The organism is Natrialba chahannaoensis JCM 10990 (genome assembly GCF_000337135.1).
Classification (GTDB): Archaea; Halobacteriota; Halobacteria; order Halobacteriales; family Natrialbaceae; genus Natrialba; species Natrialba chahannaoensis.
Genome location: NZ_AOIN01000034.1, coordinates 1 through 55,844, shown reverse-complemented (window position 1 = coordinate 55,844; position 55,844 = coordinate 1). Strand labels below are relative to the sequence as shown.

Below are 55,844 nucleotides of genomic sequence, written 5' to 3'. Positions count from 1 at the left end.
CGCGCTCTGCGAACCGGACCGGCTCCGCCAGCAACTGCCGACAGGCCTCGCCCGTCCCATCGAGTTGTGTCACGTGCACCGTGTTCTCGCGCGCATCGAAGCTAATGAAGCCGAGCAGGTCCTCCGGATCCGAGCCGCCGTACTGCGAGCCCGAACTCGAGACGTCGGCGTTCGGGTCGTGGCTGCCGTCCTCGGCGACGCGGACGGTGCGATCGTGGACGAGGTTTCGCATCACGTCGGTTGGCGAGTCGGCGATTGCCGCCAGCGCGTCCGCGTCGGCCTCGAGTGCGTCCCGTACGTTCATCGGTGTGTGGTAAAGGCACGCACAAATATAAAACCGTCCGCGATTTGCTCGGTTTTCCCCTCCCCTCTGGTTGGTTCGGCCGCGACGATCGACTTGAGAATGGATGATGGAGCCGATGATCGTTGATGGTTGAAGATGTGAATTCACCGACGACAGGGGACAGAACACCGGAAAAATACGTGGAAGGGAACACAGTTATCTGCTCGCTCTGGTAACGGACCGAGTATGAGCCACGCCACCAGTATTCGCTCGATTGTACGAAATGAGGTGCCCCCATGCGCGTTGTAGCCAAGTTCGGGGGGACGAGCCTCGGCAGCGGCGACCGTATCAACCGTGCCGCAAACTCGATCGCGGCCGCCGTCGAGGACGGCCACGAAATTGCCGTCGTCGCAAGCGCAATGGGATCGACCACTGACGAACTGCTCGACGAGATCTCCTTTGAGACGGACGAAGCCGACCGCGCCCAGATCGTGAGCATGGGCGAACGGACCTCCGTTCGGATGCTCAAGGCTGCGCTCTCGGCCCGCGACATCGACGCCCGGTTCTTAGAACCTGGCAGCGAGGGCTGGCCGGTCGTCACGGACGAGTACGGCGAAGTCGACGTTGAGGAGACGAACGAGCGCGCCCGGGCGGTCGCTGCGGAGATGGACGAGACCGTCCCGGTCATCACCGGCTTCCTCGCCGAAGGGCCGGACGGTTCGATCACGACGCTCGGCCGCGGTGGCAGCGACACGACCGCCGTGATGATGGGCAAGTACATGGACGCCGACGAGGTCGTCATCGTCACCGACGTCGAAGGCGTCATGACCGGCGACCCGCGGGTCGTCGAAGGCGCGCGAAACGTCGGCGAGATCTCCGTCGACGAACTGCGAAACCTCTCGTTCCGTGGTGCCGAAGTCGTCGCTCCCTCCGCGCTTTCCTACAAGGACGAGATGCTCACTGTCCGCGTCGTCCACTACCAGCACGGCGACCTCCTCTCGGGCGGCACAAGCATCGAAGGCGAGTTCGAAAACCTCGTCGACCTCCGCGAGCGTCCGCTGGCCTGCCTCACCGTTGCCGGCCGCGCGATCCGCAACGAACCCGGCATCTTCCATCACCTCTCGGCCGCGCTGAGCGAGAGCGACGTCAACATCGACGCCGTCGCCAGCGGCATGGACTCGGTCACGTTCTACATCGACGAGGACGAAGCCGAACGCGCTGAGAACATCCTCCACCGCGAGGTCATCGCCCGCGACGAGCTCTCGAGTGTCACCGTCGACTCGCCGGTGGCAGTCATCCGCGTGACGGGCGGCGAACTCCCCAATCAGCCCGGTGTCATCAGCGAGATTGTCAACCCACTCGCCGAGGAGCGCATCCACCTGCAGGACGTCATCACGAGCGCGACCAGCGTCGCGCTGTTCGTCGACTGGGACGACCGTGAGAAGACACTCGAGTTGACGCAGGATCTGTTCTGAGGGTGTCCGGCGCTACTGTCTCGAGGAGTAGTGCGTTCTTCCCTTTGCCATTCGTAGAGCTATCACTGTCTACCGGGTTTCGGTACCGATACTGAGGTCGGCACCGACACTGACACCGATACCGATACCAAGAGACACCACCGTCGATACCCCGTCGATTTGAAAGAACCGTTTTTACCAGTCTGCTGTTACTATCGTCTGATCGAACGTCTCTGCTCGGCCGCCACCGCCGTTCGCGTCAACTGCCCACACTGCCATTCGACACGAACGATCGGTATCCCTGCTACTCCTGGACTCTGCCGGTGTTTCAAGTGCAATGGGACGCTCAACAAACACGACGTGTAGGTGCGGCGGTCGTCGAGTGGAGACGTACTCGAGTTCGCGTTCGCATGGTGTTGGCATTCGCATTCGGGCTCTGGCTCGAGTTCGACTCCGACTTGAACGTCCACTCTCGAGGGTGGGCCGAAGGCGCGACTGCAGTCCAAAGCCACGATTGCGCCTGCGTTCCGAAGCCGTTCACCACTGTTCGAACCTGTGCGCTGGCACCCGTCTCACACCGTCGGCATCCAGGTCCCGTCAATCGATTTGAACACACTTGGCACCGTGAACGACGTATGGTCGCATACAAGTCGAAGATGGTCGAGCGAATTCGGTTGCCGTCTCGAGAACAACGCGAGCGAAATCTCGAGGCCGCCGGCTACAATCTCTTCAATCTCCCCTCCGAGGAGGTCTTCGTCGATCTGCTCACGGACAGTGGCACCGGCGCGATGAGCGATGCTCAGTGGGCCGCCCTGATCCGCGGTGACGAGTCCTATGCCGGCTCTCGCAGTTTCGAGGAACTCGAGGAGGCGGTTGCAGACGTGATGGGTGTTTCCAACGTTGTCCCAACCCATCAAGGCCGTGGCGCAGAGAACGTTCTCTACGGTGCGCTCCTCTCGGCTGGCGATGTTGTGCCGAACAACACGCACTTCGACACGACGCGCGCACATATCTCGAATCAGGAGGCCGATCCGGTCGACTGTCCAATCGATGTCGCGCATGATCCGGACGCCGACGAGCCGTTCAAGGGTAACTTCTCGCTCGACCGCGCCCGCGCGGTGGTCGAAGAGCATGGACCCGAGCGCATCCCGGTCGTCGTCCAGACGATCACGAACAACTCGGCAGCGGGCCAGGCAGTCAGCGTGGAGAACACCCGACAGGTCCGCGAGTTCGCCGACGAAATCGACGCCACGTTCGTCATCGACGCCTGTCGGTTCGCCGAGAACGCCTATTTCGTCAGCCAGCGCGAGGAGGAGTTCGCCGACGCCTCGATCGCCGATATCGCCCGCGAACAGCTCGGCTACGCCGATGCGCTCGTGATGAGTGGCAAGAAGGACGGACTGGTCAACGCCGGTGGCTTCGTCGCCACCGACGACGACACGCTGTTCGAACAGTGCAAGCAGCGAGCGATCCTCTATGAGGGGTTCCCGACCTACGGTGGGATGGCCGGCCGCGACGTCGCCGCGATGGCTGTTGGCCTCCGCGAGGCCGTCGAGGACGCCTATCTCGAGGACCGCATCGAGCAGGTCCGCGAGTTCGGTGCACAGCTTGCCGCCGTGGGGGTACCGGTCTACACACCGACCAGCGGCCACGCGGTGTACGTCGACGCGGGCGAACTCTTCCCGCACCTCGCTCCCGAGGAGTTCCCCGGCCAGGTGCTCGCCTGCGAACTCTACCGTGAGGGTGGCGTTCGCGGCGTCGAACTCGGCAGCTTCGCGTTCCCAGACACCGACCGGCCGGAGCTTGTTCGGCTCGCCGTCCCGCGGCGGATGTATCACCGCGAGCACTTCGATCACGTCGTCGAGACTGCCGAGGCCGTCCTTGAGAAGCGCGAGACGGTCTCCGGACTCCAACTCGCGAGCGACCCTGTGATGCCCGAAATTCGACACTTTACGGCAGAACTCGAGCCGGTCCCGTCCTCACAGTAGCCGACTCGGTCTCGGTGCGTTTCCAGTAGTTGGTAGTTCGGTTTCTTTATTCAGTATGAGGTGTGAAAATCGCGGTAAGTATAGGGCAAGCAGTTACCGAAGCGGCTATCAATCTATCCGAACTATGCCAAAAGTCGCTTGCTGAATATAGAGAATTAATCCATCGTGCGACCGTAAGCACCTAATAGTTGTATGAGTGACAAGATCTATGGACGGGCTTCAAACAGTTGGGGTTTTAGGTGGCATGAGCAGCGAATCTACTATTGAGTACTACCGCCGTATTGATAAGGGTGTCAATGAAGTGTACGGTGGCCACGCTGCAGGTGATCTTCTAATTCGAAGTGTGAACTTCGCCGAGATCGAACGGTGTATCCGAAACGAGCAGTGGAACACTGCTGCAGGAATGCTGACTGAAGCTGCCCGTGATCTTGAACGCGGTGGTGCCGATTTCCTTATCATGGCGACGAATACGATGCATAAGGTCGCGCCCCAACTAACCGAGGCACTCTCGATACCGTTCCTTCACATCGTGGATGTCGCAGCCGATGCGATACTGACCGAAGACATCCAGACAGTCGGTGTCCTTGGAACGAAGACCACGATGGAAGCACCGTTTTACCGAGACCGATTCGCGAGCCACGGCATTGAGGTCGTCACCCCGGACGCCGAGGAGCGCGAGGCAGTCGATACCATCATATTCGACGAATTGACGAACGGTCTTGTTCGGGAAGACTCCAGAGAACTGTATCTTTCAGTGATCGATACGTTGACCGCGAAGGGGGCAGAGGGTCTCGTATTAGGCTGTACGGAGATTGAAATGCTCGTTGAGCAAAGCGACCGCCCGAGTGTACCGATGTTCGATACAACAGCACTGCACACCGAGCGCGCAATCGAGCGGTGTCTCTCCGAATGATTCGAACGAATGACGATCGTCCAAACTACCATGCCGCATTCGCGCTCTGTATTCAGCACGGTATTCTGAATATCTCTCAGTCCTGATAGACCGTCCAGCGTTCAATAAGCACACGTAGTTACCGAACTGCCCGATTCAGTTTCAGGATCGGTTCTTAATAAAGAAACCGTGCTACCATCTACTGTTCCGTTTTCCCGTTTCGCAGCAACCGATCAAGTTAGTATAAGTAACTCAATACCTCCCGCAAAATTACTTATAACTATCTGTGATTATCTCTGGTGATGTCTGGAGATGACATACCACGCGACGGGGAGCCGAGCGAAAACGTGCTCACACGCCGTGAGGCACTCGGAACGTACGCCGCTGCCGGGATTGGTGCGGCGGTGGTTCCGGGAGCAGTCACCGCAACTGCGGCGGCGGACGCCGACGGTCCCATCTTCGAGGACGGTCGCGCGCAACCCGTCTTCGCCGAGGACGACGTCCTCCGTGAGGAGTTCTGGGTCGAAACCGAGACCGACACGACCGACACCGGCGATCTGGACCGGATTCACGTCGAGATTGCCAGGCCCGAGTCGACTGTGGACAGCGACATCGCGTTGCCGGTGATTATGGAGCCAAGCCCATACTACGGCGGTCTAGATATGAGCACGGCCGACCTCTACGATGTCGATGTCTCGCTGTACGAACCCGACAAGCCGGGTCGTGACAATCGACCGCGAAGCGACACGTCGGCCGAGCAGACGGTCGACAGCGACGACCTGACGGCGTTCAGCGGCAGTGGAACCGACTGGATCGGGCCGAGCACCTACGAGGAGTACTTCGTCCCCAGAGGTTTCGTCTTCGCGTACGCCTCCTCGCCCGGCACCCACAAGTCCACCGGTGCGAACACCTGTGGCGACGAGCGGGAGGTAAACGGAATCAAAGCCGTCGTCGACTGGTTGAACGGCCGTGCGACGGCTTACGATTCCCGCTCCGGCGACGACCCCGTTGGGGCCGAGTGGACGACCGGAAAAACCGGCATGATCGGCGCGTCGTACAACGGCACGCTCCCGAACGGCGTCGCGGCGACCGGCGTCGACGGCCTCGAAGCTATCGTCCCGGAGGTCGCGGTCTCGAGTTGGTACGACTACTTCAGAGCGAACGGCCACGTCGTCGCCCCCGGCGGCTGGCAGGGCGAGGACGCCTACCAGCTCGCCGCCTGGGTCACGACCAGAAAGGACCGGGAGGTCGCCGAACCGATCCTCGAGCAGATCGAAGTCGACCAGGGTCGCGAGACTGGCAACTACAACGAGTTCTGGGACGCCCGCAACTACGTCCACGACGCCGACAACGTCGAGGCCGCCGTCCTCGTTACCCACGGACTCAACGACGACAACGTCAAAACCAAGCAGTTCGCCCAGTGGTACGACGCGCTGCGCGAGGCCGGCGTCTCGCGCAAAATTTGGCTCCACCAGGGCGGGCACTCGAGTCCACTCAGCCATCGGCCGGACGAGTGGCTCGATGAGTTGAACCTGTGGTGGACGCGCTGGCTGTTTGGCGTCGAGAACGACGTGATGGACGGGCCGACAGCGACGGTCCAGCGGGAGGACGACTCCTGGACCACGTACGACGAGTGGCCGGTTCCAGAGACGAGCGAGGCCGAACTCAACTTCACGCCGGGTGGCCGGACGATGGGTGGACTCACACTCGAACACACGCGTGGCCGATCGGTCACCGAGACGGTCGTCGATCCGGAAGAACCGGAAACGCCGGCGGACGACCTGATCGCAGCTGAGGAGTCGCCACACCGACTGCTGTATACGACCGCACAGCTCGCGGAGGAGGTTCACCTGAGCGGCACGGTCGAACTCGACGTGCGACTCTCGTTCGACTCGGAATCGGCGAACGTGACGGGTGTGCTGGTCGACGTTGGGCCGGACGGGGAGACCGAAATCATCAACCGGGGGTGGATGAACCCGCAGAACCGAAAGTCGAACTCGGAGACGTTCGCCATCCAGCCCGGCACGCCGTACCGGCTTTCGTTCGACCTCCAGCCTGACGACCACGTCTTCGCATCGGATCATCGGATCGGTATCGCCGTCCTCTCGACGGACTACAACTTCACGCAGCGGCCGCCAGAGGTGAAAGAACTCACGCTTGACGTGAAACAGAGCGCTGCTCGGCTTCCGATCGTCGGCGGGACGGATGCGCTGAGTGACGCGCTTTCCGACGATTGACGAAGCCGATAGTCACCAGTCGGACGGCTCGGTTCCTCGGTCCTCGGTCCTCGGTCCTCGGTCCTCGATCCTTTGTTTCTTTGATTCTTTGAGTCCTCAAGTTCTCGAGTCTTCGATTGTCCTCGTCTGCTTACCGACTCGAGAGCAGTCCGCGCGCTCGGTCACGGATACCTGGCTCCGGTTCCGGTTGGGAGCGGCCCCGCAGTCCGCGGTCTGCCGCGCTTCGGACTGCCTGCTTCGCCGCTGCAGACTCGGCAACGTCGAGCGCCCAGTCGGGTACCTGCGACTCGATCTCCGAGCGCTTCTCCGCTTTGAGCTGACTATATTTTCTGAGTGCGAGACCGACGCCGATGAAGAGTCCGGCGTCCGTCAACTCCTGTCTGAACCGATTCTTGTCGTCTCGCACTGCAATCGCTTTGATCAGCGAGAGCACGCCGATCGCGAGGTAGAGCTTCGACGTCTTCGAGGGGTCACCGCTGAGTATCCGTTGTAGGGCCATGCGCAGCGACGTACCACGCTCGCCGTCTTAAAACTGCACCGAGTTCTCACTGCCTTCTGTGGGTCAATCTGCGATTTCGTCGTCCCAAGTCTCGAGCCAGGTCGCGAACTCTCCCTCCAGATCGTCGTAGGTGAGCCTTACTGTCTCGGCTGGCTCCACCGCGTTCTCAAGGAAGGTCGCATCGAGGTTGACGTACTCATCTCTGACAGCGGGGAACTGCGCGTTTCGCGTTGCGAGCTCTCCCTGCGCCGTCCGCGATAGTACAAGGTCGACGAACTCGTAGGCGAGGTCTGGCTGCGCCGTGTCCGCGAAGATTGCAGCGCCCTCCGTACTCTGATATCCTGCGTCGTCGAGTGACGCGATTTGGTGGCGTTGCATCTCCCGGTCCGTCGCGGCTGCAATCACCTGATCTGTCGAGTAGGAGACCACCATCGGCCGCTCGCCCTCGAGATAGGCGTCTCGGTAGGCGTCCGTCCAGCGCTCCTCGATGCGAACGCCGTTCGTCTGCAGTTCCTCCCAGAAAGAGAGCATGTCAGAGCCCGACCCGAACTCTGCGACCGTCCACAGGAAAAACGCCTGCCCCGGATTCGACACGCGCGGATCCTGTGCGAGCAACGTGTTCGAATACGTCGGCTCGAGAAGGTCCTCGAACGTCTCGGGTGGGGACTCGAGTACCGTCTCGTCGTAGACGAGCGAGAGGTAGCTGGTGCCCACGGGGAGTACGCGGTCGCGCGGGTCGTCGAAGGCGAGGTCGGATTGGATTCGGTCGGCGTGCTCTAAGCGGTCGCGCTCGAGCGATTCGAACAGTCGCGTGTCGCCGTGGGCGTCGAGGGCGGAGTCGACGAGTGCGAGTTCGCTCGCGGTGAGGCCGAGGATGACGTCGGTGTCGATGTCGGCGTCGAGACGGGCGCGCTGGATGTAGTGTTCGATGCCGGATTCGGGGACGGTCCACTCGATTTCCTCCTCGAACTCTTCTTCGACGGTTTCTCGGAACCAGTCGCCGGCGGGGCTGGGGGCCTGATCGGGATTGGGATCGGAGTCGGTATTAGGGTCGGAGTCTGAGCCGGTCGCGAAGGAGGTGTAGGTAGCGACTCGCAGCGGCCCCGTTTCGGCGGCGTGTTCTTCGTTCTCGCCGTTGCGGGTCAGACAGCCGGCGAGTGCGGCGACCGAGCCGCCGCCGACGCCGCGGACGAACGTCCGTCGGTCCATTAGTCGCATATTATGCCGCGCGGGCTTAAGGTCCCTGCCCAGTCACAGGACTCGGTTGGCAGTAGTAGTTGCTTTCTGCGTGTGTGCACGCAGCAGTAGGTGCGTTCAGTCGGAAATGGCTCCGTATGGACAGTGACAATCTAAGTTCCTTCACACAGATATGAGGGCTATGCATGTGCGATCGTGGAGCTTCACCAATCTTTCAGGATTGACAACCCCTCCTAGTATTCTTTCAGGCGAGACATCTACCGACGTACGTTGGCTGGAGCCCTCTAACGAAATCGTCGTTGAGGGCGTCTTCCCAACGGGGGACGAAACGCATCAAGTAGTCTTGGAAAATATGATCATAGAAGATGGCGAAATAACGATCATAATCTGTATCAACAAAGTAGATTCTGAAATTGTCTCGGATGTTGGCCGTAATGTTCCCTATCAAGTCACGCTCGAATTGATGTCTGGGTTCCCTGAGCGCCTGACTATCATCCATAAAAACGAGCGATCTGAAGAGGTTCACTCAAAAACAGTCGCTAACCCTGGGTGAGTTGCTACTGGCATTCCCACCACCGTACCGACTGAAACGGTTCCCACGGTGGTCCACAGCCCTCGTACAATCTGGTGTCTCGTGATTTTCAGCGGGTACTATAGACCGTGCCTAGGAAAGGAGTGAACTGGACAGCGCTCCGAAACGAGTCGTTTCGACCACGGACACTTTTCTCGCTGCTCGTCGTTGGTCGCGTATGAGTCGTGGCCGAACTGCTATCAACGCGCTCATCGGTGCCGTCGTCGCCGTTGTCCTCTCGTTTATCCCCTTCTCGACGATCATCGGGGGCGCAGTCGCCGGCTTTCTCGAGGGACCGGAAACGAGAGACGGTGTCCTCGCCGGGGCGCTCGCCGGTGCGATCATGTTCGTGCCGGTCGTCGGCATTGCCCTCTTCTTCCTCGGATTTATGGGATTTGGCTTCGGCGTCGCCGCCGTCCCGTTCGAGGGCTTTGTCGTCGTGCTTGCCTTCTTCGGACTGCTTTCGACGGTCGTCTTGCTCTACACCGTTGGCCTCTCGCTACTCGGCGGTGTCCTCGGATCGTACCTCGCCCGCGAGTTCCCGTCGGTGCGACACCGAACCAACCAGACGCTCGGGACGGAGCCGCCCCGGCGTGAGGGGCCACGCGGTCGCCGCGTGCGCTCGCCACGGGCTTCGCGCGCCACCGGGCCCACGGACTCGTCCGCGACACACCCCGACCGCGCTGACCGCTCGCGGTCGCCTCCCAACGGGCCACCTTCGTCTGATCGATCGGACCGTTCTACTCGTCCCGACCGCTACGGATCTACAGCCACCGACCACCGCGCTCGCTCAGATACGAATCGCGACCAGGACGAAACTCGCGAACGCGGTCGAGCCACCGACACTGAGCCACCCGCTGATACTGACACAGGGGACCGCCCCGACCGAGAGGCGGCACGCTGGCATGGGGATGACGACGATGCCACGGACGCCGACAACGCTGCAGGCGACGATCAGGTAACTGACGACAATCGAAACCGGGGCTGATTCGGTTCTGATTCTAATTCTAATTCTGGCTCTTCCCGTCTATCGTCCTCACTCGTACCGGAGCGCGTCGATCGGATCCGTTCGGGCCGCCCGCCAGGCGGGATAGAGCCCTGAGAGAACGCCGACGAGGATTCCCACGGCGACAGCGAGCGCGACGTACTCGTAGGGATAGACGAGCGGAATATCGATGTACCACGCCCCGGCGTACCCAACGGCGAGTCCGAGTACCGTGCCGAGGATGGCACCGATGACTCCCAGCACCACCGCTTCCGTCAGGAACAGGCCCAACACGTCCCGGTTCTGCGCACCAACGGCCTTCATAATCCCGATCTCACGGGTCCGCTCGGTGACGCTAACCAGCATGATGTTCGCGATGCCGATCGAACCGACGACGAGCGAGATAGCCGCGATGCCAACGATGAAGTTCTGCAGCAGGTCGAGTATGTCCTGTAGCTGCTGGAGCAACTCGGTGCTCGTCTGCATGGTGATCTCGAGGTCGTCGCCGAGCAACTCACTCGCATCGGAGTCGTCGCTCTCGAGTACGGCCAGTGCGCTGTCGCGAGCCTGGTCGATATCCCCCTCGTCGGCAGATGGTGCCTCGACGACGATTGCGAGGAATCTGGCGTCCTCAGCGGTTGCTGCATCGCCGTCATCGCCGTCGGCTGGATCCGCCTCGTCCGCTTCGTCTTCAGCTGCTTCGTCACCACCAAACCCGGCACCGATCCCGTCTACCTCCTCCGTGTAGTAGGGGTCCGTCGGCACGTACACCCGTGGCGACGGCTCGAACCCTTCGAACGGACTCAGTCCTTCAGAACTGTCCGTGATCCCGACGACAGTCACCGACGTCTGCTCGCCGCCCTGCCTGACGATGGTCAACTCGTCGCCGACGGAGACGTTCTCCTCGAACTGGCCGGCCACCGCCGGGTTGATCACTGCCTCACGTTCGCCCATCTCGAACTGCCGACCCTCGTCGATCGTCTCCGGTCTGATGTACGGTGGTCCCGCGGCGATCAGCGCATCGCTCTGTGGCGTTAGCTCACCGTCGTAGGCCAACGCCTGCGTCGAAATTGGCATGTAACCGTAGGCCGCGTCGACGTCCTCGAGTTCGTCCACCCGCTCGAGATCGTCCTGCGTGAACACTGGTTGTGCGCCGGCGAGTGGGCCACCTTCCGTCTCCGGCTCGGCGGCCCAGCCGTAGAGGTTCCGCTGATCGTCCGGGCTGATATCGCCGAGCAAGCCGGCCTGTAGGCTCGCACCCAGTGTGACGAACGCGATCACCGCTGCGATACCGATGATAATTCCCAGCGTCGTTAGCGCCGAGCGTAACCGGTGGCTCCCGATCGACCGCCAGGCGAGTCGACCGAACTCGAGTGGGCGCATCAGCCGTTCGCTCCGGGTGCCGATCCTGTGCGCTCGTCAGGGTCGTGGCCAGCGCTCGACCGCGGACTCGCGTCACTGCTGTCGAGTTCCTCGATTCGCTCGATCTGACCGTCCAGCAGGTGGACGATCCGCTCTGCGCGCGATGCCACATGGCGCTCGTGGGTCACGACGAGCATGGTCGTACCGGCGTCGTGGAACTCGTCGAAGAGGTCGAGCACGTCGGCCTCGGTCTCGGTGTCGAGATTCCCTGACGGCTCGTCGGCCAGCACTATCGTCGGGTCGTTCACCAGCGCGCGGGCGAGAGCGACGCGCTGGCGCTGGCCGCCAGAGAGTTCGTTCGGCAGGTGGTCCATCCGGTCGCCGAGTCCGACACGCTCCAGCAACTCGCGTGCGCGGTCGGTTCGCTCGTTTCGGCTAACTCCCTGAAAGAGCTGTGGCAGGGCGACGTTCTCGAGTGCGGTGAGTCGCGGCATCAGATTGAATGTCTGGAAGACGAAGCCGACGGTCATCCCCCGGAGGGTGGTCCGCTCGCGGTCGTCGAGGTCGCCGACGTCCTGTCCGCCGACGACGACGGTGCCGTCGGTTGGGGTGTCGAGACAGCCGACGAGGTTCATCAGCGTCGACTTGCCGGAGCCGCTTGGTCCCATGATCGCGGTGTAGGATCCCTCTGGTATCTCGAGGTCAACGCCGTCGAGCGCGTGGACGGGTTCGGCCAGCTGGTAGGTTTTACGAACGTTTTCGAGGCTGACTGCGGTCCCCGTCGCCATGGGTGTTCGACCACGGTTGGTGTGAAAAAGGTTCGCAGCGGTTGCAGGACCGCAGGACGTGTGTTCACCCTGATGGTGTTGGAAACCCGAAACGTTGACCTGCCGTGGGCTCGGAGAGTGTCTCGATGAGCGATCGTCCCCGCTCCGATTCGCCCTCCGATTCGCCCTCTCGTTCGGCGGCCAACTCGAGTACACGCTCGCGTCCAGACTCGAGTTCGGATGCGCCCCCAGCCGACACCGCCGGGCCCTCGAGTGGTTCTGACTCCGACCCCACTGACGGACTCGGTCACTGGCTGCTCCGATCGGACGATGCCCGTGCCGTCGCGTGCAGAGATATCGCGAGCAGTGTCGCCGTCGTCGGACTGGTCGGCCTGTTGCTCGTCGCATTCAGTGGCGTCTGGCCGCCTTTGGCCGCAGTCGAGAGTGGGAGTATGGAACCCAACGTGGACACCGGGGACCTCGTTCTCGTCGCCGACGGCGATCGGTTCGTCGGCAGCGAGGCCGTCGGCGAGACTGGCGTTGTCACTCGCGAAGCTGCAATGAATGGTGATGGGACGCACTTCCGGTTCGGCGAACCCGGCGATGTCATCGTCTTCACACCAGACGGCGATCCGAGTAAAACGCCAGTCATCCACCGCGCACACTTTTGGGTGGAGGAGGGCGAAAACTGGGTCGAGACGAAGGCAGACACCGACGCGCTCGGCGACAGAACGTGTGCGGCGCTGCACTCGTGTCCGGCACCGCACGACGGCTTCGTCACGAAGGGTGATGCGAACAGCCTGTACGACCAGGTTGGCGGCCAGTACGCAGACACGACCGTCGTCAAACCCGAGTGGGTCACCAGCAAGTCCGTTGTCCGACTCCCATGGCTCGGCCAGGTTCGCGTCGCACTCGAGTCCCTGTTCGCCGTCACGACCTCGCCGCCGCTCGCTGGCTCCCAGCTCGTGGCGTCGTTCGGGTAGTACCCACGCTACGGACTCATTGTGGGTTGTCTGCTTGCCCTCGGCCGCGCTTCTCACACGGGCAACGCGACCAGCGCGACAGCGGACAGCACGATCAGCGCGACACGATAGCGATACGAGATGTACAACGTTTTTCTCTTCGCCGACCGCCTGATGAACCAGACCATGAAGACCGAGGGCGGGAGCGACACGGCGAAGCGACACGCAGGCGAGCGCGCGGCTGACGCCGTCGAGGACGGCACCGTCGTCGGCCTCGGCACCGGATCGACGGCCGCCTACGCGATCGAAGCCATCGGACAGGCCGTCGCCGACGGCCTCGACGTTCGGGCTATCCCGACGTCTTTCCAGTCGCGCCAGCTTGCACTCGAGTACGACATTCCACTGACGACACTCGACGCCGTCGACGGCGTGGATCTCGCGATCGACGGTGCGGATCAGGTGGTCGACGATCCCGAGTCGGCCGCACACGGCGCGCTCATCAAGGGTGGCGGGGGCGCACACGCCCGCGAGAAACTCGTCGATGCGGCCGCGGACCGGTTCCTCGTCGTCGCCGATCCGTCGAAGCTCACGACCGACCTCGATCGATCGGTTCCACTCGAAGTGCTCCCCGACGCCCACACCGTCGTCGCCGAGCGCGTTCGGGAACTGGACGGCGAACCAACGCTTCGCGACGCCGAGCACAAGGACGGTCCGGTCGTCACCGACAACGGAAACCTACTCCTCGACTGCGAGTTTGGAGCAGTTGCAGATCCAGACGCGCTCGCGACCGCACTCGCTTCGATTCCGGGCGTCGTCGAACACGGCCTGTTCGTCGGGCTGGCCGACGAGACGTACGTCGGCACGGCCGACGGTGTGGACGTTCGAACGTACTGATTCCGGCGGTCTTCTCAGCGGTACTTCACTGGGTGGCGCTGTCTTCTCCCGCGTCGATGTCCGCTGGCGTATCCGCCCGCCCAGCAGCCAGCGCAGCCACCAGATAGACCACACCCAGCGCACGCATAAGCGGCCCTACCCACGGTTTCACCTCGATATCATCCGAATTCTCGTAGGTTAGTCGGAGGCAGAACTCGAGTGCCGACCGTGGCGCGAGGGCCATCGCGAGGCCGAGGCCGGCCAGCAGTGGGCGAGCGATTGCGGGCGGACCGCGGTTGCGGACGGCGGCCCAGGTGAACACGAGCGCCTCGAGACGGGCCATCGGGATCGTCCACCGTCTGAGCCGTCCCTCACCGGGGTTTTCGAAGGCGATTCGTTCTGCAGCGCGGATAATACGCCGCGGTGCAGCGAACTCGAGAATGCCGATCCCGGTCAGGAGGTGACGGAGCATAGGCGGGATTCGATGGGGAGTGCTAAAAGCGTGTGTCCGATGTGAGATGCTGCGAAGTCGGGAGGAGAACCCACACCTGCGCACCGAGAATGGACACCTTTTCAACACAGACTCCCCCACCTTCGGATGGAGACGATTCGATGCCCGAAACATCCGACAGGAAAGACGACCACATCCGCATCATCGAGGAGGAAGACGTCGAGACGGCAGGCACCGGCTTTGCCAACATCGACCTCGTCCACGAGGCACTGCCGGAGATTCACCGCGACGAGATTGACACCACGATCGAGCTGTTCGGGCACGAGTTAGCGGCCCCGATCGTCATCGAGAGCATGACTGGCGGCCACCCAAACACGACGAAGATCAACCGCGCACTCGCTGAAGCCGCCCAGGAGACGAACATCGCGATGGGCGTCGGCAGCCAGCGCGCCGGCCTTGAACTCGACGACGAGGACCTACTCGAGTCCTACACCGTCGTTCGCGATGTCGCACCCGACGCGTTCCTCTACGGCAACGTCGGCGCGGCACAGCTACTCGAGTACGACGTGGCGGACGTCGAGGCGGCCGTCGACATGATCGACGCCGACGCGATGGCGATCCACCTCAATTTCCTGCAGGAAGCAGTCCAGCCGGAGGGTGATGTCGACGCTCGGGGCTGCCTCGCCGAAATCGGCCACGTCGCGAGCGATCTCTCCGTACCGGTCGTCGTCAAGGAGACGGGCAACGGTATCTCGCGCAAGACCGCAAGTCGCCTCACCGACGCCGGTGTCGACGCCATCGACGTGGCCGGGCAGGGCGGAACCACGTGGTCCGGCATCGAATCCTATCGCGCCGCTGCTGTCGGTGCATCCCGCCAGGAGAAAATCGGCCAACTGTTCCGTGCCTGGGGCGTCCCGACCGCGGTGAGCACGCTTGAATCCGCGTCGGTGCACGATTGCGTGATCGCGAGCGGTGGCGTCCGAACCGGTCTCGACATCGCGAAAGCGATCGCCCTGGGCGCTCGCGCGGGCGGCCTTGCAAAGCCGTTCCTCGGCCCGGCAGGTCAGGGCACCGACGCGGTTGTCGACCTGATCGAGCAACTCGAACTCGAGTTGCGGACGGCGATGTTCGTCACAGGGTCGGCCTCCGTCGCTGACTTGCAGGAGGCGGAGTACGTTGTTGGCGGCCACACGAAGGAGTACCTCGACGAGCGCCAACGAAACCGGTAAGGATCGACTCGATCGTTCTCGTGTCTTTGTTTTGCTGACAGCTGCTCCCGAAGCGCCAGTACAGCAGCGCTGGTGCTAGTGTCACTTCCGCTACTAACCGTGCCACTATCGGTATGACTGACAGACACAGCTAGCTATCAGGCGACAGCAACAGCTCACCAGTGTAGCGTGCGAAAGAATTGTGGTAACCGCTACCTTACAGGTCGCGCGGCTGGACCGTCTTTCGGTCGTTTGCTTCTGCGCGACGGGCGGCGTCCTCGAGCAGCTCGTCGACTTCCTCGTCGAGTGCGTCGTAGAAGTCCGAGGCGACGTTCTTGTCATCGAGCGCTTCCTTCACAGCAGCTTTGACGATAAGGTCTGCCATACGATATAGCGATTTCCCTTTCCACCATATAAATGCTTTGGTTATTCACGGAAATACCGGGCCGTCAGGGGTTGCGACGCCCATTTCGGGGGGTCCAATCACCGGAAAGTATATGACTTATGAGTCTCAGGAACGCCGCTTTACCCGTTCGAGCGCGTCGATTCGGCTCGCGCGCGCCGCTGGGTCCTCTCGTGCGCGGTTTCGACACCTCCCTCGCATCTCCGACGGATTCGAGTATCGCGGTCCCCCATTGAACGTATGCGCGAACTCCTCGATGCCGTCGCTGATGGCACCCTCTCTCCCGAACAGGCCGAGGCCGAGCTCAATGGCTACGTCACCGGCGAGGCCGGTCGCTTCGACGCTGCCAGACAGTCACGGCGGGGCATTCCCGAAGCGATCCTCGCCGAGGGCAAGTCCACCGCACAGGTCGTCGCGCTCGCAGAGACCGCACTCGAGACGACTGACCGAGCGCTGCTCACTCGCGTCAGCGACGACCAGGTCGATGCCCTCCGAACGGCACTGGCTGAGTCCGCTCCCGATGCGACGATCGAGCGCCGCGGGACGACCGTCCGCGTTGTCGGGTCCGACTTCGATCAGCCAGAACTCGGGGTGACCGTTGGTATCGTGACGGCTGGCACGGTCGACAAGCCAGTCGGCGACGAGGCTGAAATCGTCTGTGCAGACGCCGGGGCGATGATCGACCGAGTCGACGACGTTGGCGTCGCGGCCCTCACGCGGACGCTCGATCAGGTTGAGCGCTTTCGTGATGCAGATGTCTTGATCGTCGCCGCGGGTCGAGAGGGTGCGCTGCCGACCGTGATCGCTGGCCTCGTCGATACGCCGGTCATCGCGGTTCCCGTCTCGAGTGGGTACGGTCACGGCGGCGACGGTGAGGCGGCCCTGGCGGGATTGCTCCAGTCCTGTACGGTGCTGTCCGTCGTCAACATCGACGCTGGCTTCGTCGCCGGCGCACAAGCTACATTGATTGCGCGCGCGATTCATAGCGCTCGACGGTAATATTGTTTCCGGATTCAAAAGATAACCTTCTCATACTCAAACTCAGGTGGGCGTCTAGGAAGGATTTTTATTCCTTCCACGAATAGTACTGCATGCCGGCGTTTGCCGGCGTCACCAATGCCCACGTGTGACCACTGCGACGCGCACGTTTCCGACCGGTTTGCACGCGTCTTTGCGGACGAATACGGCGATATTCGGGCCTGCATTAGCTGCTCGGCCAATGCAGGAATCGCCGAAGCCGCGCGCGAGCGTGCTCGTCGTCCCTAACACGACCGGACGACCCCGCTGAGAATCGTATGTTGCAACCGCCAGCTCTGTCCAGACGGGACCCTTTTTGGGCTCTCTTTCGAATCAACGCACGATGGCACAGCCGGAGTCACCTGCTGATTCGCCGGACCACACCGTCAACTCATCCGAATCGGAACACACCACTGCCAACGACATGCGTCGCGACGCCTCTGGCCCACATTCTGTTTCCGACGGTGAGCACGTCGTCTACGTACTCGAGTGCGCCGACGGGTCGCTCTACACCGGCTACACGACCGACCTCGAGCGACGGGTCGCCGAACACGATGCGGGTGAGGGCGCGAAGTACACCCGCGGTCGCACGCCGGTCAAACTGCGCTACCACGAGCGCTACGAGACGCGTTCGGCCGCCATGTCCCGTGAGTACGAGATCAAGCAGTTGACCCGCGCTCAGAAGGAGCGACTCGTTGGCCTCGAGTGAGAGTCCTGCCTTGGCGGCGCTTCGAGTACGGAAGCTGGTCGCCACAGATGGGTTCGAGGAACAGCCACGAACCGACCAGATCTCTCTGGGAATCCACCGGCGAGCGTTCTTCCCCCGCGGCCACCGACCACCGCCGAACGGTGTCCGGACTGCTCCGCTATCGACGCAATCGTGATCTTCAGATAGTATTTCTCACGACCTATCCGAAAAATAGATAGTGACGGTCGTCGTTCATGCGGACAATATGGACATCGACGATCTCAAACAGCCGGAGTATACTGGCGAGAATCGCTGCCTGCCGTGTACGCTGGTCAACCTGGCGATTGCTGCGGTTGCTGGCTGGCTCGTCGCTCGGAAACACAGGGCCGCCGGCGTCCTTGCCATTGCCGTCTCGACTGCGATAATCTACTTTCGCGGCTATCTCGTCCCCGGGACGCCGACGTTGACCAAACGGTATCTGCCGGCTGACGTGTTACGCCTGTTCGGCAAGGAGCAGGACCCCGAGATCGCTGGCGGTTTCCAGGGCGTCGATGCCGGTACGGTCTCGAGCGGAGCCGACATCGACTCGATGACCGACGAGCAGATTGGTATCGACACCACTGATGCTCACGCTGGTGTTGACACGACCGACCCGGACGACGCGACCGCCTACTTCGATCCGATGGTTGAGCCGCCCGGCCCCGACGCAACGGTGCAGTCTGAACCGCCGGCCCACTATGTCGACGGTGACGGTGACGGTGATGGTGATGGGAATGGTAATGGTGGTTCCGATTCCGGAGCCATCAACCTCGAGACGTACTTCCTCGAGCACGAGGTCATCGAGCCCTGCGAGGACATCGATGACCTCTGTCTCACCGCAGAATTCGAACGGGTTTGGTTCGACGAGATCGACGCTGTTGACGTGGAGTCCATCGAGCTTGTCGACGCCGTCGACGCGTTCGGCTTCGAGGCTGACCCCGACGAGTTGGACCTCGAGCCCCGCGGCGACGGCCTGATCCTCCGCGCAAACCGCCAGGCCGTTGGACGGTGGCCCTCCCGGACGGCGTTACTCGCCGATGTCGCCGCGAGTCGCACCCTCGCGGAGTGGATGCCCGACTGGGACACACACGACCCGCAGCTGAAGGGCGAGATCTGTAACGCACTCCGAATTTTCTTAGAGAAGTGTCCGACCGGCGGCGACGTACACATGACGGAGGAGGTTGTCGAGTCCTGTTGTACCTCCCGCGACGTGATCGCCGTGATCTGCGAGAAGTCGGGCGATCGGCTGTTCGAGCATCGCCTCGACGCGGTCGAGGCTTAATACGGACTGCCATACCGACGTCTCGGTTCGACCGTAGCCGTATTGCAGTTGGGCCGGCAATGGCGTCCAGTGAACGACCCCACCCTACCGCTCGCCTGACGGCTCGCGCTTGAGGATGGGGCTTCCTGTTTCCACGACGTTGTCAGACTACGTCTGACAGCCTGTCGGGGTTCCCTCGACAAACGCGCTTTGTAAACCGTCTGCGTCGCGTTCGTCGTGTGTTGAACCGGTCGTCGTTCAATCGTCGCCGGCCGCCCGCGTCGACGTAACGCTGGGATCGATGAACGCGTACTCGGTGAGGCTCCGCCCAAGTTTTTCCACCCGCTCCTGCAGGTCGGTGTCGCGGAACCGACGCCCGTCGATCGCGTCAGGATCATTCTCGAACTTCTCATTCGCATTCCGAAGGCCGACCTGGTGGGGCAGTACCCAGCCGTGGACGCCCCGGACCGTGATCTGTAGGTGGTCGAGTGTCGACCCGTAACTGCCGCCGCCAGCGGTCGCGAGCAGGCCGACGGTGGTGTCTTCGTATTCGTCCCAGCCGCAGTAGTCGTGGAAGTTCTTCAGCGCGCCCGAGTACGAGCCGTGATAGACCGGTGTGCCGAGAGCAACGGCGTCGGCTTCGCGCATGAGGGCTTTCACTTCCTGTTCGTCGCCCTGTTCGTCGAGATCGGGGTCATAGACCGGTAAGTCGTATTCGCGGAGGTCGAGTAGCGTTGTCTCAGCACCGGCTTCGGTGGCCGCTCGCAAGACGTACTGCAGTGCGGTTCGCGTGTAACTCCCTTCGCGAAGGCTGCCACTGACTGCAAGGACGGTTGGCGTGGAATGGCTCATTAGGGGAGATAATGTGGAACGCCCCAATGTGTGTGTCGCCTCTGTTTGTGTGGGGCGTTAGCACAAAGACCCCTTCCTGTCAGTTCACCGTTTCGGTCAGAGGGTTGCAGCGTCGCTTTTTTCGCATCCGACGGTGAGTCACGTCTATGAACGCCATTACGTTCGGCACCGACGGCTGGCGAGCGACACTCGAAACGTTCACGACGCCGCGCGTCCGCATGGTGGGCCAAGGAGTTGCGACGTACCTTGCCGACGAGGGTCGGGACGCCCCCGTCGTGGTTGGCTATGATGCCCGCGAGACCTCTCGTGGTTTCGCCGAAGAACTCGCCAGAGTGCTGTGTGCGAACGGCTTCGACGTATTGCTCCCGGAACGTGACTGCCCGACGCCACTCGTTGCGCACGCGATTGTTGAGCGCGGCCTCGCTGGCGGCCTCGCGATCACCGCCTCGCACAACCCGCCAGAGTACAACGGCGTGAAGTTCATTCCACACACCGGCGCGCCGGCGCTTCCAGAAGTCACGGACGCGATTGCCGACCGTCTCGCGGAACCGGACCCGCTTCCAGAGTCCGAGCACGGCACCGTCCAGGAGGTCGATCTCGAGACGCCACACGCCGACGCGGTGTTCGATCTGGTCGGGTCGATTACCGCAGGCGATGATCGCGAGGGTAGCGACAGCGATGCCGGTGACAACGATGCCGACGACGTGGTCACCGACGCGGAGTTCACCGTCGCCTACGACGCCATGCACGGCAGCGGTCGTGGCGTCACGGATGCCGCCCTCGAGCGTGCCGGCCTCACCGTCGAACGCCTGCGCTGTGAGCGCGACCCCGACTTCGGTGGCGGCGCACCCGAACCTGCCGCTGAGCACCTCACCGAATTGATCGCCCGCGTCACCGACCCCGACAGCGCGCCAACTCTCGGTCTCGCAAACGACGGCGACGCCGACCGCCTCGCCATCGTCACACCCGCCCGCGGCTACCTCGACGAGAACCTCTTTTTCGCCGCACTCTACGAGTACCTACTCGAGTCCGACGCTGGCTCGGCAGTCCGCTCGGTCTCGACGACGTACCTCATCGACCGCGTCGCCGAGGCGCACGACGAGGCCGTCCACGAGGTCCCGGTCGGTTTCAAGTGGGTCGCACAGGCGATGGCCGACCGCGACGCCCTCATCGGTGGTGAGGAGTCCGGCGGCTTCACCGTCCGCGGGCACGTCCGCGAGAAGGATGGCGTCCTCGTCGCGCTGCTCGCAGCCGCCATGCACGCCGCGGAACCGATCGACGACCGGGTGGATCGACTGCTCGACTCCCACGGGACCGTCGTGCAGGACAAGACCAGCGTCGACTGCCCCGACGAGGAGAAGGCGCGCGTGCTCGGTGCACTCGAGTCCGAAATTCCTGAGACAGTGGCTGACACGACGGTTGCAGACGTGAACACCGCAGACGGGTTCAAGTTGCTACTCGATGATGGGTCGTGGCTGCTCGTTCGGCCGAGCGGGACGGAGCCCGTGTTGCGGGTCTACGCTGAGGCCGAGACGGACGACCGCGTGGCGACGCTGCTCGATGCCGGCGAGTCGTTGGTCGAGCCGCTCGTCGAGTTCCACGGCTGAGCGAGTAGACTGGTGACCAGTCAGCCGGCGGGTAGGTTGCGTGTTCTGGGCTTGCACTTACCGGCCCCGTCGTCGATGAGTCGGACATGGACAGTCGACGCGAGGATGCCGCCTACACCGAGTTGGACCCCGACACCTGGCACCAGAACGACGAGGGGAACTACTACATCGACTGCCCCGAGTGTGGCTCGGCGGCGACGCTAATGAACGTGGTCCAGCACGGCCGCTGTAACGGCTATCTCGACCAGCGGGAGGGAGAAACTGAACTCGACGAGGAGGCGATGGACTGTACGGCGAGGCTCTGGTTCGAACTGGGGTACGTCTCAGATCCTGAATCCACCGACGAGGAGACGGCTAGTGACGATACAACCGCTGATGACGGCGAACCGAATGCTGACGGCACAACGGAAACAGGCGTCGAAACGGATGAGGGTGTGCCAGCAGAAGGAGAACCCCCGGGTGCGGACGGAACGGTCGACGAGCAACAGGAGAATTGACCCTCCTACTCGTTAGCCGTACCCACTCGTCAGTCGTCGATCCGTCGTGCCGGAATACCGACCACCGTCGCACCGGCTTCGACGTCGTCGGTGACGACCGACCCCGCACCGACGGCCGCGTTCTCACCGATCGTGATGTCGCCGAGCAGCGTCGCGTTCGCGCCGATTTTCACGCCGTCCTCGACCGTTGGGTGTCGCTTCACTGGCTCGTTCGTGTCGCCGCCGAGCGTGACGCCGTGGTACATGTGTACGTCGTCGCCGACCTCGGCGGTCTCGCCGATGACGACACCCATTCCGTGATCGATCGTGACCCGTCGTCCGATCGTCGCAGCAGGATGGATTTCGACACCCGTCAGGAGTCGCACGAGATGCGACAGAAGGCGAGCGAGGAGTCGAAAGCCGCTGTTCCAGAGCCGGTGGGTGACTCTGTGGCCCCAGACGGCGTGGACGCCGGGATAGGTGAGTGCGACCTCGAGACACCGGCGTGCGGCCGGATCTCGGTCGCACATCGCCCGCGTGTCCTCGCGTAGTCGTCCGATCATCTACCATTTGCCTCCCTGTTGCTGAGGCGGCTCAGATGCCTTCCCTGTTAGTCGGTTACTACTGCTCGCTCGCGTGTGCCATCGACAACACCGGCGCTCGGCGTGTCGTGGTCGATTCTTGCCGGTACACGCCCGGTCGCCGGAGACAACCATACGCCACCGTATATCGGTGTCCTGCCTAAAGGGTTCGATTTGGTTGCTCTTCGGGTCCGTGTACCTCCCCTCACAGTCGGACCTGTCTCTCTCTCTCTCCGGCTGTGTTGAGTCGCTATACGGCGTTGGATTTTACACTGTCTAGTAATTGAATACAACCGTTCTTTTGGAATTTAGCTCTCTGAGACTGTTTATCGAACCTGGGAAACCATTATATCTGATGACAATGTGCATCGACCATGAGCAACGATTATTACGAAGATTTCTCTGTCGGCGAAACATACGAATTCGGGGAGCACACACTTACAGAAGACGAAATCATCTCCTATGGAGAACAGTATGATCCGCTCCCGTTTCATACAGATCCAGATGCGGCGACAGAGTCTGTGTTCGGCGGACTCATTGCAAGCGGCTTGCTTACAGTCAGCGTTGCACAACGACTTTTTGTCGAAAATCTTCTCCAGGGGTCGAAAACGAGCGGAGCACTTGGGGTCGATGAGTTACGATGGAAACAGCCTGTTCGACCTGGCGACACCCTTCACGTTACATGTGAAGTCACTGGTAAGGATGAGTTGGAAGACGGCTTTGGGATCGTTCGCTTCCAGCTAGAGATTGGTAACCAAAGCGGGTCGACAGTTGCATCACTCAGCACACCAGTTCGTTATATGCGAAAACACACTACATAACAACGAGAACGTGACTCGTCATCTCACGACGTACACCCTGTACAGCCCTCTGGTGAGGGAACAACGTCTGTTTCAACAGTATCTCCTGTTCACGCTCACTACTCTTTATCGTATGTAATAAGGTAAGTTCAAATTCAGGGAGAAGTTATATTACGTGTCGTGTGGGCGATATCTGTTGTTACATGGCGACAGCTACTGACGGATCAAAGCGGTACCGAGAACGGCCAGAAACCGTTATTACTGATGTCGGCGATGGACCCCCAGTAATCTTCGCACATGGGATGTTAACGGATCGAACGCTATTTGCCGAGCAACTTGATGCCTTGTCATCGGAGTATCGAGCAATTGCGTACGATCTCCGTGCACGAACGGACCTGTACAATGAACCCTATGACCTAGATGACCTCGCGGACGATCTTGCTGCACTACGGGAGGCGCTAGACATCAACTCATTCGTCCTTGTTGGAATTTCAATGGGCGGGTTTATGGCATTACGGTTTGCAGACCGCTATCCAGAGTACCTCAAAGGGCTTGTACTCATCAATAGCATGGCTGAACCGCACACCGACGCTGAGAGGGAGGAATATCGGCAGCTTGCAGAGACCGTTCTCGAAGATGGTATGCAATCCAACACTGTGCTACAGATATCAGTGGAGAAGATGTTTAGTGATACTACACGTTCGACCAAGCCGGCTGTCGTCGATTCCTGGGTGAATCGGTGGAAGACGTATCCGGCGAAGTCGGTTTATTACGCAATGCAGTCATGGATTGATCGATCTGACTTCACCCCGAAGTTACGGACAGTCACGGTCCCCGTCTTATCTATTCACGGTGAGGGAAACAACGTTCTTTCTCCCGATCGGACCACGTCGATGATTGACAAGCTCCCGCATGCTCACCAGACACTCCTTCCAAGTGCCGGTCACAGTGCCCCTGTTGAACAACCTGATGCAGTCACTACTGCACTTACAACCTTTCTCTCAGAGACATTATCGCAGCAACACACTTCCGACTTCAGTGAATGGTAAGTGGTCCCCGTGACGATCAACAATCGATCCCGTTTCGAATGCGTGACCGTTCCCAGCCCCCGTGAGAAATCCGGCACCCTCGTCTCACACTTCGGTATCGCCTTTGTGTGCGGTGTCGTCTTCTGCAGACACCTTCAGTTGCCGAACCGCTTGCAGAGGCTGTGTGGCCCGTATCTGGTCTCAATTCGAGTTTGTTTCTCGTGAGACGGCACTGGTCAGCTCCACGGGTCAGATGACCCGTGGAATCCTGCCTCGACCGCTGTTGAATCGCTGTAAGGCGGTGGATTTTACTGTTTGATTGTCTCTTGATATTGTAGACTGCACACAACAGAGCAATCCACACCGCCTCTGATCACTTTCCTCGCCCGAGCCGACTCCCGATCCGCTCTGGCAGTTCGGCCTCTCTGACTGCCTCTTGCACCGCCGCTACATCGTACTCGACGCGATCCGTCTCGACAGTCATCGCCGCCAGATCGACGACCGCGTAGCCCGCCCGCGGATCGCCGTCACGAGGCTGGCCGACGCTCCCGGGATTGACGACGATCCCCTCAGCGAAGCGTTCGACCCCCTGTACGTGCGTGTGGCCGAGCACCAGCACGTCCTCCTCGTCGAGTAACTGCGCCGAGAACTCCTCCGGATACGTGTACCGCGAATACCGCTGTGGATCGTCGGGATGCCCGTGGACCAGCTTGACGCGCCCGTCGCACTCGAGTCGCTCCGTCGGCAACCCCTCGAGCCACGCGCGCTGGTTTGCCGTCAGCTGGGTGCGAGCGTACTCGACCCCTGCCCGCGCCATCCCGTTGAACCGGAACGGCGTCTCGCCGGCGACGGCGGCGTCGTGGTTTCCGAGCACGGTCGGGACATCTCGCTTGCGCAACTCGTCGACGCAGTCTCCTGGCCAGGGATTGTAGCCGACGACATCCCCGGCACAGCAGAGTTCATCGACTCGCGGCATGTCTGCGAGGACCGCTTCCAGGGCGACGCGATTCCCGTGGATGTCAGAGATGAGTCCGACCTTCATGTGCGACACTCACTGTCGCGATACAGTTGTACATTGCCTGCCCGCACGTGACTCACTCCGTTTCGCACACCCAGAACCCAACTCGTTGCGTCAGGACGTGGGACACCCCCTTCTGGACGAAGGGCTTGTCACGCCAAAATCAGTGTGCGCTGTCTTCGTTCCCGTTCTCGATCGCCGTCTCGAATCCGTCCTCGGTTCGCACGACACCAGCCGCACACACTGCGTGTTCGTACTCGAGTGCGTAGCTCTCGCTGGCTGCCGCCGCGGCGCTCTCTGCCTCGAAGTCGATCGGCTCCGGTGCGTCCTTCTCGTAGGTCGCCACGAGCGTTGGCTCGTCGACGGTCTCGACCAGCAGCGCGTCCTTGCGGACGGTGCCGATCAGCGCCTCGCCATCGTCAGTGATCGTCGCCGCGATTCGCGGCGTATCGTAGTCGTCCTTCTCGTAATCGAGTGCGAGCAGGCTCTCCGCGAGCGCGTCCCGCGCCGGGTAGCCCAACTCGAGTTTCTCCGCGATCGGATCGACATGCGAGCCGTTGCCGAACGCAACCGTCTCGCCGGTCGGTGTCTCGACAACGCGCAGGCAGTTGTAGGAGACGTACGGGTTGTCGGTGTCCGGTGCATCTTCGGTCGGGCCGACGGTCAGTGCCTCAGCATCGTCTCGTGCAGTGATTGCTCGGTTCGGGAACGACCGGGAGGAGACGCGGTACGCGCCACCCTCGGGGCCAACAACGACGAATCGTCCGACGTACATACTCGAGTGTGCTCGGGTCGGGAGAATAGTGGTATCGGTTCGTGATCACACGAGTAGCGTACTCCCATCCGGTTTTCGTCTGCGGGTTTATACCAAATGCTGGAACGAACGGAGGTGTGACTACGGAAGACGAGTGTATCGAGGCACTTCGGGAGGCTGCCGAACGACTTGGTGAGTCGCCGACGAAAGCACAGTACGAAGAAATCGGGCTGACACCCGCCTCTGCGACGATTATTCGAACGTGTGGTGGCTGGAACGACGCGAAGGAACGGGCCGGACTCGAGAGGCCCTCGAGTAAGCCCGAAGCCAGACGATATCGAACTTCCCGAGGGAATGTCCTGGGATGACCTCTCTGTGGATCAGCGGTGGCACTACCGAACCACCGACTGGAACACGGAGCGGTCTCTCATCCGACGAGCGAGGCACCGAGCGTGGGTGTACGAATACAAACACGAGCGAGGCTGTACCCGATGTGACGAGGATGATCCCAGGTGTCTGGACTTCTATCATTTAAATGAAGACGAAAAAGAGATGGCTGTCGGAAAGATGGTTTCTTTTGGGTATTCGAAAGAGCGGATCGAACGTGAGATCAAGAAGTGTCTCGTTCTCTGTGCCAATTGCCATCGGAAGGAGCACTATGACTCACGCTGTCTCGCTCATCTGAGTTCGTAACACTCTAATACGAACCCCAACTACAGACTGGTACGACGTTGGTAACCGACACCGGCGGCGTCATGTCAAGTCCATTAGGGTAGCGGCCAATCCTGAAGCCTTCTGGGGGCTTCGACGCTGGTTCGAATCCAGCATGGACTACTTCTCACATTTCAACTCGAGTACTATCCGAGCGTCGGCTGTGGATCTCCAGTTGAAACGAAGGGGTCTCAGATCTGATGAGCAGTGACGGCGAATCACTCTGTGAGTGCTACTGGCGTCGACCCCAACTGATATAATTTACTGCCCCATTTCCTAAATTATGGAACGAAGAACGGTTCTCCGAGCGACTGGTGGTGTGGCACTCGGTGGCTTCGCTGGCCTTGCCGGGTGTCTAGACCAGTTTTCGGATTCTGAGTCCGACGATACCGACTCTCACGACTCCCCGGAAGAGTACGAAACCGTGACGTTCAACGGTCAGACCGTCCCGTTTGCGCCGCTCGAGGATGTCGTCGAGTGGTGGGAGAATGGCGAGGCCCGATTTGTCGACGCACGAACGCAGGCGCAGTACGACGAGGCGCACATTGAGGGTGCCGTCTTCAGCCCGTCACCGGACGGATTGGGGTCGGCCGATCCGGTTGCAGAGTGGGACACCGACACGCGAATCGTCACCTACTGTGTCTGTCCGATCCTGCAGGCAGGCGAGCGAGCGGGGACGCTCATCGAGAACGGCTACACGGATGTCTACGGCCTTGCAGACGGATTCAACCCGTGGCGCGACAACGGTTACCCCGTTGAGAGCAACGATGGCCAGGCGTCGCTGTCGACCTACGCAATCGAGGGTGAGACGGACCCCGCAGACGCCGGCGAGTACGCACTCGCGGTCCACCCCGAGACTGGCCAGCGCGAAGCCAGCCGCATCGACGCGAACGGCGGGTACGAACTGTCGCTACACTTCGTCGATGTGCCCGACTCGTCGCTTCTCGAGTTACGGACGCCGAGCTACGAACTCGAAGGGACAATCGAGGAGTTCTCGTCTGAGACCGTTCGTGTCTGAGTTGTTCGCGCCTGCAATGTTCGTTCTCGAGTTGGTGGCTCGTCACTGACCGAGTATTCCATCACTGCTTGCTTGTTTCGTCACTGTTCGCGTGTTTGTTATCGGTCACGTACGCATCCTCGCGTTCGAGTACCCCTCGCTGTCGCAGCACGCTGGGTGTGCGACAGATGCCGGGTGCGCCCGTAGCCTGCGGAACGGTGCAGTTGTTGCAGCTGTCACAGAGGACGCGCGGTGCGGTCTTCTCGGCGGTGCCGGTAGGGTGAGAGGGAGTGGAAGAGGTGTGGGTCGAATCCGCGTCGATATCGAGCAGTCGCGCACCGAGTCGCGGTTCGGCGTAGAACGGACGGGCCAGGCCGACCATATCGCACGCAGGCTCGGTCTCCTGCCCCGATTCGCCGCCACCGCCGTTCCCCTCGCCTGCCCCAAGCAATCGATCCATCTCCCTGCGCTCACGAATCCCGCCCTCTGCGAGCACTGGAATCGACACCGCCTCACGAACCCGCCGACAGAACTCCTCGTTCCAGGCTGGCTCGAACCCGTACTGCAGCGACTGGACCCAATTTGCGAGCGAGACGAGTCGTCGTCGCGTCGGTCCGCCAAACGCTGCGTCGTACGCCTCCTGTAAGTTGTCGTTTGCCCATGCCCGCTCGGGATACTCGCCGCGCACGATACTCATATCCCAGACGACCGATGTCTGGACCGGTACCACGGCGTCGTAGCCGATCCGCTCGAGTCGGCGCGCAATTTCGATGCCGTCCGAGAGCGAGAGTTTCCGCCGAACGATCGGTGCGGGCGGTGCTGGCGTCTCTGCTGGCACCTTGGTCACGACTGGAACGTCACCTGCACGCTCACGAATTTCGTCGTGGACCAGCGCGAGGAACGCGAGTCTGGCCTCGGGCGAGCCGCCGAACTCGTCGTCCCGACGGTTATAGAACGGCGAGAGGAACTGCTGGATGATCCCCATGTTCGCCGCCGCGAGGTGGATGCCGTCGTAGCCTGCCTCGACAGCAGCTGCAGCCGCGCGGCCGAAATCGGCCGCGAGGTCGTACACCTCGTCGGTCGAGAGCACGTGCGGATCGTACGAAAGAAAGCCGAGTCGATCGAGTAGGCGAAGCTGCCACGGCGGTCGCGACACCGCCAGCTGCTCGAGGTCGGGATGTTCGGCGCGATACTCGGCGTTCCAAGTCTCCATGCTCCGCAGGCCGCCGTGCTCGAGTTGGATAAAAACCCGACCGCCGTGGTCGTGGATCCGGTCGGTCAGCTGCGACAGTCGCGAGACGAACGCAGGGTCGTGCACGCGGGTCATACCGGGTGCGGCACAGCCGCCCTCGCCGCGGACGATGGTCGCACCCTGGAAAATGAGCCCTACTCCCGACGCTGCGGCCGGTTCAAGGTCGTCGATCAGCGCGTCGACTGCGTCGGGGCCGTTTCCCGCGCACTCGAGTAGCGGCGCGCGGTAGAGCCGGTTGGGAATCGTCACGCCGCCGATTGTGAGGGGGTCCTCGAGGGTGGCCATCGATGCTGTTGACGGCGGTTCAACGGGGATGGATAAGAGTGTGCTGCCGATTTCCGGTTTTCGGGTGCGCGTACCGATTTGAGGACAGTGTTCGTGTGCCAATGTTACTTCTGGACTTCGAGTAACGCCACTCGCTCGCGAACCAGCGCCTCGAGTGAGGCGTCCGTCGCGGCGCGTTCGGCGTCAGTGATATCGAAGAACGACTGCAGGGTCTCCTCGTCCGGATCGTCGAGCGTCAATTCGGATTCGACGAACGATTCAAGATCTGTGATCGCCTCGCGGGCGGCCTCGAGGTCGCCGCGTTCGTTCTCCGTCGACCCAGCGTGGTCGATGAGGATGACGGCGCGAGTCTCGCCCTGGCTGACGCCCATCTCGAGTGCCTGGTCGATCTGCCGTCGGCCCGCCGCGTAGAGCAGTATCTCGACTGCCCGGTCGCGAGCGACGTTCTCGCCGCGCTCGAGCGCGCGGTCTGCGAACTGGGCGGCCCGCTGGAGGTGTTGCTGGCCGGCGACGTATCGCGCGTCGAAGGCCTGTATTGTCACGCCGTGGCGCTCGCTGATCTCGCCAAGGTCGGTGACGAACGCATCGAGGTCGTCGACTGCGAGGCGACACTCGAGTAGCTCTGGGTCCATTAGAAGTCACCCAGGCTGGATTGGTTGTCGTCGGCGTCGGCATCGGTATTCGTGTCGTTCTCGGTGGTGCTCAGTTCGCCGCTACTCGAGTTCGATGCTCCACTCAACCCGGAGCCGCCCTCGACCGGAATCGGCTCGACGCTGTCCATCGACGGATCTTCGCGCCCGGCGTTCTCGAGGATATTCTCGGCCGTCTTCTCGCCCTTGAGGACGTGCAGGATCACACCCTTGTCGGCGGACCGGAGGGCTGCCGGTTCCTCGATGCCTGCCGCGTAGAGCCGCCGGGCACGCTTGCGGCCAATTCCGCTCACCGAGACGAGTTCGAGCAGTTCCTCACTCACGCCGTGTTCGACGCGGGCGCGAGCCTCGCGGACCGCGACGGCCCACTCGGTGTCGATCTCGCTCGCGAGTGACTCTGCCGCACCGAGCAGCCACTCGGCAGTGTCGACCTTCCCACGGAGATCACCGGGGCCGATCTTGTACCGCTCGGTGATCTGTTCCTCGTCGTCCTCGCTCGCCCAGTCCTCGAGTAGCTTGCCGGTCTTGAGGGCGGCGAGCCAGTCCTCGAAGCGTTCTTCTTCGAACTCGCTGGGTGCGTCGCCGAGCAGTTCGCGCTCGCGCTCGTAGTAGAGTTCGCCGAATGTCTCGTCCTCGCCCGAGCGCAGGTAAAGTTCGTACATGTCGGGGGTTCGTGAGACGAGCTGGTAGAGTCCGAGGGCGGTCGGGCGCTCGTCGGCGTCCTCGAGCCCGTGGACGATTTCGGCGGCGCTCATCGGATCGAGGTAGAGCCGCGAGACGGTGTGGCCGAGGCTGGTGGCCTCGAGGTCCTCTTCTTGACCGGTTGTGCCCCCGCTATCACCGCCACCACTACCGCTATCGGCCAGGTCGGCCGCCGACGTGAACGCACTCGCCGCGTCGGCCTCGCTGTTGAGCGTGTCCTCGGGACCGCCGCTGCGTTCGATGAAATCGTTCCGTTCCAGGTAGCTCAACACGTCGTCGGTCACCCGCTCGAGCCGTCCTCCCTCGCTCGACTGACTCGCATAGAGCGTGGCCTCGAGGAACTCGAGTAGCCCCGCACGTGTGCGGGCAAATCCGGAAGCGATCGTGGCGAGCACGTGCGTCCGCAGCGCCGGCTCTGCGGCCAGCTTCGAGCGGACAGGTTCGGGCTCGGCCCAGACGTAGCGGTCGAACAGCTCCTGGCTCTCGTCGTGGTTCTTCGCGAGCAGGACGGCCTCGCCGTAGGGGTCGAGACCCGGACGTCCGGCCCGCCCCATCATCTGGTGGATTTCGAGTACGTCAAGTGGGGCCATCCCGCCCGCGCTCGGATCGAAGCGCCGCCAGTCGCGGACGATGACACGCCGTGCCGGCGTGTTCACCCCTGCGGCAAGCGTCGGCGTCGCGGAGATGACCTTCAGTAGGCGGTCGCGGAAGGCGTCCTCGACCAGACTGCGCTGGGTACTCGAGAGCCCCGCGTGGTGGAACGCCGAGCCGCGCTCGACGCAGTCGGCCAGGTCCTGACTCGTCTCGGTGTCGCTGTCCTCGCGGATCTCGGCGGCCAGCTCTGCCAGGTCGCTTTGCTCACCGGCGGTCAGTTCGCGACTCGAGACCTGTCCGAGTCTGCGGGCAGCGGCCTCGGCGTTTCGCCTGGAGTTCACGAAGACGAGCGAGGAGCCGCCCTCCTCGAGGATGTCACGGACGAGTGCGGCTTCTTGCTTCTCGCCGGCTTCGACGGGGACCTCTCGCGTCTCGCCGTCGTCGAAGTTGAGCGCGTTGCCGTAGTGGACGCCCATCTGGAGGTCGATCGGCCGCCAGTCGGTGTCGACCAGGTCGGCGTCGAGCCAGTCGGCGAGTTCGTCTGCGTTGCCGACGGTTGCAGAGAGTGCGACGACCTGCAGTTGTGGGTTGAGTCGCCGGAGTTTGGCCAGGGTTACCTCGAGTGTCGGGCCGCGGTTCCGGTCGTCGATCAGGTGCACCTCGTCGCTGACGACGCAGGTGAGATCCGAGAGCCAGTCCGCGCCGTTTCGCACGAGCGAGTCCACCTTCTCGCTGGTCGCGACGATGATGTCCTTCGTGGCGAGCCACTCGCTGGTCGACTCGTAGTTGCCGGTGGCGACGCCGGTTGTGACGCCGAACTCCTCGTAGGCGTCGAACTCGGCCTTCTTTTCGCTGGCCAGGGCTCGCAGCGGGACGATGTACAGCGCCTTCCCGCCGCGCTGGACGGCAGAGAGCATCGACAGCGCAGCGATCATGGTCTTGCCGCTGGCGGTGGGGACGGCGGCGACGAGGTTCTCACCCTCGGTCGCACCGGCCTTGACGGCCTCGGCCTGGGGCGGGTAGAGCTCCTCGATGCCCTGTTCTTCGAAGTGCGAGCGGGCACCGGGCGGGAGCCCCGACAGCTCCTCGACGTTCATTACCCGTGATTGGCGCGTCCTGTGGTTTAAACTGTCGTCTCCCGAGTCGGTATCGCTCGTCCGTTGCACGAACAGACGGGGTGGTCAGTGCAGTGTGCGTTTGCACTCTCGTCTGTGCGCCAGCAGGGCAGCGCGCGATTCGGTTCCGACGGCGTCGGTTCCCAGTCTTAGCTGGCGATAGACCGATCCCTGTGCCCGTTGTAGACGGGGCATGGTCGATCCTGACACCGTTCTCGTTCCCACGCTCGGCCGCCCTCGCGAAGACGAAGCACTCTCCTATGCCCTCGAGACGTTTCCCGACGCCAACGTAACGCTTCTTGCGGTTGTGACACCGATCGATGCGCCGATGAGCGAGGGCGGCGTCCTCGAGCGCGCCGGCGAGCGAACGCACGAGGCACGCAAGCGGAGCGCTCGTCTGCTGGCGAGGATCGACGAGTCGGCGGCCGACCGTGTCGAGATCCACAGCACAGCGGGGCGGCCCGGAACCGTCGTTCCTCGGTACGCGACCGACCACGACGTCGACCACGTCGTCATGTACGGTCACGATACCCACTCGAGCGGCCTCGTCACCCGGTTTCTCGGCCGCGGTGTCGCGACGACGGTGATCGAACGAACTCCACAGCCGGTGACGGTCCTCAAGTGAGGGTGTTACCCACCGATGACAAACGCGAGCACCTGATAGAGCCCGTAGCCGACGACGATCGAACTCCCGAGTGTCAGCAGCCAGAACGTCACCGTCACGCCGATTTTTCGACGGGAGACGCCGGCTGATCCCGCTGCCAGCCCGCCGCCGATGACACCCGAGAGGATGATGTTGTTGAGCGAGATCGGGATGCCGAGTGCGATCGCGAGCTGTGCGATAATGAACCCGGGAACCAGCGCGGCGATTGAGCGTCGGACGCCGAGTTGGGCGTACTCTCTCGAGGTCGCCTGTAACAATCGTGGTGCTGCCATCCAGGCTCCGGCGAGAATACCTGTCGCACCGATCGAGAGCAGGACGATTCCCGGAAGACCGAGTTCGACACGAAAGAGGTTCTCGAGTGGCCCGGTCGCGAGCCCGACCTGTGAGCCGCCAGAGGAAAACGCGACGATCCCGCCGAGGACGAGCAAAAACGAACGGATGCCGGTCTCGACGGAGACACGAACTTGTCTTCTGACCCAGTAAAACCAGAGCGCACCGAAGACAATCGTCACGATGATAACGCCTACTGTCACGTCTGCGACGAGTGTCGGACCCCCGCCGATCTGCTGGGCGAGAAATCGCGCAAGCGTCCCCTGATCGGCGGCTGGATCCGGAATAACCCCGAGACGAATGTTTGCGACAATCGCGCCGACGATTCCTGCAAGCAGCGGAACGCCGACCGTCTCCGGGATCTCTTCGCGCCTGAGTGTGACTGCGGTCGCGTACGCCAATCCGCCCGACATGAACGGGACCATGACCCAGAACGTTCCGAGTCGCTGGTAGGTCGCCATCGCTGGATCACCACCGAGTGAGAGGCCAACACCGACCATCGCACCCGTCGTTGCAAACGCCGCGGGGATCGGATACCGGGTGTAGATCCCGATCGCCATGAAACCAGCTGCGGTGAGCAGCCCCGCAGTTGCGGCAAGCGGCGTGATCGTAACACCGTCGATGAGGTCCGCACCGACGGTTTCGGAGATGCTACCGCCCTGCATGAGCGCACCCGCCGCGGCGAGCAAGCCGATGACAAACGCCGCTTGCATCGTCGAAATCGCGTTCGCGCCGATCGCCGGTGCGAACGGCGGGGAGTTGCTGTTCGCCCCGAGCACCCAGGCCATGAACAGACAGGTACCGATAGCGACCCCGACGAGGACGGCGAACGAGAGCGCAACCATTCGATCAACACCAGTTCGACTCCTCGGTGCAAAAGCGTTCGTTCGATCTTCGAATCTCGTGTTTTTGCCACAACCTGACCGTTACGCTTCTGGGACATCGTAGGTATCCTCGAGGTACGCCACCAGTTCGCCGACGAACGCGGGATCGTACGTCCAGAAGCCGTAGTACAGTCCGGGTTCGCGCTCCTCCGCGACCAACGCACACGCCTGGTTCTCCTCTACGGTGCCGTCGAAGACGACGAACCAGAACTGCCCAATCTCGCCCGATGCAGAGACGACCGAGAGTTCCTCGAGGGCCTTGTCCCAGTCGTCGTCAGTGAAGACAGTTACCGACAGCTCTCCACGAGCCGAGAGGCGATCATACGCCTCGCGTTGTGCTTCGAGCGCGGCCGTTCGCTGGAAACCGGCGTACAGGTGTCCCTCGGCGGCCCGCCACGCTCGATCTTCGATCTCTCTCGTAGCCGCGAGCATCTGCCGCCGATCGTAGGACGAAAAGAGCGTGTTCTCGAGGAAGTCGAACAACTCGTCCGCTTCGGTTTCGGAGGGCTCGAGGGCCCACAGCGGAGTGGTTTCAGGGGAGAGAACGGTGTCGAACTGGTCGATTCCGAGCGTCCCTCGAAAGCGGCCGTCGGCGTCTCGAATCACCACGAATCCCTCGTCGAACGCCGCGGTTCGTCGGTAGTCGACGGCCACGTTTCGGGTCGCGAACTGCCGTTCGAGTTCGTCCGCGACAGCAACGTCGGCGGCGTGAACCACGAGTCGCTTTCGCTCACGCTCGACGGCCACGAATGCATCATCCAGCCCCTCAATCGTCATTCGTCGATCTCAAGCACGGCGACGACCGCCGCGGGAATGGTGGCGTCTCGAACAGCGCTTTCTGCGTGGTCGTACTCGAGTACCCCGTAGTCGTCGAGTCGCGGCAGTATCGAGTGGTACAGATAGATGCACGCTTCATCGTACTCTGCTTCAGTCACGATCCGTCCCGTCTCGACGGCGGTTTTGCCGGCGATCGCCGTCGCGAGTTCGTCCACTGTTGCGTTCGGGTGATCGTGCAGGTAAGCGAGTGTGATCCGCGTCTTTGGTTTGGCGAGCAATTCGAGCCACTCGTCGAGCGTCTGTCCGGACGCAGTCTCCTCGATCGCCGAAAAATCGCCCTGTTCAATCCTCATGATAGATGTTGATATCTATGGGTGCTGATTGTATAAGCCACGTCCCGAGTTCGTCGGACTGTCGCGAAAAACGATACCATATACCGGACGGTGTCTGCCAACCGGTACCGACGGACGCCGATCCATCGTCCCGACCGCTAACGATTTACGACGATCGGTCCAAGCCTCGCGTATGAAGGTCGAATTCGACGAGGACACCTGTATCGGCATGTACCAGTGTGTCGCCGAGTGGGAGGGCTTCACGAAAGACAAATCGAAAGGAAAGGCGATCCTCGAGGACAGCGAAGAAGTCGAAGACGGCATCTTCGTCCGTGAGGTACCCGAGGACGCTGAACTCGACGCGAAGTTCGCCGCTCGCACGTGTCCCGTCGACGCGATTCGAATCTACGACGACGATGGCGAGCAACTAATTCCCTGATCGGGCGCTCGGGTTCCAACACTTCTACCGTTGTACTGCAGCATCGACCAGTTTCGACTCCGCCGTTCGGAGCAACGTCGAGGCCGCACTCTCCGAGCACTCGAGTGCCGTCGCTACGTTGGCCAACGATCCCGTCTGTGGTACCTCGTAGTACCCTAACTCACGAGCTATTGCTATCGCCTTCAACTGTCGTGCGGCTAGTTTCTTGATAAACAACAACATGTTTTCTCAAGGCCGTCATCTTTTCGAGTTTAATATTCTCCGGTGAGTCGCTCATCGACAAAGTGATCGGTACTAGAAGGATATTTAAGGTTCTGGTGAATCACAAGATTGCGCCGATTACGCCGTTGTTTCGCTCCATTGTCTCCGAATTTACTTGGAGAAGTCCTACCGGAAGGTGCTCGATCTTTTGAGCGAAGTACCACAAATACTGACAGATATTGCCTTCTTAAGGTCAATATCTTTGATCATTCGACGCTAGTAAAAGCATTTGGCAAGATTAAGATAGCGGTCTGGTCATGTGCGATGGACGCGATGCTTTTCGACCGCGAAAACGCCAGCAAACACTACTGCCGACGGAGGAATTACCGCGTGCAAAAGCTCAAATAATCACCCTCGTCGACACAGAGTCACAAGCTATCCTCGATGTTCACTGTACGACCGAGAAATGTCACGACACCCAACTCGGTTGGCAACTCGCCCGCCGAACACGGGCGAGTTGCACAGCCTCGCTGCCGACAAAGGTTACGATTGGCAGCAATTACGCGATAGGCTGAGAGAAGAAGAACCAATCGAACTCTGTATGGTCACAGAGCGTCGTTTGAGACTGTTTTCTCCGTGATCAAGCGCACGCTCGGCTCCGACGTGCGTGCGCAAAGCTGGTATCGAGAGTTCCGTGAAATCATTCTGATGAGTGCGGTCTACAACATCAAGCGTCCGTGAGCTAGGCAAATCCATCTCTATATAACGACTCGTTGAGACATATTTAAGGAAGATAAAAATGATGATATAGATGAAAGTATAAAATAATAGACTAACGTATATAAAATATACTAGAATACAATTATATACAACGACTGTATTTGATGAGTTATGGGAGATAATCCCGAACAACAACGTCGGAGAACCGTTTTGAAATCAGTACCGCTTGCAACCGTTTGTGGATCAATTTCGTTATCCACACTCGGTACAGCAACGTCTAATTCAGCAAATGAATATGAAGGAGTTGTTTATAATCCTTCTACCATGGATAATCTTGGTGGTATAAAAGTAGAGTTAAATGAGATTAATAATAAAATTAAGGGTGACATCAAAATTAACTTCAATTCTAAAAAGTCCCCTTCACAATACTCTTTCTCACTTGAGGATAACCCTCAATTTAACGAAAATGGTGACGGAGTTGAATTCCGACATTACTCAACAACAACAACAACATCGGAAGTTAGCAAAGAAGAATCTACGAAAAGTTCAGAGACATATATTTCAATCAATAAAAACCCTAAATCAGTAAGTGGATTTGTTGAGGGAAGCAAAGAAAGTATTGGGTACGTGGCACTTATTAAAGACCGAGAAACAAAAAGAATAGATAATAATGAATTAATAAATCCAGAGGAAGAGAATAATAGAAAAGAAAATAATGATGATGGTGATGTAGAGACGAGCCACGCAAGTTCTGACCTTGATTTCGAGGGGGATTTGATCGCAGGGTATTCTTATGAATATGAAAATGAAGGAACAAACGATTCAATGGCGAACTACGAATTGGCTGTCGGTGCCTTAGGTGAAGAAGGTGAAACAGACCACGAGAAAATAAGAAGGGGGGCAGCAAAAGATTGGTGTCTATCGACATTCTTTGTCCAAGAACCGGACCTCTCGGATTCTCCTATGTGGAGTCCGAACCCAGAGAGTTACAGTTTTTACTTTGAACCAGACAATGATGAAGTTAGACGAAATGGTATGGTGCCTGATAGTATATCGGACACTGACTCTCAATTTGATGTTTCACTTGCCCTTTCAGTTGGGCATGGGCCATTTAGTGCTGCCTTAGCTCTAAGTTCGTACGAAACTTCTCCTGAGTCAATAAATGGTAGCTATAATAACAATACGCAGCATGCAAAATGGACCCTTGAGGCAGAGAGATTCCCAGAAGATCAAGAGGAATCGTATGGTGTTCTAGTGGGTGTAAAAGATAACGTCAATGATGTATATTCTCTACAATCAGTACCTATCGGTGGAAGATTTCGTTGGACAGTTACACATCCTAATGATCCCAATATTAATCCAACACAGAGTACTATAGAGGTGCCGCTTTACCCAAGCTATCAGACATGGCCTAATTAGATAAGGTATTACACAACACCACTTCTCACTATCTATTCTCTCGCCAAAGAGTAGCAAATATCATGGTGAAACTACCAAGTGATATCAATAATATTCGAACAATTGACAGGCTATTTTCTTGGGTCCAATGTCTGCTCTCTTCTATTGTTATTAAATAGATATCTTCATTGTATTCAACAACTTCGCCCCTTTCGTAGGCAGCAATTTGTTTCCCATAAACTGTGTGTTCATCGTTTTCAATTGCTGTCTGTACTGTAGTAGAGTATTCGCCAGCAGGAGTTGCAACAGTCTTTGCGGCTTCCATTGCTGTAACCTCCTTAAGTTGTGAACCTTGGTCATTTGGATCGTATATTGTTATATACCAACCATCATCAATTTTCACAACATCATACGGGCTTTCATACTGCGATTGCCTAATATTATTGCTTGAGTTATCAACTAGAGCTTCTTGTTCTAACTCACATACACGGTTCCCAGGACATTCAACTACTCTGTCGGATTCCACAAGAGCATTTTCAACACTGTCAGTACTATTCAATTCAATTGGTTTGTAATTATATTCTATACCCCCTCCAGAAGAGTATAGATAAACCGGATTCAATATCAGCACTAGACCAATAATTAATAATATTATAGTCTTCTTCATACTTTCATTTGGTCCTGTTGTATTATAATTGTAACGTAGGATCCTTCATAGCACATTGTTGATGGAGTGCTGTCTAGTGATTTTGCATTAAGTGGTACGAGATATCCTATCGACTCCGGAACCGCTCTGTTCTCCGTCCTTGCTTATCAAGTACGCTTGTCAAACACGTTGTTAATTCTCAGAGTACAGCATCGATAGCATGTTAGAGAACTTCATCGCTCGGTTTTCTATAGAGTTCACGCTGAAGCTAAAACGCTCTGAGATACGGTGTTAACTTGTCTTTCGAGACTCCTCGATGTGGCTCTCGCAGGTATTGACGTGCACATATCCATCAGTGTATTCACCATCGCCATGGACCACGCATTCGCCCGTGAATGCGTCATCGTTCTCAAGCGGGTCGTACGCACGAAACCCGTCGGTATACACTGTCAGTGGCTTCTCTTCGTGGTCCGCAAGAAGGGACTGAGCCGTCGATTTGTCCGCGGATTTCGCTGGCACGACGAATCGCTGGCTGTTGCCACGATCGACGAGCGCGAATACCGGTGGTTTGTCTCCATCGTACGATCCACGACCACGCGTGGACAGGACACGCAAGCGTGCCTTCTGGTCGTGCTCGCGACCTTTCAACCCTGCTGGGACGTATACTCTGTCGATTTCGGCGGGGCCAAATAGCGTGAGTGAAGGCGCGTCGAGCGCTTTGCCAGAGCGCTCGACGCGCTGTCTTACCGTTTTGTACGAGAGGTCGAGTTCGGCTTCGATCTGCCGAATGCTCGCGTTGAAGCGTAAGAACAAGCAGATCATGAATTTCCACTCTTTGAGTGTGAGCTTTGAATGAGCGAAAATTGCGCCGGTCTTGTCGTTGAATGTGCGACAACAACTCTTACACAGATACCGCTGATGCACCCGGTAGCTCCCGTTTCTGACCGTCAGGACAGAACGGCAGCGGGGGAATTCGACACCGTTACATCAGCGGACCTGTTGGAACAGGTCCGCGGCAGTCGATTTCGACACCAACAGGTTCACAGGGAACATATCGGGAACCGCGCGAGCGGTGCCCTTGCCTTCTGCGACTTTGAGCCGTTTCTCTCGCCATCAGCAATCCACTTCGCAAGAGCGTATACTGTCGGACAGAACTATTCGAAGATCAGTCGTACTACTGTGGACGTCACCTTCGGGAACGGCCGAAACCCCTCAACTGTCAGACATTATTACTTCGGAGGGAGTTCAGCAGTTGCGGAGGTTTCTTATAAGGAATTGTACTGTTGAAAATCACTCTCGATTTGTCACTCATTTCTATACAGCGGCAGGGTCAGCCACTGCGTCTTGTATACTGGATCACATTTGGTTGGAAGGGGACCGAGAACCCCGACTAACTCGATCCCGGGCTGGTCGAGATGCGAGTCCGGAAACGGTAGGCTGTGTTCTGCTTTGTCACTCGCGGACCAGTCGTTTCACTCCGTGCAGGTCTTCGACCTCGTCCGTCGGTTCCACTCCCAGTTCGACCTCGCGACAGTGGGGTCGGCGAACGAAGACGGACTCGAGTCCGGCCCGTTCTGCAGCCAGGATATCGCTCTCGCTGTCGCCGATGTAGAGCGTTGACTCGACAGAGACGGATAGATCGTCCAGTGCACGCTCGAGGCTGAATGGGTATGTTACCGTTTCGGTCGGAGAGATGAATGCGGTGAGAAAATCGGTCGCGGTTGTTTGCGGTCGATCCGGCTGATCCGAATTGAGAGCAGTTCGCAATTCTCGCAGCTCTCCAGATCTCGCCGTACTGCGCCGATCAGGCGATCTTGTCGTACTGGTCCGAGAGCTTCTCTGCGGCCTCGCCGAGCTGGTTACGCTCGTACTCCGTGAGGTCCCACTCGACGACTTCCTCGACGCCGTTCGAGCCGAGTTTGACGGGAACGCCGAAGGCGGTGTCCTCGTGGCCGAATTCCCCGTCGAGTGTGACGCTTGCCGGCAGCACTTCGCCGGTGTCGCGGAGGATGGCCTCGACCATGTGGCCGACGCCGGTCGCTGGTCCCCACTCCGTCGCGCCTTTCTTCTCGATGACGTTCATCGCGGAGGTCTGGAGCTCCTCGAGAAGTTCGTCCTTCTCGTCGTCGGTGAACTCGAGGTCTTGGCCGTTGACGCGGACCTTCGAGAACACAGGGACCTGGGCGTCGCCGTGCTCGCCGAGAATCGTCGCCTCGACGTTCTGGATCGGTGCGTCGTAGCGCTGGGAGATCACGTAGCGGAAGCGAGCGGAGTCGAGTCGCCCGCCGAAGCCGATCACCTTGTCGCGTGCGCGGTCGCCCGTCTCGTAGAGGTGGCGGTTGAGCAGGTCGACTGGGTTCGACGTCGTGACGGTGATGAAGTCGTCGTTGTACTCCGCGATCGAGGAGCCGATGTCCTCCATGATCGGCGCGTTGTCACCCGCGAGGTCGATCCGCGTCTGTCCGGGCTGGCGCGGGATGCCGGCCGTGATGACGACGACGTCCGAGCCCTCGGTGGCCTCGTAGCCGCCCTGGCGGATCGTGGTGTTCGAGTCGTAGGCTGCGCCGTGGTTCGCGTCGGCGGCCTGACCGATCGTGTCGTCTTCCTTGTCCGGGATGTCGACGAAGACGAGTTCGTCTGCGATGTCCCGAAGCGCGATGTTGTACCCTGCGGCGGCCCCGACCGTTCCGGCCGCGCCGACCACGCTAACTTTCGTCATACCACGTAACGATCCGCTTGCCCCTGCGTTAAATCCGTCGAATCCCGCTCTTCTCGCACGATATGACGATATTTCTATCGACGATTGTCGAACCCTGATCGTCGTACTCACCGTCGTCGCGTGGCAGGGACAGATACACGTCCCGAACTGATATGAGCCAGCGCCGCCGTCTCACCCACATGCGAGTGAGCGTCATCGGCGGCGGAACGATCACGAACGACGAAGCCGACCGCGCCGCAGAAGTCGGCCGTGAACTCGGTCGGCGCGGCCACACGGTTGTCTGTGGCGGTCTCGGCGGGACGATGGAGGCCGTCTGCCGCGGTGCGAAAGAGGCTGGCGGGAGCACCATCGGCATCCTCCCCGGGGACCGGCGGACCACCGCAAACGAGCACATCGACGTCCCGATCGCAACCGGCCTCGCCCACGCCCGGAACGCACTCGTTCCGATGAACGGCGATGCAGTCATCGCGCTCTCCGGCGGTGTCGGCACGCTCTCCGAAATCGGCTTCGCGGGCATCTACGACCGCCCCATCGTTGGTCTCGAGACTCACGACATCGCCGGACTCGAGATCGAGACGGTCGAGACACCCACGGCCGCCGTTGATGCCGTGGAGGCAGCACTCGAGTAACCCTGTCGCGACCCGATTCCTGACTCGTTGTACGACAGCCGCTATCGGTACTTGCCACCGCCGCCATACCGAATCGGTACCGGCTTTGTGCGTCCCCTCCTCGGTCCACCTATGACTGATTCGAACACCGCCGATGCCACTGCTGACCCGTACACCATCCATGAGGAACTTCCTGATCCTGAAACGTTCGCTGCGCTGCGCGAGGCCGCCGACATGCCGCCACGCTCTCCCGAGGGCATCGAACAGGGACTCCCTAACTCCGTCTACGGCGTAATCGTTGTCCACGAACCAACCGGCGAGACGGTCGGCATGGGCCGCATCGTCGGTGACGGTGGCACCGTCTACCAGATCTCGGATATGGCTGTCCACCCCGACCACCAGCGCCAGGGACTCGGCACGCAAATTATGGCCCAACTCGAGTCCTACCTCGAGACGGAAGCGCCCCCGTCGGCGTACGTCAACCTCATGGCCGACATCGACGGCTTCTACGAGTCGTTCGGCTACGAGGAGACGCGACCGGCGTCGAAGGGGATGTATCGGCGGACGGAGTGACCCCAAATTCGGTGGGTTCGCCTTCGCAGCTTTTTCGACGGATGCCACCGTTCTAGTGGATATGAGTGACTTCGATAAGGAGGCCGAGCGCGAGAAGCTTCGGGAGAAGTACGAGCGCGACAAGGAAGAGCGACAGGCCACCCAGCGTATGAGCGACCTGCTGCTCAAGGGAGCGACGATGACGAACTCCCACTGTGGCACCTGCGGCGACCCGCTCTTTCAGGAGAACGGCACGACGTTCTGTCCAAGCTGTCACGGGAATCCGGATGCCGTGCAGGGGACCGGACTGGAGGCGGACGCGGCTGACGCGGATGCAGCCGAGGATGCTACGCCCGAAGAGACTGCGCCCGAGGCCGGGGCTGGGCCCGAGACCGCCACAGACGAGCGAAACGCCGCCGCGGACTCGTCCGAGACGGCCGACCGCGCCGACACCGACGCGCCAAGAGATCCCAAAGTCACGTCTCAGCCGTCGGATGAGACTGATTCGGACCGTACGGATGCAGACCGGTCACGGCCAGCGTCGGGGTCGTACTCTCAGTCTCAGCCGCAGACTCAGTCTCAGCCTCAGAGTCGGACCCAGTCCCAGAACCAGACCAAGGCCCACCCAGAGTCACCACCTCGCCGCGACGAGCCAACACCGGCCAGCAGTGTCGACACGAACGCCACTGACAGCAGCGCCGGCGACCGCTCCGCCGCTCGCGACTCGCTGACGCGTGCACTCGAGAAGTTCGCCGCCGAGGCAGCGGCTACCGACGACCCGCGGTACGCGAAAGAGTGTCTCGAGGCAGCTCGTGAAGCGAGCGAGACGCTGGAGTCGCTTCGCTGAGTTCGCCCGTCGTCGCTGTCGCGATTGCTGACGTTGCCGACCACCGGTGGCGATCAGGAGAACCGGAGGAATTGCCGGTCGTCCGTTTGCTCTGCCACCGCCGGATACAGTATCACGAAGTTCCCCTCGGTGAGCCGCGCGATTCGTGCTGGCAGTGTCTGGAGCTCCGGATGCCATCCCGTGTCTGTCCGGCGAGAGCTCAGACAGACGATCAGGTCGCCCGCCTCACCTGCGCTGCGAAGCGGTTGGGTCAGGTCATCCCAGTCCGCGACCGTGTCGAACTCGACTGGCTGTTCCGGTGCAATGTCCTCCATCAGCCGTTCGAACTGCGCCGACTCCTCGGCGACCACAACGCCATGGATCGGCGCTCCCGTCTGCTCAGCGACGAGGGCCACCGTGTGCAGCGCTTCGGCGATCCCGTCGTTGCGAGCCACGTTCGGGGGGAGCACGAGCACGATCCGCTGTGTTGTGTTGAGCCGGTCACGAATCCGCGCGACGAGCGCGAGCTGCGTCGTTCGCCGGAGCACCTGGTCGATCACGTGGCCGAACACCCGCTGTGTCCGCGCACGAGCGCCGTCCCACCCGATCACCAGCGTCGTGATGCGATTGTCGACCGCTGAGCCGACGATTCCCGAGGCGATATTGTGGTTTACTCGAGTGTGCGTCTCGAGTGGCACCGCTGCAGCCGCGGTCTCGTCTGTCAGCGTTTCGAGCCGCGTCTCCGCATCACCGACTGCAGCGGCGGTCTGCGTGACCGTCTCGGGACGGACGACGGTGACTGCGTGGATCGGTTCGTCGGCTCGCTCGTCGCGGATTGCCATCGCGAGTCCGAGCAGTGAGAGGGGGGCTCTCGAGTCGTGTGCCACCGGGACGAGAATTCGCTGTGGAGCTGTATCCGGGTCGTACGGTTCACGCTCGCGCGCACGAGCAATCTCTGCACCAGTTCGCTGGACGAGCGTTGGGCTGAACAGGCTGACGACGAGGATCATCACCACGACGCCGTTGATCATGTGCTGGTTGAACCCGCCGACGCCGGCCTCGAATCCGATCTGGACGATCGCAAGCGCCGCCGCAGCCTGGCCGACGGAGAGGCCGAACATGCTGTAGACCTCGTTGCGGTCGTAGTCGTACAGCCGGCCGGTCGCCCACGCGGCGAGGTACTTCGTGGTGACGACCATGCCGAGCAACGAGCCGGCGATGAGGAGCGTTTCGGCCCCCTCGAAGAAGACTCGTGCATCGACGAGCATCCCCACCGATAACAGGAAAAATGGGATGAACAGCGCGTTGCCGACGAACTCGATGCGGTTCATCAACGGCCCGGTTTCGGGAATCAGGCGGTTGAGCGCCAATCCGGCCAGGAACGCGCCGATGATATGCTCGACGCCGACGAGTTCGGCGAGGATTGCACAGCCGAAGAGGACGGCGAGGACGAACAGGTACTCGAAGTAGCTCTCCTCGCTGTGAATCCGAAAGAACCAGCGCCCGAGCCGCGGCACGACGAGCCAGACGCCGACGAAGAACACCGCGAGTCCGGCCGTCAACTGCACCCAGAACGCGGCGTCCAGATCACCACCGACCGCGGCAATCACGACCGCGAGCACGAGCAGCGCCAGCGTGTCGGTCAGGATCGTGCCGCCGATCGTCGCAGTAATAGCCTCGTTTTTCGCGATCCCAAGTTGGGTAACCACTGGATATGCGAGCAGCGTATGTGAGGAGAAGATCGCTGCGAACAGTGACGCAGCAGCAACGGACAGGTCAAGCACTGCGACGCCGACGACGGTACCCACAGCCTGCGGAATCGAAAACGAGAGCAGCCCGAAGACGATGCTTCGATCTCTGTACGCGACGAACTGCGTGAGGTTGATCTCGAGTCCGGCGATGAACAGCAGGTAGATCAGGCCGACCTCGCCGAGCACCTGAATCGTCTCGCCGCGTTCGAGGAGGTGGAGTCCGTTCGGGCCGATCACCGCGCCGACGAGGATGATGCCGACGATGCCCGGCAGCCGATACCGTTTGAGGACGAGTGGTGCGATCAGGAAAATCGCCACTGCGAGCCCGAAGATTGCAACGGGGTCGTCGAACGGAAGGGTCAACGCTACAGAACCGCCGAACAACCCCGTCAGCGGTGACTCCACGACGAGCGGCGACGTTGCCGACAAGATGTCTGATCCGGCGAGTGACACTGGCTGCTGTTATCGTCTACGGCAGGGCCTGTAACGGGTTCGCGTGCATATGCCCGCTGCCCACACTCGGTACGGCCGGTCATCGGCCCGGTTCGAATCACTATAGTAACGACTGCAACTATTTACACACTGATCGCACAGCTGTCGTGCGATCTGGTGTGCAGTGACTTGCAGTGACTACTATAGCACTCCCCCGGGACAGCTACCGTTTTGGACGCGTGCTAGCCTGGTCCGGTGTACTCGCTGCCGATAACCTCTCGCATTCGTTCAGCAGTTACCTGTCCGACGCCGTCGGCCGCCTGTAACTCGTCTTCGGTCGCGATCATCACCGCTTCGACCGTGCCGAACTCCTCGAGTAGCGAGCGCGCTGTCACCGGCCCAATTTCGGCAATCGAGGAGACGACGTACTCCTGTTGCTCGGCCAGCGTCTTCGACTGCTTCTCGCCGTGGACCGAGACCTCTCGGTCTGAAAGCTCTTGTTCCCGTCCTGCGATTACTGCGAACAACTCCATCGTCTCCGTTTCCCCCTCGGTTCGGAGCACGCTCGCACCGAAGTCGACAGCCAGACTCGAGAGCGCCCCGCGAATCGCGTTGGGGTGGATGTCTCGCTGTTCGTACAGGCCGTCACCCTCGACGACGACGATGGGGCGGGCGTAGTGGCGGGCCATCGCGCCGACCTGTTCGAAGACGGAGCGGTCGCCGCCGACCAGCGAGTCGACGAAGTCGGCGACGGACTTGCGCTCGACGACGACGCGATCCGAAAGGACGTAGTCACCCACGTCGAGCGTCTCGAGTCGGACCTCGATCTCCTCGCGTCGGGAGAGGTCGCGGGCGATGTTGGCGTCCATCTCACGCTGGTCGGCGACGATTTCGATCGCGTCGCCCTCGGCCGACGGCTCGTGCGTCTCCACGTTGTCGGTCTCGCTGTCCGATTCGCCGTCCGCCGTTTCATCGTCGTTGCTGGCCGCATCGAACTCCCGCAGTCCTGGCCGATCCGAACCCCCTCCGCTTCCACTGGAAGAGTCGGGGACTGCGTCGGGATTGGTGGTGTTTTCGTCTACTTTCACTTCGCTGTCTTCCTGGCCGCCGGCATCGGTGTTGGCATTGGTGGTGGCTCCGTCGCTACTTGAGTCCCCACCGAAATCGGCGAGCGACTGCTGGGACTCGTCGAGTTCCTCGGCGAGGTCGTCGGCCATCCCCTTCAGCTCGCGCAGTTCGGACTCCATCTCTTTCTCGCGGCGGCGGGAGATCCAGAAGTAGGCCTCGTCGCGGGTGTCTTCGGCCATGAGAACGACGACACGGCCCTCGGACTGACGTCCCGTCCGACCCTTGCGCTGGATGGATCGAATTGCCGTAGGAACCGGTTCGTAAAAGAGAACGAGGTCGACTTCGGGCACGTCGAGGCCCTCTTCGGCGACCGATGTCGAGACGAGCACCTCGAACTCGGCCGCGCGGAACTCGTCTAGGACCTCCTGTTGTTGCTTCTGGGTCATGCCGTCGGATCCCTCGCGGTCGCCTTGCCCGACGAAGCGCTTCGCGTCGAAGCTATCCGAGAGGAACGCCGTCAGCGCCTCCGCCGTGTCTCGGGACTCGGTGAAGACGATCACGCGCTCGCCGCCCTCGAGTCCGAGCGTTTCCGCGAGGAGCATCCGCGTCTTGCGGTACTTGGGGTGTAACTCGTCGAAGCTTTCGGCCTTCCGCATGGCCTCACGGACGCGCGGATCCGAGACCATCCGCTGGCTGGCCTTCGACGCTCCCGAGGAGCGGGCCTGGTTGCGCTGGCGGTCGAAGTACCGCCGCAGGGCCTCGACGCTCTGGGTTTCGACGAGCGTGACCGCCTGGCGGAGCTTCATCACCTCCGCGTGGACCGACATCCCCTTGAACCCCTCCGACTGGTCGTTGTTGATCAACTGCTGTAACTCGGCGCGCATCCGGTTCAGGTCCTTCTGGGACTGGTCGGGCTGGGTCGACTTCGCGACGCCTAGCTCTTTGAGTTTCTCGAGTCGGTCTGTGATCACCTCGTTCAGCGCGTCGCGGATCTCGAGCACCTCGTCGGGGAGGTCGATCCGCTCCCACTCGACCTCCGTGTCGTGGGTGAACTCGTCGACGTCGGCGTCCTCCTCGGTCATTACCTCGACTTCCTGCAGCCCGAGGTTCTCACAGACTTCGAGGATGGCCTCCTCGTCGCCGCCGGGCGAGGCCGACATCCCCGTCACGAGCGGGTCCGTCGCATCCGCGTGGTAGCGCTCGGCGATGTAGTTGTAGGCGTAGTCGCCGGTCGCGCGGTGGCACTCGTCGAACGTCAGGTGGGTCACGTCGGCGAGCGAGATGCGACTCCCGACGAGGTCGTTTTCGATCACCTGCGGGGTGGCCATCACGATCGTCGCCTCCTCCCACAGTTCGGCGCGGTCGTCCGGGCTCACGTCGCCGGTGAAGACGACGATTTCGTCGTCGGGAATCTTGAGCGCTTCGCGGTAGAAGTCGGCGTGTTGCTGGACGAGCGGCTTCGTGGGAGCGAGCATCAGCGACGTGCCGCCGACCTCGTCGAGTCGCCGCGCCGTCACGAGCAGGCTCACGGTCGTCTTGCCGAGGCCCGTCGGGAGACAGACGAGCGTATGACCGTTCGCGGCGGTCCCGGCGAGTTTCAGCTGATAGAGGCGGCGCTCGAGAAAGTCGGACTCGAGTAGCGGGTGATCGATCGAGGGCGGCTCCTCGTCCTGGGCTGCCATTGGCGGCGGCTTCGACGCGGGTCCGGTTAAGGATTGAGAAAGCATGGTGAAAGTGAACTGTACTGGTCGCGTTGCTCCAGTGCGAATAGGTCCTACGACCTGGACGAATGAAGCGGATATACTGGAACATGACATCGAGTCGCGACGCCGTCACTGCGACGGACACGGCGGCCGCGAACGCGAGCAGTCTGGTCACCTGTACGAATTGTCGTCAGCCGTGTCGAAGTACGTCGAGCATGGTCCACCGCCACAGGCGATGCAAGTGGGGTTGTGTTCGTATCTGATCTTGAAGATATAATCGTAGGGTTCGAAAAGAAATAAACCGCCCGCGGCATGGCCCGTTTTCAGACCGGCCCGAACTCGAGTACAACCCACGCGAGCACGCCGGCGTAGATCGGAATCGTCAGGTTATCGTCGACGATGAAGTCGCCGATCTGGACCTTCACGCCGTCGGCAATAGTCGCACCGAGGGCGGCCGCGAGGACGGCAGGCGGCACCTCGTAGAGGAACGGCGCGGCGATAATCGCGCTGACGACGAACATCGTGACGAGTACCTTCGTGCTCTTGACCCGTCGCAGCGTGTTGTCCGACACGGCACCGCTGATTGGGTCGCCGATGGCGAGCATCAACATCGCCGGCAGCGCGATATCTGGCTGGAAGAGCAAGACCACGATGGTCATGCTCACCATGTAGTAGCCATAGCCCGCGAACTGGTCCTGTTCGTAGTCGCGGGTCAACTTCTCGTAGATCCAGAGGTCGAGTCCGACGTTCAATCGGACGAACTCGAGTGCAATCGTGCCGACGGCGAGGACCGTCATGAGGACGCCAAAGCGCTCCCAGGTGAGGCCGAGGTCGAGGTAGGTTGCGAGCAGATAGAGGGCGACCAGGCCGGCCCCACTCGAGTGGACGAGCCGTCGTTTGAGTTCGTCGGCCATCGTTTCGTCTCTGTCTCTTCCGTCGGAGGTGGTGACCTTCAGTGCGTCGGTTACGTTTGGGACGTGGTTGTCGCCTGTGTGGTTCGTCCTGGTCTGCTGGTCGTGATCAAACACTTGTATCCGTTGCGCAGACTGTCGCTTCCTGGTGGTGTGTTAGGAAAGCCACCGACTGATATACGCGCCGATTCCCCCAATCAGTGCCCCAAACCCGGCAGCAACGGGGTACGCGGTGAGTAGCAAGACGATCGATTCGAAGACGACGGCCTCGATGCCGAACGTCAGTGCGCGTTCCGTCATGATGAGAAGCAAGGTAATCGGTCCGAGAACGAGGACCGAGATCGCACCTGCACAGCCACCGGCTTTCAGCACCTCCTGTCGTGGCCCGGCGTAGAGTGCACCGGCGAGAGCGCCACCGACGAGCTGTCCGTAACCGACCGTGTACGAACTCGTGAGCAGTCCAGTCATATTGTACTCGACGATATTCAGAAGGGTACACACGATTGCACCCCAGAGAACGGCCGCCGCGAACGTGCCGCTCGTTATCGAGCGAACAATTTCGTCCTGAAGGGTGGACTGCTGGTGAGCCATTGCTCGCTGAAAACGTCACTCCCGAACGATAAAACGTCTCTGTTCGAGCAGCATTACGGATAGTTCGCCGTCCCGATGAGGGTTAGCCGAAGTACGCTTGCTTCTCTCTTATCGGCTCGTGTTTGCTAATCACACTCTTTGGCGGCTGGAAGACAGCGTCGTAATCGGACTCGGTGGCCCCTGTTCCCCGATCGCTGTCCCCGTTCATCCTGTCGTCCCTGTTCTCCTGTTTTGCTATACCGCTATCCCACTACCCCCGTCAGAGCTCGTCGAACTCGAGTTCACCTGCTCGAAGATCCGCCATAATTTCGGGGAGCTCCGACACCGGCAGTCGCTTCTGCGCCGTCGTATCTCGCTCGCGGACCGTGACGGTGGTCTCCTCGTTTTCGAGCGTCTCGTAATCCACGGTCACGCAGAACGGCGTGCCGACCTCGTCCTGGCGGCGGTAGCGCCGACCGATGTTACCCGAGTCGTCGTAGGTCACCGACAGACCCACGTCGCGGAGGTCCACGACGATCTCGTCCGCGGTCGCCTCGAGTTCGTCGTCGTTCTGCAGCGGGAAGACGCCGACGAAGGTGGGCGCGACTTCGGGGTCAAGTGCGAGGTAGGTACGCTCCTCGCCGTCGACCTCGTCCTCCGCGTAGGCGTGGTGAAGGACGGTGTAGACCAGCCGATCCACACCGAAGGAGGGTTCGACGACGTGGGGGACGATGTGCTCGCCGGCCTCGGTCTGTTCCTCAACTGCGAAGCCGGTCTTCTCGACAGGGATTTCGTGGCTCTCGCCGTCGAGTTCGATTTCGACACTGTCGCCCTCGAACGCAGCCCGGTCTCGGCCGGCGAGGGACTCGAGTTCGTCGACAACGTCCTGTGCTGCGCCGCCAAACTCGGGACCCAGATAACTCATGTCGGGGTCGACGGTTGCGCGCTCGACAGTCTTCGGTTCGTCGTACTGCCGGAAGACGGTAAATCGGTCTTCGGAGTATTCGGCGTGTTTCGAGAGGTCGTAGTCGCTACGGTAGGCGAAGCCGGCCATCTCGATCCAGTTACCGTCGATTTCGCTCTCGGCGTCCCAGCAGTCCGCGGCGTAGTGTGCACGCTCACCCGAGAGATGCTGGCGGAACCGGAATCGGTCCATGTCGACGCCAACCGCGTCGTACCACGGCTTCGCGACGCCGAGGAAGTAGGCGACCCACTCGTCGCCGATGATGCCCTCGTCGACGGCCTCGCCGATGGTCGTCTCGATTTCATCGCCGTCCGCTGCGTTCTGCTCGGCCGCCGGATAGAGCGTCACCTCGACGTCCGCGACCGCTTCGAGGTCCGGTTCGTCCTCCTCGGGATCGACGAAGTACTCGAGTTCGGCCTGCGTAAATTCACGCGTCCGAATGATGGAGCGCCGGGGACTGATCTCGTTGCGGTAGGCGCGGCCGATCTGGGTGACGCCGAACGGTAGTTGATTCCGGGCGTACTCCTTGAGTCGCGGGAACTCGACGAAGATGCCCTGTGCAGTCTCGGGGCGGAGGTAGCCGGGCTGGGAGTCGCCGGGGCCGATGTTCGTCGCGAACATGAGGTTGAACGTCTCGACGGCTTGGTCCGCGAGGCCGGCACCGCAGGAGGGACAGACGAGTTCGTACTCGGCGATGACCTCCTCGACCTCGGGGATGGGGAGGCTCTCGGCGTCCTCGTACTCGGTGTTGTCCTCGACGACGTGGTCCGCGCGGTGGCTCTCGCCACACTCCGGACACTCCACGAGCATGTCGTCGAAGCCGTCGAGGTGGCCCGAGGCCTCGAAGACGGGTTCGGGCATGATCGTCGGCGCGTCGATCTCCATGTTGCCTTCGGCGACCGCGAAGCGGTCGCGCCAGGCGTCCTCGACGTTGCCTTTCAGGGCTGCGCCCTGCGGACCGAAGGTGTAGAAGCCGCCGACGCCGCCGTACGCGCCCGAGGACTGGAAGAAGTAGCCCCGGCGCTTTGCGAGTTCGACGAGTTTCTCGCTCACATTATCGCTCTCAACAACTGCTTCGTCTTCTTCGGTTAGATCGTACTGTGTCATATGTCTTATTTAAGACTCAATTCATTCGTAGAGTGCTTTGAGGATATCTACGTCACAGACGATGCCAACGAGCTGCTCGCCGGTCACCATCGGAATCTGTTCGATATCGTTGCTGATCATCTGCTGTGCGCCCTCCTGAATCGTCTTCTCGGTCGAGACCGTCACCACGTCATCGCTCATGAACTCCCGTACGGGACCGTTTGGAATCTCGATGTCCCGCGTTGGGAGGTAGCGACTGCCGACGCCCTTGATCCCCTCCCAGGACCACTCCGAGTCCTGATCCGGGAAGTTGTTCCCCGTCTCTTCTTCGCCCTCGACGATGCGGGCGACCTCGATGATGTCGACCTCCGTGAGGACACCGCTCATCCCACCCTCGTCGTCCAGTGCGATCGTGTAGGGGACGTTCGCGTACGACAGCCCACGCTCGGCGACCGACAGCGGCGCGCCCTCGTAGGTCGTGTTCACGTCCTCGCTCGCGTAGCCGCCGACGGTGTCGTCAGTTTCCTGATCGCCCGTCGCAATCGCGTGGATCACGTCCGTCACCGTGATGATTCCCTCGAACTCGCCGTCGACGACCGGGACGCGGCGCGCGCCCTCCTCGACCATCGTTCGGGCGACCTCCTCGAGTGTCGTCTCGCGCGTCGTCGTCGGCACGTCGTCCATCAACATGACCAGCTGGTCTTCGTCGGGCTGCTCGATCAGCGTATCTCGAGAGACCAGTCCGCGGTACTCAGGGCCGTTGTCCGTCGGTTTTACGACCGGCACTGACGAGAACGACCGTTCCTGGAGGTACTCGAGTACGTCCGAGCGGGTGCCTGGCAGGTCGACGGTCACCACGTCCTCGCGGGGTGTCATCGCGTCGGCTACGTTCATGTCCCTACAGTAGGGCAAAAATGAGTATAAACCCAGTGTTTCGTGCGCCCGTGTTCACCAGATATGTGAGATATATTTCACTTTCTGACAGGTTGATTCGACGCGCTTATATGTCTTGGATTGCCACTCTCTACCATGGTGTCGAAACCCCACACCACAGCGGCAGACGAGACGGTCGTCGGCTCGATTGACTCTTCCGATTCGAGCGACGAGTACGTCATTGCGGATATCTCGGCCGACGACGCATGGCTCTCCATGCGAGCGGACGAGGCGATGACACTTCCGGCGTGGCGATAGGGGGTTTCTGTTCGACACGGTGGGGGCCTGTCGGGCTGCAGTGGCGTACGAGCGCACCCTTTGTTCGTATCCGCTCTGTCTTGGTTACCGTCATCGTGCGACGGCGCGTATCCCCGCCGTGAACGGCGAGGCTTTGCGCCTGCTCAACCTGTAAAACCGCTCTTCGAACTTGCCTTGTTTCGCCTCATCAAGGTGCTCACCGAGAATCTCTTCAGCGTCGTCAGGTCGTGATGGACGTTTGTTCGTGGGGTTGAGTACGAAAGCCCTAGTTTACGGAGAAACGTGCCATCTAGTATATTTCCTCTCGAAGACATAGCACTGGAACTACCGACGTGTCGTCTCGCTCCGGGAATGTTACCGTAACCTCGGCAGATTGGGGCGTCGATTCGACGACTGTTTCGAAGTCCACTTGGGGTCCCCAATTCTCACCCGATCCATATTCGAGTTCACCCTCGTTCGAATACATTGTTGTATGACGGACGACAGGGACGACAGCGGCCTCGCTCTCGAATTCCGACGGGTCAACGGCTTCTTCGTTCTCGAAGAACTCGTCCGTGACCGCATCCGGTTCAACGTCCATCGCGGTTTCACTTATTTCGGCACCATCTACCGTCCCCTTCACGATACCCTCTTCTTCAAAGAACGTTTGGACGTGATCTATAGCGGCGCTCGTTGCCTGTCTTGTGCCCCATTCGGCAAACGCCATCTCTTTCGTCTCTCCCGTTTCGGTCTCGATGGAGACACGATTGTCGTCCCTAGACTGTTCGTACTCTTGGTCGGGAGCCGCTTCAATCGAAACGGGGGGTGCTTCACCGAGAGCCAAAGTACGTTCGGTGGTCCCAGCATCTTCGCCGTCAACCTCAACACTCACTGTCTTGGGGATTCCGGCCACCTCGTCGGTGATACGGAGGACTAATCCATGATAGGCCAAATCGTGGTCTCCTGCGTCTGGAGAGACGGTCTCTACAACTGCATGGATACCGGACTCCGTGCGATCCATCGCCGCCAGTTCTAACCGATGCGGACTTGACCACAATCCCGCCAAGATGGCCACAAGATATGACTCGTTGAAATCCGTCTCGTTGATAAACGCATCCACATCCTCGTGCTGCTCTAGCCGAGCTTCGGCTGCCGCTCTATCGGCAAGAACTGTCTGGTAGGATGACGGTGTGCTTGATAGGCCATTTGCCAGTTCGCCATCCGCAAGGGGAGAGGCCCGATAGAGAGACTCAACGGACATCCCAACAGGGCTCTCTGATTCAGTTTCTTCTTCTCTGCCCAAGCACCCTATTACTCCGAACGAAAGGAGCGACGACGTTGCGATGAATTTGCGCCGTTCCATCACAATAAAGTAACCTCCTAACACCCAAATATCTTCTTCAAACTCAAATACCGATTGCAGCTATCGTCAAACACGCGAGTACGACCAGAACGGCTCAATCAGAGTTCCCGCTGAAAAGACAGTTCCCAAGTCCAGAAACAAGTGAAACGATCTCAACTCTAATCGCATAGACATCGTGCGGTCGGATGTGCAGTGATTCTCGGTGGCGACTACAACATTTAGTACACCGTCGTTGATGTCGTAGTTGATGGTCGATCATCAGCGCACAGGCAGCCGACGTGACGGCGGTCGAACCGGCGGGAATCGACCGTCCGGGTCCGGTGTCGGCCCTGGACACGGTCCCAGACCCAGAACCGACTCTGGAACCGGACTCGAGTCCACGTCCGACTCTCGGTACTCGATCGCGTCGTTGCTCTCGTCGCTCGTCCCCGAGCCACTCGCTCGGCGAGCGATTTCGGTGTCCGTGACGAGCGACCGCGACGTTTACGCCCAGGACGAGGACGTCTCGTTCACCGTCACGTTTCGGAATCGGCTCCCGGTTTCAGTTGCCGTGCCGACCCCGCGCCGCCGGCGCTGGGGCTGGTCCGTCAACGGTGAGCTCGAGGCGAGTGACGAGCGCCGGTATCTCCAGTCCGCCCCCTCTACGTTTCGGTTCAGCGCAGGTGAGCGAAAGGAGATCCGCGTGACCTGGAACGGCCGCTTCGAGCGGACCGCGGGCCGCCACGAGTACGTCGTTCCCGACCCGGGCGAGTACGAGATTCGGGCGTTCGTCGCGACCGACAACGGGCGGTATCAGCCGACCGATTCGACTGTTATCCGAATTCGGTGACCGATTCGCGAAGGCGGGTGTGTTTGAGTACGGTGTGTCGAGCGTGAGGTGTGTAGAACAAAGTGCGTGGTAGCGCGAACGTCGACCGCATCCCACGATCATCCCCCAGCTCGCGCCACAACAGATATCGTCCATATCGGTCAGAATCCCTCGCCTGATACGGTCCGTTGTAGTTCTTTACCGGTGGCCACTGCCTCGTCCGAGCGATTACCGGTAAAACGCTACAACGATCCGTATGAGCTGCCATCATCACACAGCTAGCCGTTCACCGCCGATTGCTATGGGAAACGAACCGAGAGTAGCGGGGGCGAGAACGCAGCGAACGGAGCGAGGGTGGAGACC

At 60.7% G+C, this 55,844-nt stretch carries 54 protein-coding genes, 1 tRNA gene and 3 pseudogenes (1 of these 58 running past the window's edge); 28 read left to right on the top strand and 30 right to left on the bottom strand.

Annotation, left to right across the window (positions count from 1 at the left end; all coding sequences use genetic code 11):
- A protein-coding gene (locus C482_RS04045) for a hypothetical protein (RefSeq protein WP_006166199.1) crosses the window boundary here: on the bottom strand, positions 1–304 show its 5' portion. The gene continues 143 nt to the left of window position 1, outside the view; the window shows 304 of its 447 coding nt (coding positions 1–304); its start codon is at positions 302–304; its stop codon lies off the left edge, out of view.
- A gap of 275 nt (positions 305–579) precedes the next feature.
- Between C482_RS04045 and C482_RS04040 the strand changes: the two genes are divergently transcribed.
- The 4 genes from C482_RS04040 to C482_RS04025 all read left to right on the top strand — a co-directional run bounded on the left by C482_RS04040 (position 580) and on the right by C482_RS04025 (position 6,854).
- The gene (locus C482_RS04040; protein WP_006166198.1) at positions 580–1,758 is read left to right on the top strand and encodes an aspartate kinase; all 1,179 of its coding nucleotides are present in this window, start codon (positions 580–582) and stop codon (positions 1,756–1,758) included.
- Positions 1,759–2,372: 614 nt separating this feature from the next.
- The gene (locus C482_RS04035; RefSeq protein WP_006166197.1) at positions 2,373–3,725 is read left to right on the top strand and encodes a tryptophanase; all 1,353 of its coding nucleotides are present in this window, start codon (positions 2,373–2,375) and stop codon (positions 3,723–3,725) included.
- Positions 3,726–3,933: 208 nt separating this feature from the next.
- A complete protein-coding gene (locus tag C482_RS04030; protein ID WP_049896467.1) occupies positions 3,934–4,638 on the top strand; it encodes an aspartate/glutamate racemase family protein in 705 nt (234 codons plus the stop codon).
- A gap of 281 nt (positions 4,639–4,919) precedes the next feature.
- On the top strand, positions 4,920–6,854 hold the full coding sequence (locus tag C482_RS04025) for a Xaa-Pro dipeptidyl-peptidase (RefSeq protein ID WP_006166195.1): 1,935 nt from the start codon (positions 4,920–4,922) through the stop codon (positions 6,852–6,854).
- 130 nt (positions 6,855–6,984) lie between these two features.
- Here the strand turns inward: C482_RS04025 and C482_RS04020 are convergent, their stop codons facing one another.
- Together C482_RS04020 and C482_RS04015 are read right to left on the bottom strand one after the other, a co-directional pair.
- Complete coding sequence (locus C482_RS04020) at positions 6,985–7,353, bottom strand: hypothetical protein (protein WP_006166194.1); 369 nt, start codon at positions 7,351–7,353, stop codon at positions 6,985–6,987.
- A 63-nt stretch (positions 7,354–7,416) separates the two neighbouring features.
- Positions 7,417–8,562 carry a thiamine ABC transporter substrate-binding protein gene (locus tag C482_RS04015; RefSeq protein WP_006166193.1) on the bottom strand — a complete coding sequence of 382 codons (1,146 nt, stop codon included), beginning with the start codon at positions 8,560–8,562 and terminating at the stop codon, positions 7,417–7,419.
- Positions 8,563–9,299: 737 nt separating this feature from the next.
- Between C482_RS04015 and C482_RS04005 the strand changes: the two genes are divergently transcribed.
- The gene (locus tag C482_RS04005) at positions 9,300–10,109 is read left to right on the top strand and encodes a DUF5518 domain-containing protein (protein ID WP_006166191.1); all 810 of its coding nucleotides are present in this window, start codon (positions 9,300–9,302) and stop codon (positions 10,107–10,109) included.
- Between the two features lie 48 nt (positions 10,110–10,157).
- Here C482_RS04005 and C482_RS04000 read toward each other — a convergent pair whose 3' ends face one another.
- A complete protein-coding gene (locus C482_RS04000) occupies positions 10,158–11,489 on the bottom strand; it encodes an ABC transporter permease (RefSeq protein ID WP_006166190.1) in 1,332 nt (443 codons plus the stop codon).
- Positions 11,489–12,256: an ABC transporter ATP-binding protein gene (locus C482_RS03995; protein WP_006166189.1), complete on the bottom strand. Its 768-nt coding sequence runs from the start codon at positions 12,254–12,256 to the stop codon at positions 11,489–11,491. Before C482_RS03995 ends, C482_RS04000 begins: the two co-directional genes overlap by 1 nt.
- 125 nt (positions 12,257–12,381) lie before the next feature.
- Between C482_RS03995 and C482_RS03990 the strand changes: the two genes are divergently transcribed.
- Both C482_RS03990 and rpiA read left to right on the top strand, forming a co-directional pair.
- Positions 12,382–13,218 carry a S26 family signal peptidase gene (locus C482_RS03990; RefSeq protein WP_049896471.1) on the top strand — a complete coding sequence of 279 codons (837 nt, stop codon included), beginning with the start codon at positions 12,382–12,384 and terminating at the stop codon, positions 13,216–13,218.
- Positions 13,219–13,383: 165 nt separating this feature from the next.
- Positions 13,384–14,091: a ribose-5-phosphate isomerase RpiA gene (rpiA, locus tag C482_RS03985; protein ID WP_193787737.1), complete on the top strand. Its 708-nt coding sequence runs from the start codon at positions 13,384–13,386 to the stop codon at positions 14,089–14,091.
- A 25-nt stretch (positions 14,092–14,116) separates the two neighbouring features.
- Here rpiA and C482_RS03980 read toward each other — a convergent pair whose 3' ends face one another.
- Positions 14,117–14,542, bottom strand: coding sequence for a hypothetical protein (locus tag C482_RS03980; RefSeq protein WP_006166186.1), 426 nt, complete (start codon positions 14,540–14,542; stop codon positions 14,117–14,119).
- A gap of 140 nt (positions 14,543–14,682) precedes the next feature.
- Here C482_RS03980 and fni point away from each other — a divergent pair, with 140 nt between their 5' ends.
- On the top strand, positions 14,683–15,750 hold the full coding sequence (fni, locus tag C482_RS03975) for a type 2 isopentenyl-diphosphate Delta-isomerase (RefSeq protein WP_006166185.1): 1,068 nt from the start codon (positions 14,683–14,685) through the stop codon (positions 15,748–15,750).
- A gap of 196 nt (positions 15,751–15,946) precedes the next feature.
- Here the strand turns inward: fni and C482_RS03970 are convergent, their stop codons facing one another.
- A complete protein-coding gene (locus C482_RS03970; protein ID WP_004267503.1) occupies positions 15,947–16,114 on the bottom strand; it encodes a DUF1931 family protein in 168 nt (55 codons plus the stop codon).
- Between the two features lie 258 nt (positions 16,115–16,372).
- On the opposite strand from C482_RS03970, the gene larB reads away from it, so the two are divergent.
- From larB to C482_RS03955, 4 genes are all read left to right on the top strand, one after another.
- Positions 16,373–17,131, top strand: coding sequence for a nickel pincer cofactor biosynthesis protein LarB (larB, locus tag C482_RS03965; protein ID WP_006166184.1), 759 nt, complete (start codon positions 16,373–16,375; stop codon positions 17,129–17,131).
- 117 nt (positions 17,132–17,248) lie between these two features.
- Positions 17,249–17,398: a DUF7563 family protein gene (locus tag C482_RS22945; protein ID WP_449406369.1), complete on the top strand. Its 150-nt coding sequence runs from the start codon at positions 17,249–17,251 to the stop codon at positions 17,396–17,398.
- A gap of 175 nt (positions 17,399–17,573) precedes the next feature.
- The gene (locus C482_RS03960; RefSeq protein WP_152421965.1) at positions 17,574–17,858 is read left to right on the top strand and encodes a GIY-YIG nuclease family protein; all 285 of its coding nucleotides are present in this window, start codon (positions 17,574–17,576) and stop codon (positions 17,856–17,858) included.
- Positions 17,859–18,102: 244 nt separating this feature from the next.
- Positions 18,103–19,158 (top strand): hypothetical protein, encoded by a 1,056-nt coding sequence (locus C482_RS03955; protein ID WP_049896466.1) that lies wholly within the window; start codon positions 18,103–18,105, stop codon positions 19,156–19,158.
- Between the two features lie 237 nt (positions 19,159–19,395).
- On the opposite strand, the gene C482_RS03950 is transcribed toward C482_RS03955, so the two are convergent.
- Positions 19,396–19,989: an NADPH-dependent FMN reductase gene (locus C482_RS03950; RefSeq protein ID WP_006166181.1), complete on the bottom strand. Its 594-nt coding sequence runs from the start codon at positions 19,987–19,989 to the stop codon at positions 19,396–19,398.
- Positions 19,990–20,135: 146 nt separating this feature from the next.
- Here C482_RS03950 and C482_RS03945 point away from each other — a divergent pair, with 146 nt between their 5' ends.
- Both C482_RS03945 and C482_RS03940 read left to right on the top strand, forming a co-directional pair.
- Positions 20,136–21,596 carry a phosphohexomutase domain-containing protein gene (locus C482_RS03945; protein ID WP_006166180.1) on the top strand — a complete coding sequence of 487 codons (1,461 nt, stop codon included), beginning with the start codon at positions 20,136–20,138 and terminating at the stop codon, positions 21,594–21,596.
- An 86-nt stretch (positions 21,597–21,682) separates the two neighbouring features.
- A complete protein-coding gene (locus tag C482_RS03940) occupies positions 21,683–22,093 on the top strand; it encodes a hypothetical protein (protein ID WP_006166179.1) in 411 nt (136 codons plus the stop codon).
- A gap of 29 nt (positions 22,094–22,122) precedes the next feature.
- Here C482_RS03940 and cysE read toward each other — a convergent pair whose 3' ends face one another.
- Positions 22,123–22,635, bottom strand: coding sequence for a serine O-acetyltransferase (gene cysE, locus C482_RS03935; RefSeq protein WP_006166178.1), 513 nt, complete (start codon positions 22,633–22,635; stop codon positions 22,123–22,125).
- 392 nt (positions 22,636–23,027) lie between these two features.
- Here cysE and C482_RS03930 point away from each other — a divergent pair, with 392 nt between their 5' ends.
- Together C482_RS03930 and C482_RS03925 are read left to right on the top strand one after the other, a co-directional pair.
- A complete protein-coding gene (locus C482_RS03930; RefSeq protein ID WP_006166177.1) occupies positions 23,028–23,474 on the top strand; it encodes a MaoC family dehydratase in 447 nt (148 codons plus the stop codon).
- A gap of 182 nt (positions 23,475–23,656) precedes the next feature.
- On the top strand, positions 23,657–24,502 hold the full coding sequence (locus C482_RS03925; RefSeq protein WP_049896465.1) for an alpha/beta fold hydrolase: 846 nt from the start codon (positions 23,657–23,659) through the stop codon (positions 24,500–24,502).
- 352 nt (positions 24,503–24,854) lie between these two features.
- Here the strand turns inward: C482_RS03925 and C482_RS03920 are convergent, their stop codons facing one another.
- Both C482_RS03920 and C482_RS03915 read right to left on the bottom strand, forming a co-directional pair.
- Positions 24,855–25,523 carry a metallophosphoesterase family protein gene (locus C482_RS03920; RefSeq protein ID WP_006166175.1) on the bottom strand — a complete coding sequence of 223 codons (669 nt, stop codon included), beginning with the start codon at positions 25,521–25,523 and terminating at the stop codon, positions 24,855–24,857.
- A gap of 139 nt (positions 25,524–25,662) precedes the next feature.
- Positions 25,663–26,274 carry an IMP cyclohydrolase gene (locus C482_RS03915; protein ID WP_006166174.1) on the bottom strand — a complete coding sequence of 204 codons (612 nt, stop codon included), beginning with the start codon at positions 26,272–26,274 and terminating at the stop codon, positions 25,663–25,665.
- A gap of 116 nt (positions 26,275–26,390) precedes the next feature.
- On the opposite strand from C482_RS03915, the gene C482_RS22815 reads away from it, so the two are divergent.
- The 3 genes from C482_RS22815 to C482_RS03900 all read left to right on the top strand — a co-directional run bounded on the left by C482_RS22815 (position 26,391) and on the right by C482_RS03900 (position 27,982).
- Positions 26,391–26,621 (top strand): homing endonuclease associated repeat-containing protein, encoded by a 231-nt coding sequence (locus tag C482_RS22815; RefSeq protein ID WP_394295529.1) that lies wholly within the window; start codon positions 26,391–26,393, stop codon positions 26,619–26,621.
- Positions 26,622–27,014: 393 nt separating this feature from the next.
- Positions 27,015–27,087, top strand: a tRNA-Gln gene (locus C482_RS03905).
- 160 nt (positions 27,088–27,247) lie between these two features.
- Positions 27,248–27,982: a rhodanese-like domain-containing protein gene (locus tag C482_RS03900; RefSeq protein ID WP_006166173.1), complete on the top strand. Its 735-nt coding sequence runs from the start codon at positions 27,248–27,250 to the stop codon at positions 27,980–27,982.
- A 61-nt stretch (positions 27,983–28,043) separates the two neighbouring features.
- Here C482_RS03900 and C482_RS03895 read toward each other — a convergent pair whose 3' ends face one another.
- From C482_RS03895 to C482_RS03885, 3 genes are all read right to left on the bottom strand, one after another.
- On the bottom strand, positions 28,044–29,498 hold the full coding sequence (locus C482_RS03895; RefSeq protein WP_006166172.1) for an oxidoreductase: 1,455 nt from the start codon (positions 29,496–29,498) through the stop codon (positions 28,044–28,046).
- A gap of 104 nt (positions 29,499–29,602) precedes the next feature.
- Entirely contained in the window at positions 29,603–30,130 is a 528-nt protein-coding gene (gene cgi121 / locus C482_RS03890; protein WP_006166171.1) for a KEOPS complex subunit Cgi121, read from the bottom strand.
- Positions 30,130–32,541 carry an ATP-dependent DNA helicase gene (locus tag C482_RS03885; RefSeq protein WP_006166170.1) on the bottom strand — a complete coding sequence of 804 codons (2,412 nt, stop codon included), beginning with the start codon at positions 32,539–32,541 and terminating at the stop codon, positions 30,130–30,132. Before C482_RS03885 ends, cgi121 begins: the two co-directional genes overlap by 1 nt.
- A gap of 211 nt (positions 32,542–32,752) precedes the next feature.
- On the opposite strand from C482_RS03885, the gene C482_RS03880 reads away from it, so the two are divergent.
- Positions 32,753–33,184: a universal stress protein gene (locus C482_RS03880; protein ID WP_006166169.1), complete on the top strand. Its 432-nt coding sequence runs from the start codon at positions 32,753–32,755 to the stop codon at positions 33,182–33,184.
- A gap of 5 nt (positions 33,185–33,189) precedes the next feature.
- On the opposite strand, the gene C482_RS03875 is transcribed toward C482_RS03880, so the two are convergent.
- The 3 genes from C482_RS03875 to C482_RS03865 all read right to left on the bottom strand — a co-directional run bounded on the left by C482_RS03875 (position 33,190) and on the right by C482_RS03865 (position 35,567).
- Positions 33,190–34,398: an inorganic phosphate transporter gene (locus C482_RS03875; protein ID WP_006166168.1), complete on the bottom strand. Its 1,209-nt coding sequence runs from the start codon at positions 34,396–34,398 to the stop codon at positions 33,190–33,192.
- A gap of 81 nt (positions 34,399–34,479) precedes the next feature.
- On the bottom strand, positions 34,480–35,214 hold the full coding sequence (locus C482_RS03870) for a DICT sensory domain-containing protein (RefSeq protein ID WP_006166167.1): 735 nt from the start codon (positions 35,212–35,214) through the stop codon (positions 34,480–34,482).
- The gene (locus C482_RS03865; protein WP_006166166.1) at positions 35,211–35,567 is read right to left on the bottom strand and encodes a DUF7344 domain-containing protein; all 357 of its coding nucleotides are present in this window, start codon (positions 35,565–35,567) and stop codon (positions 35,211–35,213) included. The genes C482_RS03870 and C482_RS03865 overlap by 4 nt, the downstream gene beginning before the upstream one ends.
- 172 nt (positions 35,568–35,739) lie before the next feature.
- On the opposite strand from C482_RS03865, the gene C482_RS03860 reads away from it, so the two are divergent.
- Positions 35,740–35,985 carry a ferredoxin gene (locus tag C482_RS03860; protein WP_006166165.1) on the top strand — a complete coding sequence of 82 codons (246 nt, stop codon included), beginning with the start codon at positions 35,740–35,742 and terminating at the stop codon, positions 35,983–35,985.
- 24 nt (positions 35,986–36,009) lie between these two features.
- On the opposite strand, the pseudogene C482_RS20270 reads toward C482_RS03860, so the two are convergent.
- Positions 36,010–36,189 (bottom strand): annotated as a pseudogene (locus tag C482_RS20270) (helix-turn-helix domain-containing protein); the annotation flags it as partial.
- A gap of 130 nt (positions 36,190–36,319) precedes the next feature.
- Here C482_RS20270 and C482_RS20265 point away from each other — a divergent pair.
- A pseudogene (locus tag C482_RS20265) lies at positions 36,320–36,927 on the top strand (transposase); the annotation flags it as partial.
- Between the two features lie 150 nt (positions 36,928–37,077).
- Entirely contained in the window at positions 37,078–38,325 is a 1,248-nt protein-coding gene (locus C482_RS21040) for a hypothetical protein (protein ID WP_152421962.1), read from the top strand.
- 28 nt (positions 38,326–38,353) lie between these two features.
- Here C482_RS21040 and C482_RS21035 read toward each other — a convergent pair whose 3' ends face one another.
- The 4 genes and pseudogenes from C482_RS21035 to mdh all read right to left on the bottom strand — a co-directional run bounded on the left by C482_RS21035 (position 38,354) and on the right by mdh (position 41,669).
- Entirely contained in the window at positions 38,354–38,971 is a 618-nt protein-coding gene (locus C482_RS21035) for a hypothetical protein (RefSeq protein ID WP_152421961.1), read from the bottom strand.
- Positions 38,972–39,173: 202 nt separating this feature from the next.
- Positions 39,174–40,003, bottom strand: a pseudogene (locus tag C482_RS03845) (IS1595 family transposase).
- A 399-nt stretch (positions 40,004–40,402) separates the two neighbouring features.
- On the bottom strand, positions 40,403–40,645 hold the full coding sequence (locus C482_RS03840) for an HAD hydrolase-like protein (RefSeq protein ID WP_394295531.1): 243 nt from the start codon (positions 40,643–40,645) through the stop codon (positions 40,403–40,405).
- Between the two features lie 109 nt (positions 40,646–40,754).
- Positions 40,755–41,669: a malate dehydrogenase gene (gene mdh / locus C482_RS03835; protein WP_049896463.1), complete on the bottom strand. Its 915-nt coding sequence runs from the start codon at positions 41,667–41,669 to the stop codon at positions 40,755–40,757.
- A gap of 179 nt (positions 41,670–41,848) precedes the next feature.
- On the opposite strand from mdh, the gene C482_RS03830 reads away from it, so the two are divergent.
- From C482_RS03830 to C482_RS03820, 3 genes are all read left to right on the top strand, one after another.
- Positions 41,849–42,298 (top strand): TIGR00725 family protein, encoded by a 450-nt coding sequence (locus tag C482_RS03830; protein ID WP_049896462.1) that lies wholly within the window; start codon positions 41,849–41,851, stop codon positions 42,296–42,298.
- 111 nt (positions 42,299–42,409) lie between these two features.
- Complete coding sequence (locus C482_RS03825; RefSeq protein WP_006166158.1) at positions 42,410–42,850, top strand: GNAT family N-acetyltransferase; 441 nt, start codon at positions 42,410–42,412, stop codon at positions 42,848–42,850.
- A gap of 61 nt (positions 42,851–42,911) precedes the next feature.
- The gene (locus C482_RS03820) at positions 42,912–43,676 is read left to right on the top strand and encodes an Sjogren's syndrome/scleroderma autoantigen 1 family protein (RefSeq protein WP_006166157.1); all 765 of its coding nucleotides are present in this window, start codon (positions 42,912–42,914) and stop codon (positions 43,674–43,676) included.
- Between the two features lie 53 nt (positions 43,677–43,729).
- Here the strand turns inward: C482_RS03820 and C482_RS03815 are convergent, their stop codons facing one another.
- From C482_RS03815 to C482_RS03790, 7 genes are all read right to left on the bottom strand, one after another.
- Complete coding sequence (locus C482_RS03815) at positions 43,730–45,859, bottom strand: cation:proton antiporter (protein WP_006166156.1); 2,130 nt, start codon at positions 45,857–45,859, stop codon at positions 43,730–43,732.
- A 221-nt stretch (positions 45,860–46,080) separates the two neighbouring features.
- Positions 46,081–48,588 carry a DEAD/DEAH box helicase gene (locus C482_RS03810; protein WP_006166155.1) on the bottom strand — a complete coding sequence of 836 codons (2,508 nt, stop codon included), beginning with the start codon at positions 48,586–48,588 and terminating at the stop codon, positions 46,081–46,083.
- 344 nt (positions 48,589–48,932) lie between these two features.
- Positions 48,933–49,523: a diacylglycerol/polyprenol kinase family protein gene (locus tag C482_RS03805; protein WP_049896470.1), complete on the bottom strand. Its 591-nt coding sequence runs from the start codon at positions 49,521–49,523 to the stop codon at positions 48,933–48,935.
- 153 nt (positions 49,524–49,676) lie between these two features.
- Positions 49,677–50,111, bottom strand: a complete 435-nt coding sequence (locus C482_RS03800; protein WP_006166153.1) for a DUF5518 domain-containing protein — start codon at positions 50,109–50,111, stop codon at positions 49,677–49,679.
- An 82-nt stretch (positions 50,112–50,193) separates the two neighbouring features.
- Positions 50,194–50,319 (bottom strand): hypothetical protein, encoded by a 126-nt coding sequence (locus C482_RS22600; protein WP_275039616.1) that lies wholly within the window; start codon positions 50,317–50,319, stop codon positions 50,194–50,196.
- 51 nt (positions 50,320–50,370) lie between these two features.
- Positions 50,371–52,161, bottom strand: a complete 1,791-nt coding sequence (gene glyS, locus C482_RS03795; protein WP_006166152.1) for a glycine--tRNA ligase — start codon at positions 52,159–52,161, stop codon at positions 50,371–50,373.
- Positions 52,162–52,182: 21 nt separating this feature from the next.
- Complete coding sequence (locus C482_RS03790; protein WP_006166151.1) at positions 52,183–53,034, bottom strand: CBS domain-containing protein; 852 nt, start codon at positions 53,032–53,034, stop codon at positions 52,183–52,185.
- 135 nt (positions 53,035–53,169) lie between these two features.
- Here C482_RS03790 and C482_RS21730 point away from each other — a divergent pair, with 135 nt between their 5' ends.
- Positions 53,170–53,331: a DUF7556 family protein gene (locus tag C482_RS21730; RefSeq protein ID WP_006166150.1), complete on the top strand. Its 162-nt coding sequence runs from the start codon at positions 53,170–53,172 to the stop codon at positions 53,329–53,331.
- 289 nt (positions 53,332–53,620) lie between these two features.
- Here C482_RS21730 and C482_RS03785 read toward each other — a convergent pair whose 3' ends face one another.
- On the bottom strand, positions 53,621–54,673 hold the full coding sequence (locus C482_RS03785) for a hypothetical protein (protein ID WP_049896460.1): 1,053 nt from the start codon (positions 54,671–54,673) through the stop codon (positions 53,621–53,623).
- Positions 54,674–54,920: 247 nt separating this feature from the next.
- Here C482_RS03785 and C482_RS03780 point away from each other — a divergent pair, with 247 nt between their 5' ends.
- On the top strand, positions 54,921–55,502 hold the full coding sequence (locus tag C482_RS03780; protein ID WP_006166148.1) for a hypothetical protein: 582 nt from the start codon (positions 54,921–54,923) through the stop codon (positions 55,500–55,502).
- Positions 55,503–55,844: the final 342 nt, after the last annotated feature.

Coding starts and splice junctions, on each gene's coding strand:
- C482_RS03995 (WP_006166189.1), bottom strand. CDS start 12,256: ATGGCGACGGGGACCGCAGTCAGCCTCGAAAACGTTCGTAAAACCTAC.
- rpiA (WP_193787737.1), top strand. CDS start 13,384: ATGAAGACCGAGGGCGGGAGCGACACGGCGAAGCGACACGCAGGCGAG.
- C482_RS03860 (WP_006166165.1), top strand. CDS start 35,740: ATGAAGGTCGAATTCGACGAGGACACCTGTATCGGCATGTACCAGTGT.
- C482_RS03790 (WP_006166151.1), bottom strand. CDS start 53,034: ATGAACGTAGCCGACGCGATGACACCCCGCGAGGACGTGGTGACCGTC.
- C482_RS03885 (WP_006166170.1), bottom strand. CDS start 32,541: ATGAACGTCGAGGAGCTGTCGGGGCTCCCGCCCGGTGCCCGCTCGCAC.
- larB (WP_006166184.1), top strand. CDS start 16,373: ATGCGCGAACTCCTCGATGCCGTCGCTGATGGCACCCTCTCTCCCGAA.
- C482_RS22945 (WP_449406369.1), top strand. CDS start 17,249: ATGCCCACGTGTGACCACTGCGACGCGCACGTTTCCGACCGGTTTGCA.
- C482_RS04020 (WP_006166194.1), bottom strand. CDS start 7,353: ATGGCCCTACAACGGATACTCAGCGGTGACCCCTCGAAGACGTCGAAG.
- C482_RS04015 (WP_006166193.1), bottom strand. CDS start 8,562: ATGGACCGACGGACGTTCGTCCGCGGCGTCGGCGGCGGCTCGGTCGCC.
- C482_RS03875 (WP_006166168.1), bottom strand. CDS start 34,398: ATGGTTGCGCTCTCGTTCGCCGTCCTCGTCGGGGTCGCTATCGGTACC.
- C482_RS04040 (WP_006166198.1), top strand. CDS start 580: ATGCGCGTTGTAGCCAAGTTCGGGGGGACGAGCCTCGGCAGCGGCGAC.
- C482_RS03870 (WP_006166167.1), bottom strand. CDS start 35,214: ATGACGATTGAGGGGCTGGATGATGCATTCGTGGCCGTCGAGCGTGAG.
- C482_RS03960 (WP_152421965.1), top strand. CDS start 17,574: ATGCGTCGCGACGCCTCTGGCCCACATTCTGTTTCCGACGGTGAGCAC.
- C482_RS04000 (WP_006166190.1), bottom strand. CDS start 11,489: ATGCGCCCACTCGAGTTCGGTCGACTCGCCTGGCGGTCGATCGGGAGC.
- C482_RS03800 (WP_006166153.1), bottom strand. CDS start 50,111: ATGGCTCACCAGCAGTCCACCCTTCAGGACGAAATTGTTCGCTCGATA.
- C482_RS03805 (WP_049896470.1), bottom strand. CDS start 49,523: ATGGCCGACGAACTCAAACGACGGCTCGTCCACTCGAGTGGGGCCGGC.
- C482_RS03785 (WP_049896460.1), bottom strand. CDS start 54,673: ATGGAACGGCGCAAATTCATCGCAACGTCGTCGCTCCTTTCGTTCGGA.
- C482_RS03900 (WP_006166173.1), top strand. CDS start 27,248: ATGGAACGAAGAACGGTTCTCCGAGCGACTGGTGGTGTGGCACTCGGT.
- C482_RS03895 (WP_006166172.1), bottom strand. CDS start 29,498: ATGGCCACCCTCGAGGACCCCCTCACAATCGGCGGCGTGACGATTCCC.
- fni (WP_006166185.1), top strand. CDS start 14,683: ATGCCCGAAACATCCGACAGGAAAGACGACCACATCCGCATCATCGAG.
- C482_RS03780 (WP_006166148.1), top strand. CDS start 54,921: ATGGTCGATCATCAGCGCACAGGCAGCCGACGTGACGGCGGTCGAACC.
- C482_RS03825 (WP_006166158.1), top strand. CDS start 42,410: ATGACTGATTCGAACACCGCCGATGCCACTGCTGACCCGTACACCATC.
- C482_RS03980 (WP_006166186.1), bottom strand. CDS start 14,542: ATGCTCCGTCACCTCCTGACCGGGATCGGCATTCTCGAGTTCGCTGCA.
- glyS (WP_006166152.1), bottom strand. CDS start 52,161: ATGACACAGTACGATCTAACCGAAGAAGACGAAGCAGTTGTTGAGAGC.
- C482_RS21730 (WP_006166150.1), top strand. CDS start 53,170: ATGGTGTCGAAACCCCACACCACAGCGGCAGACGAGACGGTCGTCGGC.
- C482_RS21035 (WP_152421961.1), bottom strand. CDS start 38,971: ATGAAGAAGACTATAATATTATTAATTATTGGTCTAGTGCTGATATTG.
- C482_RS21040 (WP_152421962.1), top strand. CDS start 37,078: ATGGGAGATAATCCCGAACAACAACGTCGGAGAACCGTTTTGAAATCA.
- C482_RS04005 (WP_006166191.1), top strand. CDS start 9,300: ATGAGTCGTGGCCGAACTGCTATCAACGCGCTCATCGGTGCCGTCGTC.
- mdh (WP_049896463.1), bottom strand. CDS start 41,669: ATGACGAAAGTTAGCGTGGTCGGCGCGGCCGGAACGGTCGGGGCCGCC.
- C482_RS03955 (WP_049896466.1), top strand. CDS start 18,103: ATGGACATCGACGATCTCAAACAGCCGGAGTATACTGGCGAGAATCGC.
- C482_RS04025 (WP_006166195.1), top strand. CDS start 4,920: ATGTCTGGAGATGACATACCACGCGACGGGGAGCCGAGCGAAAACGTG.
- C482_RS03830 (WP_049896462.1), top strand. CDS start 41,849: ATGCGAGTGAGCGTCATCGGCGGCGGAACGATCACGAACGACGAAGCC.
- C482_RS03865 (WP_006166166.1), bottom strand. CDS start 35,567: ATGAGGATTGAACAGGGCGATTTTTCGGCGATCGAGGAGACTGCGTCC.
- C482_RS03945 (WP_006166180.1), top strand. CDS start 20,136: ATGAACGCCATTACGTTCGGCACCGACGGCTGGCGAGCGACACTCGAA.
- C482_RS03920 (WP_006166175.1), bottom strand. CDS start 25,523: ATGAAGGTCGGACTCATCTCTGACATCCACGGGAATCGCGTCGCCCTG.
- cysE (WP_006166178.1), bottom strand. CDS start 22,635: ATGATCGGACGACTACGCGAGGACACGCGGGCGATGTGCGACCGAGAT.
- C482_RS03880 (WP_006166169.1), top strand. CDS start 32,753: ATGGTCGATCCTGACACCGTTCTCGTTCCCACGCTCGGCCGCCCTCGC.
- C482_RS03940 (WP_006166179.1), top strand. CDS start 21,683: ATGGACAGTCGACGCGAGGATGCCGCCTACACCGAGTTGGACCCCGAC.
- C482_RS04030 (WP_049896467.1), top strand. CDS start 3,934: ATGGACGGGCTTCAAACAGTTGGGGTTTTAGGTGGCATGAGCAGCGAA.
- C482_RS03820 (WP_006166157.1), top strand. CDS start 42,912: ATGAGTGACTTCGATAAGGAGGCCGAGCGCGAGAAGCTTCGGGAGAAG.
- C482_RS03950 (WP_006166181.1), bottom strand. CDS start 19,989: ATGAGCCATTCCACGCCAACCGTCCTTGCAGTCAGTGGCAGCCTTCGC.
- C482_RS22600 (WP_275039616.1), bottom strand. CDS start 50,319: ATGAACGGGGACAGCGATCGGGGAACAGGGGCCACCGAGTCCGATTAC.
- C482_RS03925 (WP_049896465.1), top strand. CDS start 23,657: ATGGCGACAGCTACTGACGGATCAAAGCGGTACCGAGAACGGCCAGAA.
- C482_RS03930 (WP_006166177.1), top strand. CDS start 23,028: ATGAGCAACGATTATTACGAAGATTTCTCTGTCGGCGAAACATACGAA.
- C482_RS04035 (WP_006166197.1), top strand. CDS start 2,373: ATGGTCGCATACAAGTCGAAGATGGTCGAGCGAATTCGGTTGCCGTCT.
- cgi121 (WP_006166171.1), bottom strand. CDS start 30,130: ATGGACCCAGAGCTACTCGAGTGTCGCCTCGCAGTCGACGACCTCGAT.
- C482_RS03915 (WP_006166174.1), bottom strand. CDS start 26,274: ATGTACGTCGGACGATTCGTCGTTGTTGGCCCCGAGGGTGGCGCGTAC.
- C482_RS03990 (WP_049896471.1), top strand. CDS start 12,382: ATGAGCGATCGTCCCCGCTCCGATTCGCCCTCCGATTCGCCCTCTCGT.
- C482_RS03970 (WP_004267503.1), bottom strand. CDS start 16,114: ATGGCAGACCTTATCGTCAAAGCTGCTGTGAAGGAAGCGCTCGATGAC.
- C482_RS03810 (WP_006166155.1), bottom strand. CDS start 48,588: ATGGCAGCCCAGGACGAGGAGCCGCCCTCGATCGATCACCCGCTACTC.